The sequence below is a fragment of the Paenibacillus sp. Y660 genome (assembly GCF_057221575.1).
Genome location: NZ_JBXBBJ010000028.1, coordinates 1 through 57,671 on the forward strand (window position 1 = coordinate 1; position 57,671 = coordinate 57,671).

Below are 57,671 nucleotides of genomic sequence, written 5' to 3' on the forward strand. Positions count from 1 at the left end.
CTCTTCGTTTTTAGCCACTAGCGGCAAGATACAGCGGAACAGCAATGCCCTTAAACGAGAACGTCCTCGTTTGCTTATACCTGTCTTTCCTTTGCGATCACCTGAACTGTTCTCTACGAGATTGAGTCCAGTCCTCGAAAACTTTCCTCAAAAAGTTTTTTCTCCAAGCTACCCGATTTTGCCCGAAAAATGAAACGGCTTATAGAGGGACAAAAATTCCTCGCAGCTGTTCTTTGAAAATCGAATACAAGTTTGTCCGGTACATTCCCCATGCAGCCTCGAAGGAAAGCCAGTATGCAAGCGCGCCATGACCATATTGTTACTGCCGTCCGTTCAAGACGCAGGGCAAGATGAGAGCGATTTCGTGATGCATAACGAAATGGTGGTTCCATTTACGGCGATGACCTGCGTGGAGAGATTATGATACTTCCGTCCAGCCACAGCTTATCGCAATGGGGGCGGCCTGCAGCGATCCTGGAGGAAGCGCAAGCCTGCGCTTATGGAGACAGTTCACCGCTGTCCGCCGGACGCTGAGTTTCAAGTGATGTATGGAAGGCCATATTTTCAAATGTAATTGTCAACAAGCCGTTATAGCTTTCTATAGCGGCTTTTGCTGATCTGAGAAAACTAGATTTTGTAAAAAACTATCGATTCCGAGTATTGATTACTAATCCAAGCGGGCTTGTATGGTATATCGATGGAAGAGCAGGGGAATTAAATCGGACAACCGAGTAAAGCGATCATCCTAAAGAGTGACTGAAGCAACAAAGTCTGTATTATAAAGTTTGTTCTTTTTTGTCCGCATGCGATGGACAGGTTGACAAATTCATGGGATTAAGTCATTCCATAATGCAAGTGTTGCTTCAGTGACTTCTTATTTGCTTCGTTTTTACGATCCGAGCAGTTACCATCTTTCTTGGCTTTTTGAGGCAATAGGACTATAATTATTATGTAGTTTTCTGTCCAAACATAACAGGGTCTACGATAAAATGATATATTACATGGCGGCTAAATCTATTTAATAGATATTTGATCAAAATGTCGTAATCCATACGAGGTGTTAAATGAAGTACATTGACTTATTCGCGGGAGCGGGAGGCCTATCAGAGGGCTTTATACGCTCAGGGTTTGAAGCTGTGGCCCACATAGAGATGGACCAGGAAGCAGTCAACACCTTGAAGACGCGCCTTGCATATTGGTATCTCAACGAGGAAGGTAGGCTTAGCGACTATTATAAATACTTGCGCGGTAAGATATCTCGCGATGACTTTTACGCGCTCATTCCAGATGAAATACTCTCGACAGTTTTAAACTACACAATGAGTGAGGAGAACCTTAAAGAAATCTTTGCGTCTATTGATCAAAAGCTTGGTGATGACAGGCATATTGATTTGATTGTTGGTGGCCCACCTTGCCAAGCGTATTCCCTTGCTGGTAGAGCGAAACAGCGTCGAGAGGAAACTGCACGGCAGAGCGGAGAAGCGAATGAAGATGACCCACGCAAATATCTGTATCTGCTTTATTGTCAATTCCTGAAACACTATAAACCCAATATGTTCGTATTTGAAAATGTCCCTGGATTGTTAAGCGCGGACAATGGACGGCACTGGCGAAACATTCGAACTGCACTATGCGAAGCTGGGTATGAAATTGAGTATCAGGAGCTTAACGCGAAAGATTTCGGCGTTCCTCAAGAGCGGAAACGCATCATTATAATCGGTTGGAGGAAGCGCTCTCGACACTTCTTTCCAGAGTTTGAACCGGTGGAAGCAACATGGCTTGTAGGCGATATCTTAGCAGACCTACCTGTAATCCAAGCGGGTGAACAAAGCGTCAAGTATGGACGTAAGCGTCCGCGTTCATATGTCACCGAGCATTTGAGAACAAAAGATGATGTTTTGACGTGGCACGTTGCGCGTCCGCACATTGAACGTGATAAAGATATCTACCGTTTGGCTATACACGAATGGTTGGGCGACAATAAACGTAGACGGATTCACTACATCGACCTACCCGAGCATCTGAGAACCCAAAAGAACTTAACGACTTTCGCTGATAGGTTCAAGATTGTAGCGCCAGATATTCCTTATTGCCATACAATGCTTGCACATATCTCGAAGGATGGACATTATTTTATTCACCCAGATGTTAACCAAGCTAGGTCATTGACGGTAAGAGAAGCTGCACGAATACAGTCTTTCCCGGATAGTTACTTCTTCGAGGGAAGCAGGACAGCGGCTTTCAGACAGATCGGTAACGCAGTACCGCCGTTAATGGCGGCTCGGATAGCTGAGGCATTACGAGAACAGCTATAGGGGGATAAAGCTACAGTGAAAAACGCATTGTTAGAGCAGTTCGGGATACATCGATTGACTGAGTTGCGTCGATCACCGTACTCTTGCCTCATAGATTCTCAAATTGAACAAACTCCTCATCAAGTAGAAGCGTTTATTGCTGCTCTACAAGCATTGAGCAGCGGTGGTATTATTCTCGCAGATGAAGTTGGTCTAGGCAAGACTATTGAAGCTGGCCTTGTGTTGAAGTACCTGATAAAGGATGGAGCAAAGCGTATTCTAATTGCTACACCTTCCCCACTTCGTAAGCAATGGCAGGACGAACTAGATGAGAAGTTCGGTATCAATGCAGAAATTCCCGAGAGCAAGTATGCCGTACAGTATAGGGATGCCGACGAGTGGAGAACTACTGTCAACCGTTCGAGTGCGCTTATAGTCATAACGTCGTATGGTTTTGCACCGTGGTTTATTAAGCGATTTCCGAACGTCAAGTGGGACTGTTTTATATTTGACGAAGCCCATCGTCTCCGCAATCTTAATAACGGTGCGAAAATGCCGAAAGCTTTGTTTGACGTAACGCGCTATGTACCAAAACTTATGCTGACGGCTACGCCTCTCCAAAACAATTTAAGAGAGCTATACGCCTTATCACAATACATAGACGAGCGGATTTTCGTCAATGAACGTGTATTTAACGAACAGTACGTTAAGCCAGAAGATTACAAGGGGTTGCGCGAAGCCGTAACGCCTATTATTCATAGAACTTTACGCAAGGACGTTTCCGAACACTTGAAGTTTAGCAAGCGGGATTGTATGGCGATGGATTTCAAGTTGAATCGTGAAGAAGCCATACTGTATCAACTCACTAACGACTATCTACAACGTCCTGTTTTATATGCAGTATCCACGCAGAATAACGCGCTAATCAAGATGGTCGTGCGTAAACTGCTTGCATCATCGAGCTATGCGGTCGCCGAAACATTTGAGGTATTGCGTGAACGTTTGAAAGTTCTGAAGGAGAATACTCGTGCAGAAAAAGCAGACATAAGCTTGAAAGCCTTCTTCAGTCTTATTGATGATGAAGATGAAAATTCCACGGGCGAAGATGTTGAGGACGACGACATTGAAGCAATCGAGCGCGAGAGATATCGTACGGAGATTAATGATGAGCTAGTCGCCGTGGAGAACATCATCACAATGGCTTTGCAGATAAAGTCGAACTCAAAGATAAATGCTGTTATCGAAGCATTGACGTGTGCATTCGATGTTCAACGTGAAGGCAGTTATCCTGAAAAAGCTCTCATCTTCACGGAATCGAAGAGAACCCAAAAGTATCTCGTTGAGTCGTTGGCCTCATCAGGTTTTGATGGCATAATCGTGTTTAATGGTGAGATGAGTGACCCGAAGACTAAACAGATTTATAACGCTTGGCGAGCGCGTAATCCTAAGCGTGCTACTAATACGTCGAGCATTGATCTGAAACAAGCTATTGTAGAGCAGTTTCAACATGAAGCGAAAATATTAATCGCGACAGACGCGGCGAGCGAAGGCTTGAACCTCCAATTTTGCGATACGGTCATTAACTATGACCTACCGTGGAATCCAATGAAGATTGAGCAGAGAATCGGACGATGCCACCGCTACGGACAGGTCCGTGACGTATGGGTTTACAATCTGCTGAATATCGAGAACGAAGCCGATAAGCGCGTTTACGAAATTCTCTCAAAGAAGTTCAATCTTTTCAAAGGCGTATTCGGTGCTAGTGATGAAGCTCTTGGATTACTAGAATCTGGTAGCAACTTTGAAAAGAAGGTCATGGATATATACGAACATTGTAAGACGGCGAATGAGTTTAAACGCGAATTTGATCGTTTGGAGCGAGAGATTACTGCAAAGCGGAATAAGAAGCAAAATGAATTAAAGCAAATACTCTTAGCGGTCAGTAGCGATGAGAAGAAGAAACGTCTCGCCGGAATCGCTGAAATAATAAAGGGCTACATCTTCAATACCGAGCAATGGGAGGCAATTGCGCAGGAGGCGAAGCCCACTCACAACGTGATAATGCGCGTTCAAGGCACAGAGGTAGTGATAGGCGGCAAAGCGACACACGGTTACGCCTTTATCGGTGCACTTACCAAGCGAACGACTGAGTTTGTTAGTCCCATTCTACTCGTGTTTGACGAGAGTGGGGTCATGCTTAACTATGATCCACTGACGATAGTCCATGCGTTCAAGGCTATACACGAATCAGACTTAGTTCCATACGAGCCGGACAAACCCGGAATGGATTTGATTACAGCTTGCTACGACCAAATTGCACCAATCATGGCCCACGAGTACTTGGAGAATAGCAAACCGTCAATCGAGCAGAACGACAAACGGTTGAAAATTTGGGTTGACAATCAGCGGGGGCAATATAAGGCGGAGTCGGACTTAGTACGTCAAAGCATTGCCGAACTCGTTGAAGAAAAAAACGCCTCAAAGTATTTTCAAGAAAAAATTGAGATTCAAAAGAAGATAGATAAGCTCGAAAAAGAACTGCTGCGGCGAGACGGGCGCTTCCACACCAGTATGTTAGAAATTGAACGAAAAGCGGCGCAAGACCGTGAGGAGTTTAACGCACAATTTGTGATTGATCCACTCGTCTTGATAAATCTCGTCGTCAAGTTTTAGGAGGGAAACCCGATATGCAAAAAAACGGAAAACTCGAACTTACTTGGGTTGGTAAATACGATAAGCAGGAATCGATAGAGCCGAGGATTTTATTAGAGAAGCCAGAGCTATCCTATGGCGACCCTGACAGCGGAAATATGCTTATTCGTGGTGATAACCTAATCGCGCTTCGGGCGTTGGAACAGGATTTTTCTGGAAAAGTGAAGTGTATCTACATTGACCCGCCCTATAACACAGGCAGTGCCTTTGAACATTACGATGATGGTTTGGAACATAGCGAATGGTTGTGTATGATGAAGCCGCGATTGGAAATTCTGCGAAATCTGCTAAGTGTTGATGGGAGTATTTGGATTACACTTGATGATACCGAAGTGCATTATTGCAAGGTAATGTGCGATGAAATATTTGGGCGTAAAAATTTTATTGGAAATATTATATGGGAAAAATCCGATAGTCCTCGCATGGACGCAAGAAATTTTTCAAGCAGACACGATAATATCCTTGTATATGCCAATAACATAGACAATGTAATGATCAAGCGCTTAGTTAGTCAAGCAGTACCAGAACATTATAATAAAACAACGTCAGATGGGCGCCGTTACTACTTGAAGCCTTTAAGGGCAATGGGTCCTAATGATGACCGCGCTTCTCGTCCGACACTTTTCTTTTCAATTATAGCTCCTGACAATTCAGAAGTGTTTCCCATCAGAGCAGATGGTTCTGACGGTCGGTGGCGTTGGGGAAAAGAAAAAATTACAAACAATTCAGAGTTGATAGAGTGGGTAAACGGTAAAAATGGGTGGGTACCTTATTATAAAATTTTTGCAGATTTATCTTCTGGAACTCCACCTGAAACTCTCTGGCGACATGACGATGTCGGAAGCAACCGTACATCAAAAAATGAAGCAAAGCAAATATTTGGCGGTGATAAGTCTTTTGATACGCCAAAACCGGAACACCTTGTTCAGCGTGTATTGCAGATTGCTTCCAACTCTGACGACCTCGTTCTCGACAGTTTCCTCGGTTCCGGAACAACAGCCGCAGTCGCCCACAAAATGGGGCGGCGCTGGATTGGCATTGAGTTTGGGAAACACGTTTATACGCATTGTAAAGTACGGCTAGATAAGGTGATTGACGGAGAACAAGGCGGCATTTCAAAGGCTGTTGAGTGGCAAGGTGGTGGTGGATATACGTTTTACGAGCTTGCGCCTTCTCTGCTTGAGAAGCATCCAATTCTGCCGGTGTACCGTGTTAATAAAGAGTATACGTTTGGAATGCTGTGTGAGGCCATCTGCAAGTTAGAGGGTTTCACCTATAAGCCTGAAGGAGAAATGCACGGACATAGCAGCGAGAGGCGCTTCATCCACATTTCGTGTGAGTTCGTAAGCGGCGATTACATCACGAAACTGATGAAAGAAGTCGGTGATAAGCAGTCTGTGCTGATCTATGGCGCTAAGATACAGTCGGGTTTACGGCTGCCGGACAATGTGGAAATCAAGAAAATCCCGAAAGACCTGCTCAAAAAATGCAAGTTTGATAGCGAGGTGCGGTAATGGATGGAACAGTTAAGAAAATATCATACGCAATGAGCTTGCGCGAGCCGCAGAGCGAAGCGTTATCGTATCTACATGAGATTGTTGCACCTATCGAATTCAAGACTGCCACGAAGTCGGACGTGGAACGGGTTGTAGTTAAGGCGCAAGCGGAAGCGTCGGCAACGGAGCATTGCGAGTTAGAGCGCACAATCAAAGTTGCGGACGAGTTCTCGTTCCCGTCTTTCTGCTTTGAAATGGCTACTGGTATCGGAAAGACGCGGCTGATGGGCGCGTCGATATACTCTCTCTATAAGACGAAGGGCTACAAGCACTTCTTTATTCTCGCACCAGGCGACACGATTTATGAGAAACTTAAAAAGGAAACCGTCGTCGGACACCCGAAATATTTGTTCAAGGGCTTGGAAGCCGAGATGGGGAAGCCCCGCGTGTTTTGTGGCGAAGACTATTTGCAATACAACCAGTTACAGTTTGAAGACGGAAAAAGTTCGGAGATACAGCTATTTATCTTCAATATCGGGAAAATCTTCACCCGCGGCGACGTGACGTTCAAGTTTCACCGCTATCAAGAAACGCTCGGCAAATCGTTCGCTGATATTTTGAACAGTTTTTCCGACTTGGTTATCTGTATGGACGAGGCGCATAGATACTACGCGCCCGCGTCGATGAAAGCTATCGACTACCTAAAACCCGTTCTTGGCTTGGAGTTCACGGCCACGCCGAAGTCGAGCAATAATGTTATCTACTCATATGATGTTGCGAAAGGCGCGGGCAAGTTTCTGAAAATCCCAGTAATGAACGGTAGAACGAATATGTCCGGCTATTCCGATAGCGATGTGCAGGAAATGAAGCTTTCGGACGGTGTTAAGCTCCACGAGAATCGAAAGAAAGCTATAGCTCGCTATTGCACGGAGAACAATCTGCCGTTTGTTAAGCCAATTGTTCTTGTTGCCTGTAAAGACACTGACCACGCAAAAGAAGTTCGCGCTCTGATAGATTCGGACGACTTTTTTCAAGGAAGGTATAAGGGGAAGGTCATTGAAATTCACTCCGGTAGCGGAACCGCTGAAGCCGAGGTAAATATCGCAAAACTGCTAACGATTGAGAGCAGTTCTAATCCTGTTGAGATTGTCCTTCACGTTTACAAGCTCAAAGAGGGTTGGGATGTGAACAATCTCTTTACAATAATTCCCCTAAATGCGGCAAAAAGCGAAATCTTAGCTATGCAAACAATCGGGCGCGGGCTTCGTCTACCTTTTGGATTTATCACAGGGGAGGAGGATATTGACACGCTCGATATTGTTGCGCACGACCATTATCGCGAGATAGTTGAGGAATTGAAAGCAAACACTTATTTTAAGTCCCGTGACCTCAATAAAAACGACATAGAACCTACAACCCAAGTAACGATTGAACCGGGCTTCAACGAAGCGGAACTTACACTGTTTGATATGTTCTTTGTGGAAAATAAGGTAAGTATTAACAAGGTTCAAGATATCTCCAATCCCGTCGTTCAAGAGCATCTGTACGACGCGTATCTTAAATCCGTAGCAGCACAGAAGAAAAGGCAGGCCACTGACGCCGAACTATCCGTGACACAGTTGTCGCTCTTTGATATTGAGGATGAAGGAGCACAGCAAACACAGCTTTCACCGAATGTTGAATTCCCTACCGAACATCCAAGGAATGCCAAGGTTATGGATAAAAAGACGTTCACCGAGCGACTTAATAGAATAGCCGTAACCTGTATTAGCACCCCGATGATACTGGTTCAACCGTCAACGAGCATTGAGTTAAAACCTGTTTCAATCATTTGTTCATATAAGAATGGTTTTATCATAGAGCCGTCACAAGTTGAACGGTATGATGTGGTGAACAATCAGCTTCTTGAATCACTGGATGCAACGATATTAGAAGACCCGAATCCAGTCAACACGCTCGCTTGTCTGTTGCTTGACAATATCAGTGAGTTTGATAGCGACAACGCGGAATATATTTTAAATATAGTTAACCAGTATTTGGAACAGATAGAAGGGAACGACGAGCATAAACGTCAAGTAGTACGTCGTTATGCTTCGATGATGTTGGATGATATTAAGCAACAGGTTCTTGCGGCGATTAAAATAGAAACGCTAATAACTTATAAGGTTCAAAAGGCGTTCATTACATTTGGACAGCAGATTAAAGTTATTAAGTCGGACGGCGAAGTAAATCTCCATACTCAGATAAGCGACAAGAAGAATATTCGTAAATATGTTTTTACGGGTTATAAAAAGTCGTACTACGAGAAATATGGCTTTGAAAGCGATGATGAACGGAAGTTCGCCGTTATTTTGGAACAAGATACAAGCGTCATTCGATGGATTAAACCCCCGCTTAATCAAATGGGTATTTACTACGCAGCAGGACAGCAATACACGCCGGATTTTTTGGTTGAAACTGCGACTGACAAATACATGGTCGAAGTGAAGGCAAAGAAGGATATTCGCAACGAGGACGTTCTTTTGAAAAAACGCGAAGGCGAGCTTTGGTGCAAGTACGCTTCAATTGTTGACGCTGACAACAAGAAATGGCACTATCGACTAATTGCGGACGAGCGTATCAATATTGGCGACAGTCTAACTTCAATTCTAGGTTTTGCCGAGAACATAATTGAACTGGGAGGCGAATAGATGGACGCACGGTTTATTCAAAGCGAGATCCGTCAAAAGTTCATTGAAGCTTTACGTACTGACCTAATCGGTCCCCGTAAAGGCGAAAATGAAGTTTTGGAAGAAAATCCCGAACTCAGTTACCTTACAGGTGCGTTGCACACAACCGACGAAAAGGACGTTGTGGAGTTTGACGAACAAGAGGATATCGAACTTGATTCGGGCGAGAGCGATTCACTTGGAGACGAGGATATTGAAGATAAATATTCCGCGAAATTCAAGCAACAGTCGTCTTGCGGATTGAGTTTTTATTTACACGAAAGCATCAACGCTTTTGACGTTCATCTCGAATGGGGCGATTATGTCATTGGCAGGCAAGAGTATGAGGATAAAAACGGCAAGATCAGAAGCCGCAAAGTATACACACGCTTACCACGCCGTGAAAAAGTTACCGTCGCTCTTAATGATGGAGAACGCTCAATAGAATACCAAGTCGGCGAATCCGACGAGGAAATTATGGTCAAGGTATCCTGCTTTAAGTTGAAAACTGGATATAAGCTGTTCTCAGTGTACGCCGCTAACTACCGCAAAGCTACGGACGATACCGTGAACGGAATAATGTTTCAAACGCGATTAAGTATAACGCCGGAAGTTGGAAGTTTCTTTGTGTCAGAGTATCTTTGCCGCCGTGAGTTAGATGACGAGTATCTCTACGAGAGCCGTCCTATATACGGGCGTGGACACGGTTGCGCCGCTGACTGGCAGACGGACGAAAGTGGTAGAGCGATAAAGGTTAACTCGGAGTTTATCCCCGAACATGAGATGCCGAACGTTAGCTCTAACCTTGATGGTTTTGAGAAGGGTTTTTTTTCAATGAAAGAGTTCACTTTCCGGAAAAAAAAAGACGATACCATATCCCGCCTACATGCGCTACATAGAGCATATGTTAGTTGGATAAAGGACTTGAGCAGCAACCCTAAAATAGTTAATGATGATTTTGCTATGCATCAGGGCGCGGAAACAATTGCAAAATGTAGTGAACAAGCCGACAGAATACTCGCTGGCATAAGAGTTTTGGAAACGAATCCACAAGCTTACAAAGCGTTCTGCTTTATGAATTATTGTATGTTCAAGCAACGTAGTATTAATGAATTCTCGAAAAAGTATGGGTCAGGTATTCAATGCAATATAGGTGAATACCTTAATAAAGACCACAGTGAGTGGAGAGCATTTCAGATTGCATTTATACTGTTGAACCTACCCGGTATTGTTGATGATAAAGATAAGTACCGTCAATACGTCGATCTACTTTACTTCCCAACCGGCGGTGGTAAAACTGAAGCCTATTTAGGGTTGATGGCGTTCCTGCTTGGATATAGGCGGCTTACTGCCGACAAAGAGACGGATTACAATAAGGATGGCGGTGTTACGGTTATTCTCCGTTACACTCTTAGGTTACTAACAACTCAGCAACGTGACAGATTGACGAAATTGATTGTCGCAGCGGAGATAATCCGACGCGAATATCTATCAAAAGGTGCGCCATTTGGCAAGACACCATTTTCAGTTGGCTTCTATGTTGGTGGTGGTGTTACACCTAACCGTTTTAGCGAGTTTAACACAATAGACGACAACCCTTTTAATCTTAAAAATAGAATTGGTCAGCTTAACAAGCAATTAATCACTTGCCCATACTGTGGTAAACCGTTGAGAGAAGATGACTTTTACGTCGATTTAGAGCGTGAGAATATTGATATTTTCTGCTCTGATGAGAATTGCTATTTTTTCAAGTTCAAGAATGATCGCGTAGAGATTCCCGTGTATCTTGTTGATGAACATATATATAGAAAATGTCCTACAGTTGTTATCGCAACAGTAGATAAGTTTGCACGTCTCCCGTGGGACGTGGCTTGTAACTCTCTTTTTGGTAGAATTGATAGGCTATGTCCGCGACATGGTTATTTAGCGATTGGGCAAGAACACCCTGGCAGGCACAATAGCACGAAAGATGGCTTGCCTGCAGCCTCAACGATACCAGTAAAACCGTTTTACCCACCTGAGCTTATTGTTCAAGACGAGTTGCATCTCATCACGGGACCGCTCGGTACGATTTACGGAGCTTATGAAGCCGCGATAGAGGAATTGTGTTCAATAACGAAAGATGGTGTTAAGATACTGCCTAAGTATGTCGTATCGACGGCAACAATCCGAAACGCCGAGGAACAAATACGCTCTCTGTACGGTCGAACGCAGATGGAGATGTTTCCACCGAACGGATTGGATATTCGCGATAGCTTCTTTACCCGCGAAGTGCCGATTGAAGTATCGCCATTTAGAAAGTATTGTGGCATATCCGCAAATGGTAAGTCTGTGACCACTACCATACTTCGTGTTTACGCTATTCTGATTCAGACTGCACTACACTTGGCGGAGCAATCTGCGTATAGAGACTATATTGACCCTTACTACACGTTAATAGGGTATTTCAACAGTATCCGAGAGCTTGGCGGTATTGTGCGTCTGCTGCAAGACGATATTCCAAAACGGCAAAAATGGATAAAAAAGCACTATGGACACGACAAACAACGTTTCTTCGAGTATAAAGAAGTCACCTCGCGTATGACGTCAACCAAAATTGCTGGATTGCTCAAAGAGCTTGAAAGTACTATCGATAATAAGGAGTCATTGGAGAAAAAGAGCCGAAATTTCCTCGACGTAGCGATTGCCACGAATATGATTTCGGTCGGCTTGGATATTGACAGGCTTGGTTTGATGTGTGTTCGTGGTCAGCCTAAACAAAGCTCTGAATATATTCAAACAACGAGCCGCATTGGACGTTCTTTTCCTGGACTCGTTGTGACCGTGTACAACCCTTATCGTCCTCGTGACTTGTCACACTACGAAAATTTTAAGGGGTATCACTCACACATCTATCGATATGTGGAGGGCACATCGGCCACACCGTTTTCGGCTCGCGCCCGAGACAGGGTTCTTCACGCCCTGTTTATCGCTCTTGCTAGATTGCAAATAGAGGCGTTATCTGATAACAAATCTGCGTCAGCTATAGACACAATCCCAAAAGCGCAGATAGACGACATCGTGAACAAAATTGTGGAGCGTGTAGCGAAGGTAGCTCCAAAACTACGGGCAGACGTCATTAATGAGATAACGGAGTTCATTGATACATGGAAGACGTGTAAACAAGTTAATACATTGCCATTGTATTACTACATCGCAAACACTAAACAAGGTTCTAGGCTTATGAACTACTATGGTGAGTTATGCAGTAGGCAAGAAAAGCCTACGCTCAGCTCTATGCGTGAAGTTGAAAGTACTTCGACGCTTTACTATTACAAGGGGGCTTATTGATGCCAACGAAACGATTTAACCCTGATAAAATTGGCGAGATACGCCCGAATCAATTAATAACGACATTCGGTCCCGGAGCGATTATGGACGCGGTTAGGGACTCAGTTACTGTGCTGGATACAGCATATTGGAGCGATACAGGTATGAAGATTTTTGATGCTCGTCTTGCATCATACTTTGGAGTAAACCATTTCCGCTCTCCAAGGACAAGCTATGATAATGATCTACCTGTAATCTCGTTCCCGAATTTTCACGTTTGCTCTAACTCGAAATGTACCCGCCTGTTTGACATTAACGAGAAGTTTGATTTCAACACATATATGCGGCAGGGACCGACATGTCCTGATTGTGGGTATAGAGCATATCCCGCGAGGTTCGTTATCGCTTGTAAGGACGGCCATCTTGACGATTTCCCGTGGCGTTGGTGGGTTCACAGGGGGCATACAAACTGTGATAAGAAGATGAAACTATACTCGACAGGTGAAACATCTACCCTTGCGGAGATGTGGGTTCAGTGTGATTGCGGCGCGAAGCGTTCAATGTCAGGTGCTACGGAGAAGACAAATTTTACAGATGAGGGCTATACTTGTTCAGGGCGACATCCGCACAGACCCAATAGCAACCATGAAAAATGTGAGTGTGCCGATATATTTCCCTCGCAGCGCGGTGCAACGAATATCTATTTTCCTGTAATCCGAAGCGCCATTTCCATCCCCCCGTGGACGAACCCGCTCTATCTGCTTCTCGATGAGCATTATCACACCATCTTGGAGATGCTTGAGTTAGGAGTTGAAGATGCGGCAGATAGAGTGTACGGCAAATACTTCACGGCTTACAGTCACGAGGAATACGAGAAGGCAATTGAGAACCGTAAGCAAAAAATTAAAGAGTTTATTGAAATTAAGGAAATGGAGTATGCAGCATTTACGCATCATTCAGACCCGACTTATAAAAAGGACGTTAGGTATTTCAAAGCTAAAGAAGAAGCCGTTCCATCTTACTTGCAAAGGTATTTTTCACGGATAATCATGGTTGAACGACTTCGAGAGGCCATAGTATTACAAGGATTCATGCGTATAGATCCCCCGGAACCGGAAGCTGATAGCCTAAAAAACATGGTAAGATTAAGTACCAAAAAGTCGGATTCGTGGTTACCTGGAGTGGAGATTCATGGTGAAGGGATTTTTATCGAGTTTAACAAAGCTGCGGTTGCTAAATGGAAGTCTAGCCATGTAGTTAAAAAGATATCATCGTTGTACAAAGAAGAATTTGACCGCTATACTGCAGAACGAGGTTGGGAAAACGTAAAGGAGCGAAATGGTGAATATGTCTTGCTTCACACATTCGCTCACTTAATCATCAAGGAAATGTCATTGCAGTCAGGATATTCGTCAACGGCTATACGGGAGCGTATATATAGTAGTCCATCAATGTGTGGTGTTCTATTCTATACAGGAAGTTCCGACAAAGAGGGTTCGCTCGGGGGTCTTGTTGAGCTTGGCGAAGAATCAAAATTCAGGAGGGTGCTCAAAGCTGCGCTTGAAAACGCCTTGTTATGTACGACCGATCCAGATTGTACGAATGCTCAAATTAACCACGACAATCTTAACGGTTCGGCTTGTCATTCCTGTTGCATGATTTCCGAAACAGCTTGTGAAAACGGAAATCGACTCCTTGATAGAAGTTTAATTGTTCCGTTGGAGGGTAAAACCGAATATAGTTATTTCAATGATTTGGTGAGTGAGCTATGTGGAATCGATCTATAAACGCTGATATTCTTGCTGACGAACTGCTCGCGAAGTTATCAATATCGGGTTACTCTGAAGCAGTTCGTCTAGTTAAAAAGGAAATGCCAAGTCTGTCGGACGATGATGCAATTAAGGTCTGCCAACTCGCAAACTCACTAACAAACAGGCAAGCCACAGATAAAGTTGAGATCGTCACAACAACACCGGTTTCATTCCTTGCGACAACACGAAAGACACGCCCTGTCATTGAGGAATTAATTAATAGTGCAGAACGTACTATAACACTTACAGGATATTCAGTTTCAAACCATTTCGAAGAATCATTGAAGCTCGTAAATCGAAAGAGCAAGCAAGGTGTTGTTGTAGAGCTATATGTTAATGATTATAAAAAGACGCAGTCTGTCCTGTCCGATATTGAACATACAAGCCGTCGTTTTCTGAAAGTATATGAGTATGCGGGAAAACCAGATGACAAGATGGCGGCACTACATGCCAAGACCATTATTGTTGATAGCGAAAAAATGTTGATTTCTTCGGCTAACCTCTCGTATCATGGTTTAGAGGGAAACATTGAAATAGGTGCCCTCATTTCATCGAAGAAAAAAGCTGCACAAGTCCTAAAAGTGTTTTCTGACTTAAAACGTCAACAGATATTCAGACTTGTTTAGTTAGTGTTTCCATTATAATAACTGGAAAATGGATGATGTATGTTGTGGCATCCGATAGAGAGCGTGGAAGGCAAGCGGGAATAATGCATTGAGATCTACGACAAGTATGTAGATTACATTTGTAAACGACTGAAGTTTTTGCTTTATTTGCTTCATTTATACTTAGAGCACTCTGGATGGTCGGGAAGCAAACGGCTCTATATGGTTACATATTGAACAGTCGCTATCTAGGAACGAGTTTTTGTTAGCCGCATTGTCCCCATTATGCTTGGTTGCTTGGTAAGAACGAACGTGTAGGCTGATCATCTGGAGAGATTGAGGCGATCTGAACAGACTTGCCAGCCAAGATGCTTGGAAGTCAGGCGCTAGCACTGACTCGGCTGGACGATCCACCAGGGGGAGAAACACAATAAGTAACAATCAGAAACCTGTTTGTGTACAGCAACAAGAAATTCAAATTGGTAAAAATGCAATATATTGTGCGTAGCAATTATACTGGTCATGAAACTATAGTGGATAAATTACAGAGGCTTATACTACGTGAATTGGAAAACGAGAAGGATAATTTCAAATGATATTCGTTTTCAGGGAATCCGTGGGATTCCCCTTTTTATTTACATCGCATCATTAACTAAGAGGAAACTTGGAGTTTTGATGAACCCTTATGTCCCAATTTATAAATAGAAAGTTCTTCGGTTACCCGAATTGAGCCTCAAAATGAACAGGTTAGTAGAAGGCCTTTTTTCAGGCCATTAATGCTATCCGATGATGTTTGAGGGAGATGATATAGCTTGAAGGCAGATTTGCTGAGATACAGTATGCAGATTGCGATGCTCAGACAGCTACTGAACTTATCATTGATAAGCAAACAAGAATTCAATACTGTAAAGAATCTTATAATGCGAGAATATGGCATTTGTTCAGACCTTACTTCTGGATAGGCTTTTCGTCAAGTCGTAATGTGCTGTCAGAAAAAAATTAGGAGTCCAGATTCGCACCTTTGTCGAATTCGCCTGAATTTAATACGCTAGTAGCGTAGAGTTTAACTCAGGGGAGGAAACAGCAATGTCATTTTCAGTTGAGGTTATAAAAGCCAATCGAAAGCTATCAGATCGTACCGGCGGGCAACAAGAGTTTCTGAGAGTAGCCCCGTATGCGCGGGTAAGCACAGATACAGAGGAACAGCTAAACAGCTATAAGTCTCAGGTATCTTATTACAAAGAGCTAGTTGGCCAGCGAAACGATTGGATATTGGCTGATATTTACGCGGATGAAGCCATCACGGGTACTCAGGTGAAAAAGCGTGATGACTTTCAGAGACTGATTAAAGATTGCCTTAATGGGAAAATTGACATGGTTATCACCAAGTCCATTTCAAGATTTGCCCGAAACACGGTAGATACCCTTAAATATGTCCGCATGCTCAAGGAGAAAAATGTGGCTGTGTTTTTTGAGAAAGAGAACATTAACACTTTGACGATGGACGGTGAGCTATTATTAACCATCCTAAGTTCAGTAGCTCAGCAAGAGGTTGAGAATATCTCATCGATTGTAAAAATGGGCTTGAAGCTGAAAATGCAACGCGGCGAGCTTGTTGGTTTTCAAAGCTGTCTCGGTTATGACTATGATCCCGTAACCAAGCAGATTTCAGTGAATGAAGAAGAAGCTGAGGTTGTCCGATACATATTTGATCGTTACATTGCTGGTGTCGGAGCTTCAGTGATCGCCAAAGAGTTAACGAAGCTTCCTTATAAAACGAAGCGCGGGAACATGGAATGGGGCGATACAGCGGTGCTCGGTATCATTAAGAATGATCCAATATCCAAGCGCAGATTAGATAATCATGGAGAAGAGGATCAATATTACATCAAGAATCATCACGAGCCAATCGTAAGTGAAGAGATTTTTGAGACAGCCCAAGATATTTTGTACAGACGAGGAAAGCCGCGTGGAAAACTTGAAAAAGGCGGTAAGCGCGAAAAGTTCAGTCGGAAGTTTACGTTCAGTTGCAAGCTTGAATGCGGATTTTGTGGGAAAAACTACTCTCGGAGGAGCTGGAATAGCAGAACAACCTACGCAAAAGTCATTTGGCAATGTGTCTCTTTCTCGAAAAAAGGAAAGAAATATTGTCCGCATAGCAAAGGAATTGAGGAAACAATAATTGAGGGAGCTTTTGTTGAAACATACAATCGGGTCTGCGGCAATCATAAGGATGTGCTGGATGAGCTTCTGTTAAGGATGGAGTCTGTTCTTGGTGAGCAACAGCATCACAAGCATTTGAGCAAAGTGAAGCACGAAATCCAGGCTCTTGAACAAAAGCGTTCTAATCTGATAGATCTCCATCTGGACGAGAAAATTGATCGATCCACTTATGAACGTAAATATGATGAGCTGGAGTCTACGTTAACAGAATTAATTGAAGTGAGAGAACAACTGGAGGCATCGGCTCAAGAAGAAGTTGACGTTGAAAAAAGATTACAGCAATTTCGTAACGTGCTTCAAAGCAATACCGTCCTTTCTGAATTTGATCGCAATGTATTCGAAAGTGTCATTGAAAAAGTTATAATGGGAGAAGAACAGGGAGATGGGTAGTGTAGAGCCGTATCAATTAACCGTTGTATTCAAAACCGGCTTAAAGAGCAGTATTCAAGGCAAGAACGGACTGAAAAACCCAAAAAAGCTGGCAGCAGCAGAGAGGAGTGACGCATGTTCCCATATCCCAGACAACACATGTGGAGTGCGTTGTAAGGATATATCGGTGGGAATAAATTCACATAAAGCGGAAGGGGGGATTAGATTTTGGAGCAATTATTACAAGCCATTCGATATAATAGTGAAACATTTCCACGCAACGAATTGCAGCAAATCATAGAACGGAAGGAAGAGGCTATCCCGTACTTGCTTCAAATTATGATCGAGTTAAAAGAGGACCATGAGAAGGTGAGAGACTACTCAACTCGAATTGATTATATTTATGCGTATTACTTATTGGCACAGTTTCAGGTAAAAGAACTATTCCCTATAATGATCGACATTTTATCCATGCCTGCAGAAATATCTGACATGATATTTGACGATGCCATAACGGAAGATATAGGTAGAATACTGGCGTCTGTATATAATGGAGATGTCGATTTATTACTGAAGCTAATCGAGAATACAGAGGCAAACGAATATGCGCGTGGACAAGCTTTGATCTCTTTAGTTGCGCTTGTATTTAACGGTCAGCTTACAAGAGAATTCGTCATGGACTATTTTAAGCAACTTATGAACGATAAGCTTACAGAAACAAACTATTATGTAAATACGGAGATCGTATGCTGCTGTAATGATCTTTATCCTGACGAGGTTTATGAAGATATTAAGCGTTTGTATGAGGAACAGGTTATTGAATCCTTTATCATAAGCATAGAAAGCATCGATAAAACACTTAAGAGAACAAAAGAAGATGTCTTACAAAGCAATCAACAAGATTACAAATTTCAGTTTATAACGGACACAATTAAGGAACTGCAAGTATGGGCTTGTTTTCGCCAAGAACAGTTTGAAACGCCAGTAAACGCCAAGCCAAAGATAGAACGTGGTGCAGCCAACAGTGAGCCAAAAAGAAATTCAGCTGTCAAAGCTGAAAAAATCGGTCGTAATGATCCTTGCACATGCGGCAGCGGTCAAAAGTATAAGAAGTGTTGCGGGAGTTAGTGTGGCTTACAGCAAGGAGTGGGTGGCTTGATATGGGTGATATTTGTGGTCAGTTTAGAGCACTACAGGCAAATAGACAGGCAAGCCTATTAAGCCGGAAGGCTCTTATTCTGATCTTAAATGGGTAGTGCACGATGAGGAAGAAGACAATATTGACAATGCTTGATGCGCGTCAAAAATACATTAGCAATGTCTAATGTGGAAGATGCTTGAGTACAACAACCGTCAAAGATTTCATGTTACAATTGGATAAGTACGTCATTATTCTTCAAGGAGATTGCTCCAATGCGGGCATCAGGTATCCAGAGTTGTTGAAAAATGAGTATGTTACACATAATGGATACGACACCTCCTCATCACGCGACGGAGGTTTTTTTATGAGGAAATACGCTTGCTGGCATATTGGTGTCGACAATGTGGTGTATGATGATGGGAATTACCTGTCGAATAAAGAAATTTCCTGTTGGATTGTAGAATATGTTTATAGTACTGTTTTTTCTTGTTGTTTTTCTTTGATAACTGAGAGCTGCTGATGGATGCGATCAGATAGGCGAGTCCCCTAATTATGGAGATTTTTTTATAAACATAAGTTGGATACATCCAAGTAATTTTTTATATCTAAAGTGATGAAATATTTATATATATACATAAAAGGACATTAGCACTAGAAATATTTCTAAATATTTCGTGAGAATAGTCCTATTTATGTTGTAAAAAAAATATGTCGAATTTACTAAAAATAAAGAATATTTTGTCGAAATATAGTTGGAATCTGTAGATAAGTATAGTACATTAGTAACAATAATTAAGAGCCGAACACACAAGCGTTGCATAAACACTGATGTACTTTCTGTCTGAAAATGAAGACAACTTTTTTTTGATCCGAAATCCAAAAGGTCGATCGCCTATTAGAGGTAGCTCTATCCATTTGGATTAATTATGTAAATATGTTCATATGAGTAAATAACAGCTGCGCTTGTCGATCAGTCGACGCTCAGTCTTCGTTGTCTCCCTAAAGATATTCGACTCGGTTTCTGCTTCGTTTCAATCGCCCAGCGACTTCGATACATGTCGCAACTTTCGTCACAAGAGAGATCGAATCAGTTCGTGACCAGAAACAGCAGATTGCCTTGCGAGTCTTCGGTTTGAACCATCCGAAGCTTGTGTTTCATTTTCTTCTGCTGCGATCCTACACGTACGATGACGTCTTCGCTGACCCTGCTTTCTGCCTTGATTTCAAGAAATTCAAGTGGCTCCAAGCAAGCGTTGTTCTTGAGCCGAGTGACGAAAGAAATGCCGCTTTCGCAGTAGCGATCGAATGCTGCATAGTCGATGTAGCCACTTGCCGGGTTTTGCACACCCGATCTGTGAACGTTCTCGTACAAGATAAGACGGAAAGCTATGAAAATTCAGAGAACATTTATGCAACGCTAGTGAGCCGAACAACATGGAGGAATGGTTGAAAGATGCAACTATTAAAAAACATGCGAATTGGAATGAAAATTTTTCTTTTAATTATAATTGCTTTTCTTTCTTTAATTGTAATTGGGCTGTCGAATTTGAGTACAATGAATAGAATGAGTCAAAATTCTACGGCTTTGTATCAGGACGCATTGTTACCTGTGAAGTGGTTAAATCAACTTCGTTCCAATTGGAATGCACAAGACGCTAACTCATTAGAAACAATGATGACGACAGATAATTCAGAGATTCAAACTTTGGCACAGAGAAGTAGTAACATTACCAGTCAGAATGACAAGCTACTTTCTGATTATGGAAAATCAGATTTAAGCCCCTTCGAAGCAGATGGACTTAAAAAGTTGAATGACATTACGGGGAAAATTAGGGAAGAGCGTAAAAAAGTAAAGAATTTGGCTGCACAAAACAAAAAAGAGCAAGCAGTGGCGCTATACTCTAAATCCTTGTATCCACTCAACCAGGAAAGACATAAAATTGTACAAGATTTAGCGGACTATAAAGAAAAAGAAGCCACAGACTTAAATAACAAAAGTATTCAAGATTTCTCACGAACAAAAGAACTTTCCCTATTCATATTGATCATAAGCCTTCTTGTTTGTATTGCGACAGGCTATTTAATTACACGTTTAGTAACTAGACCGATTCGGCTTATGCAAACATTAATGGAGAAAGCCGAGTCGGGCGATTTAACGGTTCGAGGGAGCTACATATCGAAAGATGAGGTCGGTTCATTAACTCAATCTTTCAATGCTATGCTTGATGGTTTGCGAAACCTAATCCAAAAGATCAATGAGAATTCGTTAAATCTTTCAGCCATGGCGGAGGAATTGAGCGCATCAGCCGAACAATCGGGACAAGCCGCTACCCAAATTACCGCATCTATACAAGAAGTTTCAGCAGGTGCGGAAACACAACTGGAAAACGTCATGAAAACCGAACGGACGATTGAACAAATGTCTCTTGGAGTTCAGCAAATTTCAAACTATTCACAAGAGGTTTCTGATAAAGCCATTCTTGCATCAGAATCAGCAATAGAAGGAAAAAAGGCTATTGAACAATCAGTCCAGCAAATGAATAGTATTCAATCATCTGTGGGTAACGCATCTCGTTCCATCACTGAGCTTGGAGAACAAGCACAACATATCGGAAAAATTGTTGAAACCATACAGGGTATTGCCAATCAAACCAATCTACTGGCACTTAATGCTTCAATTGAGGCAGCAAGAGTCGGAGAACAAGGTAAAGGATTTACAGTAGTAGCAACTGAAGTACGCAAACTTGCTGAACAATCGTCAGAATCCGCGAAACAAATTGCTGCCTATATTGAATCCGTACAGTCTAAGATCAAAACTGCTGTTGATAATATGGAAGTTGGGACAAAAGAAGTTGCTGACGGAACTATTGTGATGAATGCCGTTAGTCAATCGTTTGATCAAATTTTCAGTACTGTCAATGAAGTAACAAGCCAGATTCAGGAAATATCCGCTTCTGCACAACAAATAGCTGTGGGAACAGAAGAAGTTGTGAAGTCGTTCAGTGTTGTGTCTGAAGTTGCATCCGTTTCCTCGCAAGAGACACAGACTGTATCGGGCGCAACCGAAGAGCAACTCGCAACTATGGAGGAGATTTCAGCTTCTGCTAGCTCTCTATCCCACATGGCAGAGGAATTACAATCTTATGTCAGCAATTTTAATATTTAATTTCCAAACGATCCATTGTTTTTAATATAACGATTTCGGTTGCGAATAGGAAGTTATCGGGTTTTATTTGAGGTCAATCACCAAGAGCAAATCGTTTATATTTTGGCTATCGACAATCGCGCTGATAAATATTGATTCAAGTTGGCCTCTCTTAAATGGGAGGTTTTTTCTTGCTAACATATACTCGCTGACAGATTAGTGCCGATCATATGTTATATAATAATGGAATATCCTGTCGAAAAAAGGGATTTCCAAATGATTAAATCATACTCTAACCTGATTCAATAATATAAAATATTTTTAGTTTTTCGGATTGCATTCTGGCTTCCCATAATGTGATGGACTGGATTGGGAATAATAGTTGCTTTATTTCTGAGGACCAAAATGATGTACTCGTAATTAAAATATCATTTTTCAAAGAAAAAGTGTGATTGAGAAAAAAGGAATATGATCGAGAAAAAAAGAGAAATGATCGATTAAAATATGAGAATTAGAAGTCAGGTTTTACAGTTCAGTGTTAATCTCTCTGGTGCGATGTATGCGCTCGCTTTGACTTCTCTTTTAATGCTAACGGTTAGTCTCCAAGATTTTTTTCCTCTTTTCTCTAAACTAGCTACTTCACGCAACCTCCGTCAAATTATTTCTAATATCAATTATTTCTTTGATTGAATGTAAAAAGAATACCCCTAGCCTATTACAGAACAAGTGTTCACTGACAACTAGCTGACTTTTGGATATGAGAAAATGGATTTACAGAAGGCCATGGGGGTTAATTTCATGAATATGAATAGTGCTATGATCTTAATTTTTAGTCTGTACCTAGTGGTGGGATTAATTTTGGCATACCGTTTTATTACGAAAGAAATACATGAGATATTTGATGAAGATCTTAGTGAAGAGGAAGATGTAAACTACATTCGATCCCGAAATGATTTCTATGATGCGCTGCATAATCTTGAGAAAATCGTGGGGAGTAAAGGGTTGATTACGATCTTTTATTTAGGTGGAATGTTATTCTGGCTACCCATGTGGTTGTACATTCACATGAAATAGTTACTTAATGAATTTTATAAGGGGTGAATGGCATGCATCCATATATCAAACAGATGATCAAAACCGCGGAACATAATAAAGGAAAGCATCAATTCAATAAGAAGGAACTTATTGAACAATTAAAAATTAAAGCTCAAAACGCAACTTCAAAATCACCAACAGATCAGATTACTCAAGACCATGACTTGCTAAATAGACAGCAAGAAGATATCCGAGGCTTAAAAAAGCATATCAAGAAATTGGAAAATAGAGTGAACGAGCAGGAACAGAAGCTTCAAGCCTCCAAAGCTAAATCCAATAAAGTGGAATTGGAAAATAAATCATTACGTTCTCTTTTATACGAAGCAAGGTTGGAACTAAATAACGAAAAGAATGCCAGCCTTGAAAAGCAGTCACAATTTGATCGGCTTACTCAAAAATGCAAAGCTCTGGAAGAGACGAACGCTGCTCAAGCTGTTCAAATAGAAAAACTAAAACATGATCTATCGAAGGCGAAATATTTAGCGAATACAAATAGTTCTTTGAAACTGAGGAATTCATTAGACCGGCTTAACAAGGTAAACCAAGAGTTATCAAGGGAATTACAAATCGAAAGGGAATTTCGAATGGATCGGGATCAGTTGTCTCTGCTCAAAAATACGATTCGAACACAGGCAGCCTACATACAACAATTGAAACGTTCAAATTCTGGAATGATCTCAGAAGCCAGTATTCAGGAACTATTTGATGCACTGCGGGCAAGGCTTGTCTTGGCAAAGCCGTCGCACAGGGAGATGCTTCTAGATTTATTTAATCGATTAAAGAGAATCAAAAGCAGGTTTCAGGAAGCGCCAAGTTCCATTCAGCCTAGAAACTCGAGTGAAATGTATGGTTACCTTATTAAATCAGGGGAAGATCTCCATTTTTATAACTTAGAAAACGGTGTGTATAAGGTTTGTGCGGGGGAGGGGACATATGAGCCAGACCTTCCTGTTAAGGTTAATATGATTCATGAACATGAGGTTAACATTATTAAGCAGTATAGTTACCATTATGTTCCGAGGACTTCGAGTGCTGCTGGGGTAAGACGGAAAATTCAGCGTACAGATAGCGCAGTTATACCCATTCATTCAACTGAAATGAAAGTTCTTGTCATTGGGTCTAGAAACCGTACTAAATATACAAAGATGCTAACGGATTGTGGATTTCATGTTGAATGGTATGACGGATATGAGGAAAGTCCGGAGGCGTTAAAAAGCAAAAGAAACGGTGCGCAGGTTGTCATTATCTGTACAGGTCACTCACCGCATTTTGTACTCGATTTATTTGAACCTGATGATCCTAGAGTAGAAAAAATTTATCGCGAAAATGGCAACTCCATCTACCATAGGATTCGTTACAACGGGATCAAACAAGGACTTATGTAGAGTTATTCGAATTAGGGGTGAGCAATATGGAAGTCTCATCCACAATTATTGCAGGATTTTAGAACATTAAGTCGAATGTACTAGAATTAGGAAAATAGAACTAATTCAAGGGAGCATTCTCGATGATAGATCAAGTCATTCGATTATTTAAATTGATTAATGCCATACAAGCAAACCCCGGGATAACAGCGAAAGAGCTTGCGGTAAAATGCCAAATAACCGAAAGAACCGTATACAGAGATCTTCGCAACCTGGATCACTTTGCTCCGGTCACGAATGAGGGTTATGGGAAAGGGTATACATTTATCGGTAATTTTTCAATGTATCCTCTCAATTTTACGGATCAGGAAGCTATGGTTTTCTCCATGCTGCCTTCTGTCCTTGACCGAAATAAGCTGCCTGACGGATTCGATACGGCTCATGATAAGGTCATGGCTACACATTTAAAAGAAAAATCCCGCAGTAAAGATATTGTTCAGAATATTACGGATGCAATCCAAATGGGTATGCCTGCCTATAAGGAAGAAAATCAGCAGAACTTTCTATTCGATATTTTGCAGGCGATTCTTAGCAACAAAACGATAGAGGCTGTGTACCATACACAAAGCAGAAATACCGAGACCAAGCGCCTGATAGACCCTTACTATTTGGTGCCAAGGGATCAGCGTTTTTATTTAATTGGATTCTGCCATCAAGCCCAGGATATACGGACGTTCAAGCTGAGTCGGTTTCGAGCCGTCGAAGTTTCCAATCAATCGTATGAAAAAGGCGATTTCAGTATTAAGCAGTACTTGAAAAATACGTGGTCCATTGAGCGTGGCGACGATCACATTCACTTTAAAGTGAAGTTCTCCTCGGCAGTCGCTCGTTATATAAAAGAAGAAGAGCTGTTTGTGAGACCGCGTATGAAGGATCTTCAGGATGGCGGCTTGATCTTTGAAGTAACACTGAATCATGACCGAGAATTTCTTAACTGGGTGTATCAATATGGACCCAACGCAGAGATTTTGGAACCCAAATCCTATAGAGAACACATGAAGCAGCAGTTGCAGGAATGGATGAAATTATATAGTTGATGAATTATTGCGAAGTGTAGGTCTCTATTCCCGATCAAGAGGTGAAAGCATGATATCTACAATGATTCAAAATCTTCATGAGAACTTTAGAAATTCCTCGCTAACTAAAAAGGTACTTCTCGCTCCTAGGTTTGCCGACGGACAGCAGTGGCTTCACCAGGTGTGTAAGGCTTATGGGCAGGTATTAAATGTTGAAGTGCAGACGATAAAAAGTTTGGCTTTAAATCAGACTAGGAAGCGTTTGTAGCAAAATGTAACCGAAGGAAGTGAATGTGTGAAAAATTGGAAAATCATAAACTTTTTGTGTATATTATTGGGCATAGCTGAATTATCCCTTGTCTTTTTATCTACTCCGATATGGGAGAAAGTAGGGTATGCTGTCGGGGCTAACCGCAATTCGAAGGCTTCATATGAATGGTATTTCAAAGGCGACACGGAGAAAATAAAAGTGTATAACGTGAAGCATAACGACGCGGAACTTAGTACGATTACAGCTATCTCATAATTCCATCATGCAAAAGCCAATGATTTGACGCATAATAAGTAAGGGTAAAAGGAATAAGAACTGGAAAGAGCCTTAAGGATCTTGCAATTTTGGAGATCTTTTAAGGCTCTTTTTGTTTCTGAAATGCAATTTATATTGGAAATATACTCGTGAGTATAAGGCAGGCGGCTTCAATTGTGAATGGATGTTTCTCAATGATACAATTGTGAGAATTACTTATGTTGAAACATTCATTTGAAATACACACAAAGTACACAGCCATTCTTTAATTTGAATTATGGGAAGCGATAAAACATAGAGATGCTGGCGGAAGCGGAGTGCAGCCCAATGAAACGAACGATATTGCTGGTTGAAGACGATATGCTTATGCGTGAGGTGATCACGGACTATTTTAAGAAGGAGCAATGGGAAGTGCTTGAAGCGGAGAACGGAAGAATTGCGCTTGACGTATTCGAACAGAACTCCGTTGATTTGGTTGTCCTCGACATTATGATGCCGGAAATCGATGGATGGTCGGTATGCAGGCGCATCAGGGAAAAGTCGGACATCCCGATTATGATCATGACCGCCCGAGCAGAGGATGACGACCACCTGTTGGGGTTTGAGCTTGGCGCCGATGAGTACGTAACGAAGCCTCTGAGTCCAAGAGTACTGGTAGCCCGCGCTAAATCCCGGTGAAGCTGTCTCATCTCCAACAGCCTCTGACGATCCGGACACCGACAAAAAAATCTTAATTGTCATTGACCAGACGGAGAAGCCGATTGAGGGCAACAGCTTCGATTTTACGGTGAAGCAGCTTCCGGAAGGGTTTATGCTGGCCGAAATGCAGTGGGTGTCCAAGGAGAACTTGATCGTCAATTCGGTTCAAGAAGCGATTGAACATGGAGCTAGCGGTGGAGACGGCTTCTATATTAGCGGCGACGGACAATTCTCGGGCTTCTTCTACACGGACGCGATGAAGGGTGAGAAAGGGCAGGTTGTGTTCTTGTTCAAGGATGAGCAAGGCAAGGAGTTAACGTGGAAAAAAGAAATGACGTTGAAGTAACGTCGAAATACATGTAAAGGACCGGCCGTTTAGGCTGGTCCTTTTCCTCATGTCACGTTATCTTACTTACAGATAATAAAAGTTGTTGACACGGCTATAGGTGTCAAATATATTACATGTAGAAATAGTTGGAATTCATAATCGATTATCGCTATTTGCAATTTTTAAACCAGCAACCAGGAGGAGCCTACAATGAAAAAAGCACTAATCGGTATGATGATTTTGGTCTTGGCAGTGCTAAATGCTTGCAGCTCTTCATCCAAGAACGCAGAATCGGTCGGCGGGATTCCGCCAGCGGATATTGTGATTGGCGGTAAACCGTTCACCGAGCAATTGATTCTGGTAGAAATTATGGCGCAGCTACTGGATGCAAAGACGGATCATCATATTTCCACGAAAGCAGGACTGGGTTTTTCAAATGAACTCATGCAAGCTTTGAAAGACGACGACATTCAGGTTTATGCCGAATATACCGGGACAGGGTACATTAACATCCTGCAAAATGAGCTCCAGTCTGATGACACCTCGGTTACGGTCTATGAGAAAACAAAAAAAGGGTACGAGGAGAAGTATGGACTTACATGGCTGAATCCTATTCAATTCTCCAATACGTTCACCCTGATCATCAAGAAAGAAACAGCGGAAAAATGGAAGGTGAAAACGTTCAGTGATCTGGCTCAGCAGGCGCCGAATATGGTGCTAGGCACCGATGCTCAATTCTTTGAGCGCATAGATGGATTTAAGGGATTGGCGGAAACGTATGGTTTTGAATTCAAGGGCCGCAAGGAAATGGATATCGGAATCGCTTATGAGGCGCTTCAAGACGGCCAAATCGACGTGCTTGTCGGCTACTCAACGGATGGCCGGATTCCCGTGATGGATCTCGTTACTCTAGAAGACGACAAAGGATATTTCCCTCCTTATTTTCCGGCTCCGATTGTTAAACAGGACTTCCTCGCAAAGTATCCGGAGGTAGGCGAGACACTGAACCTCCTTGCAGACAAGCTGGATGAGGTTACGATGGCCGGACTGAACGCCAAAGTAGAGAATGACAAAATGAAGCCAAAGGAAGTCGCCAAGCAGTTCCTTGAAATCATTGGTCTTCTTAAATAAATCATACCGCTGGCCTCATTGTGGCGAAGGATCCGGAAACCGGCAAGCGCAACATGTCGATGAACCGTTTGCTGGTGCTCGGTCCGGACAAGCTGATGATTGGCATGTCGCCGAGCCACCATGTATACCAGTTGTAGGTGAAAGCTATCACGTATCGCAAGGATGCGATCAATCAAGTCATACTTCCTGGCAAATACCATGAGCACTTCGCGGTGGAAGATGATGATATTCCGATCGACAATCCGATTGAAGTGGAATGGGCAATCGCGGCGAGATGCAGGGCGGAGCAGGATATTATAATCATCCCGGGCGTCCGCATGGACCGGGCCGATGCGCTTGTCCATAACGGTACGCGAAGACAGGCATTTTCGCTTTGCGGCAGCCGACCGCGCTGCCATTGGCGGAAATACCGAGCCAGATGATGGAGCAGGTCAAGAGCCAATGGGAAAAATACAAGGTTCGGGGATAGCCTCTTTTTTACGACGTGAGTATAGAAAACATATCGCCTACGGAAAAGCCGACTCAGCGAGTCGGCTTTTTTGGTTGTTCATACAGACGCGCTACAATGATAAAATTCAAAAATTTCATTAAGGCGGTAAGTTTCTATGTTATGATTAGGATATTAAATCGATCGGGTTTGGTTGGTTAAATAGAGAGAGTCAAAAATTTTATTGCAAACAATCCATTCCTGAAAAAGCTGGGTTTGGAGATATCCAATAAAAAAGAAAATAGGGACGGAACTATTTTTACCCATATAAGTTAGTGTAGACATAATTAAAATAGATATGTTACATTTACTAAAAAAAGGATACAAGATTCGCTTATCTATCATTTGAAGGTTGGTGGCTAAAAGTAACTTGGATGATACAGCTGCGATTTAATCATACCTTGTATCCTCCACTACACTTTTTTCCATAGATTGGTTGCTTTCTGTCGTAAAGTTAAAGCGGTTACATTTTTTATGTTTCTACTACGTAGGAAAGGAGAAATGGATAAAACAGTAGATTGAGGCAGTATAAAAATGAAGGAGGAGATCGAATGTACACATTAAAATCAAACAAAAGTATGATGAAATTAATGGGCCCGATTCTTTTAAGCCTATCCATGCTAGTGACTTTATTGGGTGCTCCTGCTAATTTTCAATCAACAGCTCATGCTGCAGGAGAACAAAAACCGTTCCCTCAGCAAGTTAACTATTCAGGTATCATCAAGCCGAATCATGTTAGCCAATCTTCTATGAATTCTTCCGTTTCTTCGTACTATGATTACTGGAAAACTAAATATGTAAAGAACAACCTGTCATCCCTTCCGGGCGGATACTATGTAAAAGGGGACATTACTGGAAGCGCGGAGGGCTATGAACCGCTCGGTACATCTGAGGGCCAGGGCTTCGGCATGGTGATCACCGTTCTGATGGCCGGACATGACTCTAGCGCAAAGACGATTTACGACGGCATGTTCAAAACGGCTAGAGCATTCAAGAGCTCAGGCAATTCCAACTTGATGGGCTGGGTAGTGGCTGACAGCTCGGGTGCACAAGGGCATTTCGGCTCCGCAACTGACGGAGATTTGGACATTGCCTATTCCTTGGTTCTTGCTCACAATCAATGGGGCTCAAGCGGAACAATCAACTATTTGTCTGAAGCGATCAAAATGATTAATGCGATTAAATCCAGCAACGTTACGACGAACAATCGCCTAAATCTTGGAGATTGGGATGAAAAGAGCGCATTGAATTCAAGACCGTCCGATTGGATGTTAAGTCATCTGCGCGCGTTCCATGAAGTAACTGGAGATCAAACCTGGATCAATGTGATTAATGGCTTATATACGGCCTATTCGCAGGTCAGCAACAATTACGCTTCGTCAACTGGACTGATTTCCGACTTTATCGTCGACAATCCGGCTAAGCCTGCACCGCAAAATTATTTGGATGAATTCCCAGAGACAAATGAGTTCTATTATAATGCTTCGCGTGTCCCGCTCCGGATTGTTATGGACTACGCTCTTTATGGAGACACAAGAGCAAAAACAATCGCTGACAAAATAGCGGTATGGATTAAAGGCAAAACTGGTGGCTCGCCTTCTCAGGTTAAAGCAGGCTACACATTAAGCGGAACTGCTCTCAATTCTTACGGTGAAGCGGTATTTACGTCACCGATGATCTCCGCAGCAACGACAAGCACTAGCCATCAGGCTTGGGTGAATGCAGGCTGGGATTATATGAAGAGCGCTAAGTCTTCTTACTTTAGCGATTCCTTCAATATGCTTAACCTGCTCTACGTTTCAGGCAACTGGTGGAAGCCGGGAAGCAGCGGCGGACCATCGGATACGCAAGCTCCGACCGCTCCAGGCAGCTTGAATGCAACAACAGCATCCAGCAGCCAAATCAATTTGAGCTGGTCTGCTTCGAGCGACAACGTTGGCGTAACGGGGTACCGTGTTTTCCGCGGCGGCGTTCAAGTTGGCACACCAACTGGCACAACCTTTAACGATACGGGTCTAGCGGCATCCACGGCTTATAGCTACACGGTAAAAGCAGTTGATGCCGCAGGCAATCTATCGGCAAACAGCAGCACAGCAACCGCTACAACAAGTGCAGCTTCAACAGGCTCAAACCTTGCTCTTGGCAAAACGACTGTAGCTAGCTCGGTAGAAGGAGCAGGCTTCGAGGCTTCCAAAGCGACGGACGGCAATTCAACAACAAGATGGGCAAGTATTGAAGGAAGCGACAACCAATGGATTTATGTAGACCTTGGCACAGCTCAAAGCGTTGACCGAGTTAAATTAAACTGGGAGTCTGCTTACGGAAAAGGCTACAAAATTCAAGTATCCAATGATGCAACCACATGGACCGATGTATTTACAACAACAACCGGCAATGGAGCGATTGACGATATTACGTTTACTGCTGCAAACGGTAGATATGTGCGTGTACTAGGTACAGCAAGAGGCACTGCATATGGATATTCACTCTTTGATTTCGAAGTATATGGCAGTGGTGGCGGATCGGCAGATACACAAGCTCCAACCGCACCTGGCAGCCTAACTGCAACAGCAGCATCCAGCAGCCAAATCAACTTAAGCTGGGCAGCTTCGAGCGATAACGTTGGCGTAACGGGATACCGTGTTTTCCGCGGCGGCGTTCAAGTTGGCACACCAACTGGCACAACTTTTAACGATACGGGTCTAACGGCATCCACGGCTTATAGCTACACGGTAAAAGCAATTGATGCTGCGGGCAACCTATCGGCAAACAGCAGCACAGCAACCGCTACAACAAGTGCAGCTTCATCAGGCTCCAATCTTGCTCTAGGCAAGACGACAGCAGCCAGCTCGGTAGAAGGAGCAGGCTTCGAAGCTTCCAAAGCGACGGACGGCAATTCTGCAACAAGATGGGCAAGCATTGAAGGAAGCGACAACCAATGGATTTATGTAGACCTTGGCACATCTCAAAGCGTAAACCGAGTGAAATTAAACTGGGAGGCTGCTTACGGAAAGGGCTACAAAATCCAAGTATCCAATGATGCATCCACATGGACTGATGCATTTACAACAACAACCGGCAATGGAGCGATTGACGATATTACGTTTACTGCTGCAAACGGTAGATATGTGCGTGTACTAGGTACAGCAAGAGGCACTGCATATGGATATTCGCTCTTTGATTTCGAGGTATATGGCTCTTAAAAGCTAACAAGGGGCTGCCCCAGAAGTAGTATGCCCACTGGGAAGATAGCTCGCTTTGAATTGAAATGTTGAAAGTGCGTGAAAAAATAGCGGTACAGGGAGCTATTCCTGTTCCGCTATTTTTCTATTCAGGTCAATGGTTGCTTGCTTCATGAGATTATAGGCTAGCGAAATTCCGTGCGAACACTTTTTGGACAGCCCATTTTATTTGTTGCTTCCATTATAAACAAAATGTAGTCATGCTAAAATAGAGGAAGAGAAGGGAACCAAGGGGAAGTCCTTGATCCTGCACTCTTTCATCTGTTTTAGTGTGATTTGGAAATAGCCCAATGGAAACGATGGTGTTTATGAAAATTGAGTTTGAAAATCAAACAATCGAATTTAATGTTGAATACGGAAATAGAGGGAAACTGTCCATTCAAATAGACTCTTTAGGCTTTATAACCGTTAAAGCTCCCAATGCAACAAGTGAAGAGAGTATTATTAGAGCTGTGGAGCATCATGGAAAGAAGATTTTAGAGAAATTAAATGTCCTTGCGGAGGCTCGAAATAAGCCGAAGACTAGAGAATATCAGGATCAAGGAAAGTTTCTCCATCTTGGAAAAGAGTATTATCTACATGAGTTAATCGACACCGGAGAGTTGGACGAAGACGAACTAAAGAAGAATCTTAAGAAATTTTATTTCACAAGCTGTAAGAAGATTATTGGTGAACGAATTAAGATCTATCAAAATCAGTTGAAAGTAAAGCCAAAATCCATTGAGGTAGAAGAGTCGTGGACGAAGTGGGGAAGCTGCAGCTCGAGCAAAAAGCTAACCTTTAATTATCGACTGGCAATGGCTCCAATTGAAGTGATCGATTATGTCATCATTCATGAGCTATGCCATCTGCTTCATATGAATCATGATCGATCATTTTGGAGACGCGTCGGCAGCATTATGCCGGATTATAAAGAAAAGGAAGAGTATTTAGCCAGGCATGGGCAAGCTATGACTCTTTAATCTGGAACTTATTTAATAGGGAATAAAACCATAAAGGACGAATCAGGATAAACCCTGCTTCGTCTTTTTAACATTCAATCATAGAAATGCCACTTTTCAGGAGTCAAACAATGCGAGATGAATGTTTGTTTTTGCCCGTTTCAGGACTGTTCTTTTTGTTTAACTACGATTTTTACACAATTTTATTGCCGATGTTAATATTCCCCTTACAAAAGTGACGCAATATAATACTGTCACTGCCCATGTGGAAGCCAGCTAATAATTCAACATTAGAATGTGAGGACTGAGATTGAAACGATTATCGACAATGATCATGATGGCTAGTTTATCGATATTTTTACTATTCATGTGTTATCCGTCGCATACGCTCGCTCACCCATTGAGCGTAAGCTACAGCACAATAACTCATAACGGTAGCGGTATCGAATTGGCGTATTCTATCGACTCGTTGTCTGTCACTGAATCAACTGATGTGGGTTTATTAGATAGACAAAAGCTACGCGAATCGCAAGATGAAATTAATGAGTGGATTCGTCAAAAAATTGTGCTTAAAGTCGATGGCGTCGAGCAACAAGGACAGATGACGAGCATGGAGCTTGAAGATAGGCGATCTGAAGGGCTAACGATGGTTAGAGCCATTTATCAATTTTCAGACGTGAAAAGTGGACAAGAAATTAGCTTAGACGATTCCATGTACACAGAAAACAGTCCGAATTATACGAATCTGCTCGTTTTTAAAGAAGGCAACCAAGTTAGTGAAACGGTATTGAAGGGAAGTTCACGACACTGGGAGGTGATGTTGGGAGATCCAGCGGCAGGATCAGGTGGGTCTGGCTCGCACAGCGGTTGGTTTGATTTTCTCTTACTTGGAGCAGAGCATATTCTTACGGGCTACGACCATCTATTGTTTTTGCTGGCGCTGCTTCTGAGAAAACAAAGCTTTAAACAATATGCTGCCATTATAACTGCCTTTACTGTTGCGCACAGTATTACCTTATCCTTGGCGGTAATGGGTATCGTATCGGTTCCGTCTCGCTGGGTTGAAGCTATTATTGCACTTAGTATCTGTTTTGTTGCTGTTGAAAATCTATTTCGCGAAAAAATTTCGCATAGAGCTCTAATTACATTCCTATTCGGCTTATTTCATGGCTTAGGTTTCGCTGGAATATTAGGCGAAATGGAGATTCCAAAATCCCATTTGGCGGTTTCGCTAATAAGCTTCAATGTGGGCATTGAGCTTGTGCAGATTACTTTAGTGTTGTTGCTGCTGCCCCTGTTAAATCTGTGGCAACGCAGCTCCTACCAGAAGTCAGGATTAATAGCAGTGTCGACTGTCATTGCATTAATTGGCGCTTTTTGGTCGATAGAGCGTTTGTTTTTCTAAAAAGATTGATGTATACGCTGGAAACAAACATCAGAAGAAAGATAGAGGTGGAGATAAGGCTTATGTTGTTATTAGAAAAGAGATTATCGAAGGTGTTGCTATCCCTCGTCATTTTGCTGCAAATCGCATTGCTTCCTATTTCGGGCATGAAGGAGAACCAAGTAGCTTCAGCTGCCGATCGCTCTTTTAAAATTGCGGTTCTTCCCGACACGCAAATGTATTCCAGATACAAACCGGAAATTTATAATTCCCAAACGGAATGGATAAAAAAGTATCAATATAGCGAGAATATCGCATTCACTACGCACTTAGGCGACATCGTTGATCGAAGCACGGTAGAGAGTGAATGGAAAAGTGCCGATGAAGCGATGAAGATTTTGGACGATGCGGGAGCTCCTTATGGTTATACAGCGGGAAATCACGATATTGACGAACGGTTTGACGACGATAGTCGAGATGATAATGACCAATATAATAAGTTCTTTAATCAATACTTCAAGCCAGCAACACGTATGAGCAATAAGCCTGGCTATCAAGGATCGTCGCCGAAGGGCTATAGCTCCTACTATACGTTTAAAGGCGCTGGAAAAACATTTTTGGTTCTGTTTATTGACTGGAGAGCGGGAACTGAAACGATAAAATGGGCTAACCAGGTCATGAAAGACAACACCGACAAACCAACAATTTTGGCAACTCACCAGCTTTTGAATATCGATAGCACTGGGAAAACGGCGGTTATGACAGAGAATGGCCAATATTTGTGGGATCAATTGATTAAAAGCAACGACCAAATTTTTCTCACCCTCAACGGTCACCATCACGGTACAGCTCAAATGGTCAAAAAGAACGACAAAGGCCATGACGTATTAATGTCCGTTATTGATTATCAAGGCTATTACATGGGCGGCAACGGCATTATGCGAACGATGGAGTTCAATCTGGATGCAGGAACGATTTCTGCTAAAACATTCTCGCCTTGGGTCATGAATATGCCTGTGGATACGCGCGATGAAACCTATGATCTTGAAGAAATGACCGATTCGAATAACCAATTTACTATGAACATGAACTTTAAAGAGCGCTTCAAAGGGATCTGGGATTCGCAAAACAGAGCACCGCAAGCGTCTGATGTAAATTACAACACTGCTGAAGGAAAAACGCTGAGCGCCAAGCTAAAAGCATCAGATCCAGACGTGGACAAGCTAACCTACTCCATTGTCACTGCGCCAACGAAAGGCACGGTCAAGCTTGTGGACACTGCGACTGGAGCGTTCCTGTACACGGCTCCTGCAGGCGCAGCAGGCAAGGATACATTCACATTTAAGGCAAACGACGGATTCATAGATTCTGAGATCAAAACGGTTACGATTGACGTTCGCGGTGCCTCGGATGGAAACGGAGAGGTCGCGCATTGGAAATTCGAAAAGCCGGCTGACGGTTCCTTCAACGTAAAGGATTTATCCGGCAACGGCAATGATCTGCAGCGAGTTGACCTTATCCAAGCGGATGTACCAGACATTGATATGAAATGGACGGATGATAAATCTCCGTATTCCAAAAGCAAGGGCAGCTTAGAAATTTCAACCTATGGTAAATTTCCGCAAGAGCTGTCTTATTTAAGGACGTCTGACGATGCGCCTTTAAATGCCATGACTTTCCAAAATGGCTATACAATAGAAGCGTATTTCCGTATTAACAGCAACTTTGACGGGAGTAAAAATGGTTGGATGGGCATACTTGGACGCGGAGGCACGGGTAAGGATGGAGGGAAAAAAGACCCAGAAGGAGACAATGAAGAACCTCTCGCTACCTTATCTATTTCTAACCTAAAGCAGCTGCAGTGGGCAGCTTACCCGCACACTAAAGATGAACTGAGGACCAACTGGTCGGGCGAGATGTTCTTCGACTGGATTCACGTTGCTGTCGTAAATGATACGAAGAAGACATTAATGTATGTGAATGGCTCCCCGGTACTGACGAATGACGAAGGTCCAGACTCGGTTGGACTAGCGACAGCTCAGAAAAACGGCAAATTCGTACCGTGGATCGTCGGAGCGTACCATTACAACAATAATTTTGAAAAAGCATTTAACGGGGCAATCAATGAGATTCGGATTACGAATCGTCCCCTCGACCTTACTGAGTTTTTGATTAATGACAATGAAATACCTGTCAGCAATGATCTATCGGTGAAGACAGATCAGAACAAGGCATATAGCGGCAAGCTATCGGCTGCCGATCAAGATCAAAACCCGTTAACGTATCAGATCGTTGCTCAGCCAACAAACGGTTCTCTATCCGTTGATACGCAATCTGGAGATTTTGTCTATACCCCAAGCCGCGATTACAACGGTGCTGATCAATTTACTTACCGGGCTTATGACGGCAAAGCGTATTCAAACGAAGCTCATGTCAGCGTAACGGTCAACAAAAATAATAAACCGACTGCGTTTGAAGGCAACTTTATCGTTGCTCAAGGAAAAGAATTGATTGGAACGCTGAAAGCGGAAGATGAAGACGGCGACAAGCTTACGTTTAAGCTGATTAAGCAGCCGGGTAAAGGATCGATCGTGATGACCGATGCATCTACAGGCGCCTTTACATATACACCTGCTAATGGAGCATCTGAGATTGATTACTTCATGTACAATGTCTCGGACGGTATGAACGAGTCGACCGATGCGGTAGTTACGATAGAGATTACGAATACGTCTGGTACGGGTGATTGGACTGCGTCTAATCTGAAATATACAATCCGTGAGGGTGGAACTTTTAATGGAACCTTCTCTGATGCTGTCAGTCAACTTAATCGGGATAAAGTACATGAAGTCAGTTTGGTAAATTTTCCGGAAAAAGGACAAGTAACGGTATCCGAAGCGACTTATGGGTCTTTTGTATACAAGGCAGATTCCGGGAAGTCGGGTACAGATGTATTCACTTTCAAAATCAGCGATGGCAATAGACTTACGAATACAGCCTATGTAATCATTCATATTGAGGAGAACAACAAGCCAGATGCGACGAATGTTCAGCTTAAAATGGAGAAGGACAAGAAATTGACAGGCCAGATGAAAGCGAGCGATAAGGATAATGATGCGCTCAACTTCACGATCGTCACCCAGCCGACATCCGGAAAATTGACAGTAACAGATGCCGTTTATGGATACTTCAACTACGAGCCAAACGCAGGCTTTACCGGGGAGGACAAATTTACCTATAAGGTAAATGATGGCATTTCCGACTCGAATACGGCTGAGGTAAAAATTAATGTTAAATCTCCATCCAGTGGCACTGGAGACGATGGAGGTACGGTGTTGAACCCACCGACGACACCAAAACCTGATATCAAGCCAGAAAAACCAATTGTGCCGCCGGTAACACCAGAGAAGCCAGCAACTGAGCCTCCAGCAGCACCTGTAAAGTTTGAGGATCTATCCGAGCACTGGTCCAAAGGAGCAGTTGAGAAGCTGAGCGCGCTAAACGTAATTAGCGGTTATCCTGATCAGACGTTTAAGCCGGAAAAAGAGATGACACGTGCAGAGTTTGTTGTCCTACTCGTGAAAGCTCTTCAATTGAAGGGTACGGGTGGTCCTTCCTTTAGCGATCTGAACGGCCACTGGGCCGAGGAAGCAGTCCAAACCGCTGCTACGCTAGGAATCATTCAAGGGGTAAGCGACTCGAACTTTGCTCCAAAGCAAAAGATTACTAGGGAACAGATGGCGGTTATTCTCGTTCGGGCTTTAAAGCTGAAGACCGAAAAAGAAGAGAAAACGAAGTTCGTCGATCAATCGAATGTTTCTAATTGGGCCGTCAGCTCCTTGAATACGCTTGTTAGCCAAGGCATTATCAAAGGCTATGAGGATGGATCCTTCCGTCCGGAGAAAGCGATGAACCGAGGCGAAGCGGCATCCGTAATCGTCAAATTAATGGAAATGCAAGCGAAGCAATAACGTAATTTATAAGCAAAATAAATAAACAAGTCAGGGAGGAACAGCATTCCTCCCTGACTTGTTTTTGTTTAAATAACGAGATCACGGCAAATCATATAGAGGCAAAGAGCTTGCCTGCTATTTAGGCTTTCAGGTATTCCATAAATATTTTTTTTAGTATAGCAAGCTGATGATCGTTTTCCAAATCAGATTCGAGCAGGAGAATGTTTTTTTGCAGCGATAATTTTTTTGAAAAAAGTCCAAATGTGTTGATGAGAGTCGTTAATGTCTCCTTAACCGGAAGGTCGGAACGAATCGATCCATCCTCCATGCCATTTTGAATGATTTTCGAATACTCGCTCGATATCATGCGATTCATTGCGTTGATATTGTGTATATCCTCTAAAGGCTCGGACGAGTGGGAGGCATAGCTTTCAAAATCGACCATAAATTTAATGCTCGAATGATTTTGATCCTCGATAAAGAAATCAAACAAAATTTCGAGCTGTTCGAGGCATGACAAGGGCAGCTCAGCGACATATTGAAAACGATGGAGCATCGGCTCAAGCAGCTTGGTAGCGACCGCAACGATCAGCTTTTCTTTTTTTGGAAAATACCGAAACAGCGTTGCGATGCCAATATTCGCATCCGTCGCAATATCCTGCATCGTCGTTTTTTCGATTCCCTTTTGATTAAATACGCGCTCTGCGGCTTCGAGAACGGTGAATTGGCGCTGCTGCTTGCCTTCAAAACGTTCTTTCTCGTATCTTTCTTTTGGATCCATAAGAGGTTAAATCCTTTCAGCTTAGCTATTTCGATTACATGTAGTATATCGACTGGTTATCCTTTAAGCAAGGAAGGATTGAGCTTTCTTGAAGAGTGTGATATGATTTATATCATAGTGATAGTGATACTATCACTTGATAATTAATTCGTCGTCATCATTTAAAATATTGAACACCAAAGGGGACTTACACATGACTCGTCTTACTGGGAAAGTCGCAATTATTACTGGAGCAGGTAGTGGCATGGGGCGCGAAGAAGCTCTTTTGTTTGCAAAAGAGGGAGCAACGGTTGTCGCAACAGATATTAACGAAGCCGCTGTGCAAGCCGTTGTGAAGGAAATTGAAGCTGGCGGCGGACAAGCTGCAGCCTATGCGCACAATGTCAGTTCGGAAGAAGCATGGATCAGTGTCGTCGAGAATACGATTAAAACTTACGGCAAAGTGGACATCTTAGTAAACAATGCGGGAATCTCTCTTGCTGTTGGACTTCTTGATACGACAGTTGATCAATGGAATAAAGTCATGAGCATTAACTTAACCAGCACTTTCCTTGGCATGAAATATGTCATTCCACATATGCAAGCTAACAATGGCGGCTCAATCGTCAATATTTCGTCGATTGCAGGTCTAACAGGCAGCAGCGGTGCGGGGGCGTATACGGCTTCCAAAGGCGCTGTACGTATGTTGACGAAAGCGGCGGCTGTCGATTTTGGCAAGGATCATATTCGCGTCAATTCGGTTCACCCAGGCTTTATTGAAACGCCAATGAGTGCGGATTTCGTGAATAACAAACAGATGCTGCAATGGTTCTTGTCTCAGACGGCACTGCCTAGAGTGGGTCGTGCATCCGAGGTGGCTGAAGCCGTCCTGTTCTTGGCTTCTGATGAGTCTGCTTATATTACAGGCGTTGAGCTGCCAGTAGATGGCGGAGTAACTGCCAAATAACAAGGGTTTATGAAGAAGGGCTATCCCACATGCGGATAGCCCTTTTGCTATTGTAAGCATTGCTATCTCCTGATCGATGCATATAAATTGTTATTGACAATGTAAGCACTTACAATTTATATTGATCTTAGTTAGTTTTGGCGCCGAACAAACATGCTTTCCGTTATTTTTCAACAACGATGTCAATTGTGCTGCCTTTATTGAAAGCGCTTTAATTTTAGGGGCTAGCACAGGCAATGTGTATTTCAAATATTGTAAGCCTTCTCATTCCTGAAAAGTCATCATTGGCGGGGAAATTTCCGAGTCATTAGGTCCGTTTTTAAATGGTATTAAGAAAAGAGTAAGTCATTCTACGCCGATTGAGACAACAATAGAGCTGGCTTTGCTTGGCAAGAAAGACTGTGCAATTGGTGCGATTGCTTATGCTTTTCTACAAATACAAGGAAAAGTATAGAGGAGGAAGTCAAATGAACAAGAAGCTTGCAATTGTAATGTCAACTGTTCTATTGAGTACGGGTGCTTTGAGCGCATGTTCGAGCAAAGAGGGAAATTCAGGGGATCAGGTAACTTTGAAGGCGATTTTTATGAAGCAAGCCGGATACAGCGAAGAGGCGACTCAGACGGCTACTGAGGAATTCATGAAATTGAATCCGAACATTAAAGTGGAGCCGACTTTTGTTTCGTATGAGTCTTTGGAACAAAAAATTATTACCGGCGGCAGCAGCTATGATGTTGTTTTGATCGATGCTCCATGGACAGCGAAGTTCGCAAAAGCGGGAATTATCAAAAACGTCTCGGATAAGCTGCCCGCAGATGACCGTACCGATATTTTTCAAGGGGCGCTAGACTCGGTTACCTATGACAACGAGTTGTATGGCATGCCTTGGCTGAACGATACGCGCTACTTATTTTACAACAAAGAAATGCTTCAACAAGCAGGCTTCGATGCTCCGCCAGCGACCTGGGACGAACTATTAGCTCAAGCAAAAGTGCTGAAAGAAAAAAATATTGTGGAATTCCCGCTCGTTGCAACATGGAAGCAAGCTGAAGCTCTAGTATGCGATGTGACTTCCATTACGGAAGCATTTGGAGGACATTTGATAACGGACGGCAAGGCTACCGTAAATGATCCGGCTAACGTAGAAGCGATTAATTTCATGGCGCAATCGATTAAAGACGGATTGACTAATCCGAGCTCGATTGAGTATTTGGAAGACGACGTTACAGGCGTATTCACAAGCGGCAAAGCGGCTTTTGCCTTGAACTGGACTTACATGTTTAACCTGGCGAACGGTGATGCGAGCAAATCGCAGGTTGTTGGCAAGGTTGGCATTGCTCTTAGCCCAGGAACATCCAAAAAAGCAAGCGCAACCGTAAATGGCGGTATGGGACTTGCGATTACGAAAGGCAGCAAGCATGCCGATGCAGCATGGACATACATTCAATTTCTAGCGGATAAAAATTTCCAGAAGCAGCATGCGAAGGATGCTCTCCCGATTTGGAAATCGCTTTATGAGGATCAAGATGTCATTGCTGTAAATCCAGACCTTGTTAACTTGTCAAAAACGCAATATGACTATTTGGTCAACCGTCCAATCGTACCATGGTACGGTGAGTTTTCCACTGAAACTCAGGTTGCCGTAAGCAAAGTGTTAAACGGATCGGTTTTGGCGCAGGCTGCCTTGGATGAATTGCAGCAAAAAGCGACCCAAATTTCTGAAAGTAAATAATAAGAGGTAAGGAAAGGGCAATGTCATGAGAAGAATGAGTGATAAAACCTATGCTTGGCTGAATATCACTCCGGCTGTTTTAGCGGTATTCGGTATAATACTTTTTCCACTGATCTACACATTCATACTAAGTCTTCACAGCATGTCCTTAACCGTCGAATCGATGGGTGAATTTGTAGGCTTGGAAAACTATTTTAATGTTCTTACCGATGCCGGCTTCTGGGAATCGCTCGGTAGAACAGCCTACTTCTCTTTTGTTTCCATTAGCCTTGAGCTGCTGTTTGGAATATTGATCGCGCTGCTGCTTAACGAAAACATTAGAGGCATCGCTGTTTTGCGTACCATTATCATTTTGCCTTGGGCCGTTCCGACCATCGTAAACGGTGCCATGTGGAAATGGATTTATCAACCGGAATACGGGGCTTTGAATGCGTTTCTGACTCAACTTCATATCATCCCGCAATATCAATCCTGGTTAAGCAAGCCTTGGCTTGCGATGAACATGGTCATTTTGGCTGATGTTTGGAAGATGACTCCGCTGATTGTTATCTTCCTGCTGGCATCGCTGCAAATGAGCAACAAATCAATCTATGAAGCGGCTAATGTGGACGGTGCGGGTCGTTTGCAGCGATTTTTCATTCTTACTCTGCCGCATCTGAAGTCGACGATTCTTGTGCTGATCGTCATGAGAACGATGGAAGCGTTTAAAGTATTCGACCTGATTTATGCCTTGACCATGGGAGGACCTTCGGACGGGACGAAAGTACTCACGTATCAAGCCTATATCCAAGCATTTAATAATATGCACTTTTCAATAGGGGCTACGATCTCGTTCCTCATCGCCATGATTATTGGCATAATCAGCTTTGTTTATGTCAAAGTGTTAAAGGCAGAGGAGGAAGCCGGATGAAAAGCAGCAAAGGATTTAGGCTTGTACAGTATTTATTCGGTGTCCTGGTAGCTTTCTGCACGCTTGCTCCGTTTATCTGGCTCTTTATTTCAAGCATATCTTATCAGGTAGATCTGACATCTGTGCCGTTGAAATGGATTCCGCGCCATATTACGTTCCAGAGATACATCGATATTTTCGCAAATCCGGACAATGATATGGCTTACACCTTCCGAGTGTCCATGTTCAACAGTCTAATTGTCGCCGTATGCACAACGCTCTTGGCATTGATCATTGGAGGACTAGCTGCACATACCTTCGCAAGGTATCAGTTCAGATTCAAGCAAAAAATGCTCTATTTATTTATGTTCTCGTACATGATTCCTTCAGTCGTAATCGTTATTCCTTTGTTCTCTGTGTTGAATAAGCTTGGATTGATGGATACAAAATGGTCGTTGATTCTACTCGATTTAACTTTCGTCATTCCTTATGTCATTTGGGTGATGCAAAGCTATCTGAAGTTTCTGTCCAAGGACTTTTACGAGGCCGCTTACATGGATGGATGTACAAGGTTTCAAACGATCAGATTGATTATTTTTCCGATAGTTCGACCTGGAGTGCTGGCTACCGCCATATTCGCGTTTCTGCTTGCATGGGATGAGTTTTTCTTTTCACTGCTGTTTACTTCCAGTCTCGATGCGAAAACAGTGCCAGTAGCCATTGCTGAATTCAGCGGGAAAAATGGGGTCGATTACGGTATGATCGCAACTGGCGGGGTGCTTGCCTGCCTGCCGCCGATCTTAATCTCGTTCATCTTCCAGAAGCATCTCGTAACGGGAATGACGTCGGGCGGAGTCAAGGAATAATGATTCAAAAACGAAATAGGATGGAGCAGAAGTAACAATCTGCTCCGTCCTATTTTCGTCTACCGTCTACCTATTGTCATGCATGAGGCAAGCTTTATTAGGTTAATTTCAATGCATCAAGCGTTCTCATGACCGTAACTGCTGCTTGGGCTTTCGTCACCTTGGACAAAGGAGCAAACTTATCCGTAGATACACCTAGCATTATTTGCTGCTCTACGATAAGCGCGACCGATGCTTTGGCATAGGAGGAAATAGCAGCTTGATCCTTGAAGCGCTCAAGCACCTTGGCGTTTGCTTCTTTCGACTTGCCCGCATATTGCAGCGCACTCGCGAGTATGACGGTTAAATCCTGACGGGTGATAGAGCCGTTAGGGTTGAAGGAATCCTCGGTTACGCCTTTGATCAGTCCGAGCTTCTTAGCCGCTGCAATATCTCCGGCATACTTGGAATTGCTGTCCACATCCTTGAACGGATTGTTTGCCGAGTCTGGCAAGATGCCTAAACCTTTGACGATCATGGAGATGAACTCGGCACGGGTAATGCTGGTGTTCACACCGAAGCGATCCGCGGTCTCTCCAGAGACGATCAGCTTGGCGGTTGCTCGATCTACATCTTTACGTGCCCACTCCGCAGTTACATCGTTAAATTTGAAATTCGTTTCAACGATGGTATAAACGCTGTTTCCGTTCCTTATTAATTCCGCGGTTACCGTTCCATCCGAATTCGCAGTGAACTTGGTAGGGACGGAGCGGAACTGACTTGACCCTGGGAGATAGACTACGCCGGTTGCCCGGTTTGCGTCGATATCCTTTGCGCTTAAGGTGAGAAGGCGGCTGAACGTATGCTGTCCAAAATCAGTCACTTCCACATACGTATTATCCGAGTTAAGCTGTTCGATTTTAAAATCAAGCGGCATCGCAAGCAGCTTAAGACCGCTGGCTTGCGATAATTGCTCGATCTTGCCAGCGGTACCCGCATCCGTCGATGAGATCGAGATTTTCATATCGGCGAAGAGATGGATGGCATGAATCGGTATGACATACGTAACGCTATTCCAGACGATGGACAATGCCGGCATCTCCCCTTTTTTGGCGATCGCTTCGACAACGGCTTTAGAAATGAGGACATCGACCTGCTTCGCCTCTTTGCTTGCCGTTACTTTAAACGCCGAGGAATCGGAGGCATTGATTGACTTAATAGCAGCGTCCGCCTGTACAGCAATCGTCCATTTGCTTCCGTCTTTAGTGATGCTTGCATCGAGTTCATCCTTCGGCTTAGCAGGCGGCGGCGTTGAGCCTCCTGGCGAAGTGGAATTCGAAGTCGATCCCGACGTTTTCGCGACAAGGACATGGCTCGCAGCGGAAACCTTCAGCACGCGATCATCCTTCTTCTCGATGGCAAGCACATGAATCTTGTATTCGGTATTGGATGTAAGCAAGCCTTCTGCATAATTGGTTTCGTTTGTTGCGCCTGTGTATTGATTATTGACATACACCTCGTAGCCGGTCGCTCCTGTTACTGCATCCCATTTCACCTGCAGCTCGTTTTCGCTTTTAGAAATAATCCCGAGGTTGGATGGGGCAGGCAGGGCAGAAGCATTCACGGAGCCGTCAATTGGCAAATCATGCACCAACTGTGTGGACAACGTTTTGTTGCGGTCACCGCTAATATCCCAGCTCATTACACCAGCCAAATCCAAGGATTTGACGAGAGAGGCGTTGTAGATCATCGATGTTTGGTCATTGTACGTTATAAAATTGCCATTTACACTGTTGTACAAATAGGCAGCTTTAGAAGCTTCGTTCCATTTGCGGACATAACCGTTTTTGTTCACGTAGTTTTTTTCCAGATCTGAGAAATCAAAGATACCTGCTTCCCACGAACCGGGCGGAATGGCGATACAGGTCTGATATTCGCCGCTTGCGGGGCAGCCGCTCCAGCCTTTGCCGTAGAACGGAATGCCGAGCACAAGCTTATAGGCAGGTACTCCTCCATTTAAATGGCCAGTTGCTCCGCCCCTCACATTGTTGCGCGGAGCGCTATCTCTCGGATGATTCTTATCTGCGTAAAGCGGTGCATTATGATGAGCCAGCAGCTCCCAGCTTCCGCTGTAATCGTAGGTCATAATGTTGATAAAATCCAAGTAGCTGACGGAATTTGCAAAATCCGCATTCACGACAAAATTGTCGCCCTGGCCGGATGCAATCGTCAGCAAGTAATACTTGCCGTCTTCAGAGCCTGCTCCATCCAAAGCTTCACGGACGGTTTGCATCATGAGCGTGAAGTTTTGCTTATCCTCTGGTCGACGGCTATTATGCGTCTCCCCGCCCTCAACCGGGTATTCCCAGTCGATGTCGAGGCCATCTAGATCATAAGCCCGAAGGAATTTCACAGCGGAGTTAGCGAATACGCGGCGTGTTTCCTCAGTTGCCGCCATGTTCGAGAAGTTTTTGGACCATGACCAGCCGCCTACCGATACCATCATCTTTAAATGCGGATTATTATCTTTGATTGATGCGAACGTTTCAAAGTTTTTTATATCGTTGTCGTGATCGCCAATGACGATTTCGCCGTCATGCACATACCTGCTCTGTAACGGAATGTCTTTGTTCTCACAAACCGTTGAGCCTGTTCCGTACTTTTTCCAGCATAGATCTGCGAAGGCATAATTGATATGAGTCACCTGCGATACATCTACCTGAGTCGGCTTGTAATTCCGTGCTGTCTCATAAACAGACCAAGAGGTGTAGTACGTTACGATGTTATAATTGCTTCCCGGTACAGCCTTAATTGAAGCGCTCTTAGGTGATTCCCATAGATTGTTCTTGGCCGCCACTGAGAAAGCGTAGGACTGGCCTTCCTTTAGGCTATTGACGACAAAGCGGTTCGTATCGCTTGAACCGATTAGTACGCCGTCTTGATAAATATCATAGCTTGCAGCACCAGGCGTAGGAGCCCAGCCGAGCGAAACCGTCGTGCGGTTCGCTGTTACGACCTGAACATCGCTTGGAGCAGCCAGTTGTCCCCAAGTGAGCTCGACCTTATTGCTTTTCTCCGATGCAGTTGTTAGCTTATTTACGGTCTTTTGCGCTCCAACCTGGAAGTAAACCGAACCCGTTACGGTGCCTGGGATGGTATATGTAATGCTAGTGGAACCATCCCAAACGCCGGATGTCCATTTTCCATTCACGTAGAAATCATAACCATCCGCGCCAGGACTTCCCGTCCATTTCAAGGTCAAGCTAGTATCTGTTACAGCTGACAACTTCAAATTTAGCGGAGGCGCTAATGGGGGCTCTTTGTATTCGCTCTGATCTTCCGTTGTAGTAAAGGTGACCAAGTTGCTCTTTTGCTCAGGCGTGAGATTTGGAGCTTGGATGCCGTCGGGGCCGATATAAAAGGAATAGGTGGTATTTGGCGTTAGGCCGCCAACGGTTTGGGTGCTGCCGCTCGCCCAATAGATGTATTTGTTATTCTGATCCCAAATCCAATAATCTTTTATGCCGGGGGCTTGGTCCCAAGACAAGGAAACGGTATTATGCGTAACTTCGACGACTTTTAAATTCGTAGCGCCTGCGGCAGGTTGAGTCGGGGGATCATTTTCAGCGGCATAGGATATAGAAGCATTAACAAATGTGGTAAACAGTAGAACAAAACTTAGCAACAGCATATAAATTTTCAAATCTTTCTTCTTAGCAAAAAAATTCACCTTATCACCTCTATTTCGTAATAGTCGAACAGTGCAGCATTCCAATTGATGTGCATGTCTGGGTGTTGATGTCTTATCGTGCTGGTTGGATAGATTCGGAAGGTTCAATGAAGGGGATTCTTCGATGACCGGGAGGAGAGCGGAAAATCTAAATAAAAGCGGTGAGTGTGTCTTGAATGGCTGCGTTCGGTGTAAAGGTATGGAATGGCCTCCTGATGCCGTCCCATTTTAAATAAAATTTAAGGCGCACCTCCCCTTCTGTATATGTAAAGATTTTGTGTACCTACTATTATCATGGGACGAATGGAGAGAGATGGGAAGGGGGATATTCTATTTACGATGGGGTAAAATTGTATAATTATAGAATTTGGCCGAGTTATTGCGATATTTGGGCGATGCGTGTATAAAGTATGCAGCGTTTATAAAATGTTGCTTCGATTGACGGAAGGAAACGAATAGGTTATTGTTAAAGGCGCTTAAGGACAAAAAGCCATATACCATAAAGGATGAGAGGTAGGGAATGCTACATGCCCTGCTTTTTCATTGGAGACCATACATGCTATAAATAGCAAAAGGAGCTGTAAAATGCCTGCAATTGTTGCAAAACCATTTGATCAAGAGATACAAATACTATTGAGTGAATTACAATCGGGTTATCATGCAGGGGAATTGAGCAAGAAGGACAGCTCGGAGCTGCCGGAGCAGATTTATATGATTGAAGCTGATCAAGAAATGGTCGGATACGGTGTTATTTGGGAATATGAGAATGGGAAACAGTTAATTCAGAAGGCGGAGACGGACTATTTTAGCGATGATGAGAAGTACTTAGAGAAGGATTTCTATATTGAGATCAAAAACAAGAGGGACTTCATATTCATTGAAGCGTTGGACGTGTTGAAAGATTTTGAAGGCAAGGGCTATGCGGCTTTCTTTATTAATTGGGTTAAAGAGAAATACCCTAATAAAAAAATGTATGTTTATACATTAGATAAATCAAGGAACTTTTGGTTTAAGCAGGGGTTTGAGGCTTTGGGAAATACGGTATGGATGACCTATAATTAATGATATATAATGAAGGAAAACTACCGGTCGTTGATTAAGGGGCGAAGATGATGGAAAAGGCATATAAAAATTGCCAAAGCTGCGGCATGCCGCTAGCTCGTGACGAGAAACAAGGCGGCACTGAAAAAAACGGAGCTAAAAGCATAAAATTTTGCAGTCATTGTTACGAGAATGGCGCTTATACAATGCCAAACCTAACGGTAGAACAAATGAAGGATAGAGTCAAACAAAAGCTGGTAGAGTTCGGGTTTCCGAAATTTTTGACTGGTCTATTTACTAGAAATATTCATAAGCTTGAACGTTGGTCAAAGTAAAGTTTAAAAATTGCAATAATAAAGGCAGTTAATCTAAGAAGCGCAGGAATAGCCTCTGCAGTAGATGTTGCTGAAGTTGATATTGCAAAGCATGCAGCATTGCTGCATCAGCATATGAAGCGCTATAAGCTTAATCCTCATGCAAGGGGAGTGGACTCGGATCGGGAGGTCGTTGTTTCCTTGAAGACGGCGGAGCAGCCGCAAAAATAATGAGTAATGAAAAGGATATGCAACGCATGAAGAGGCTAGGTGTGGATGGGGTCATTACGGATTTTCCAGGGTGAGGAATGCGGAGCTAAATAGGTCGTTAACTAGGTCGGATCAGCCTTGCCAAAGGCAGATCTGGCCTTTTTTTGTTTCGAGCAGTGCTCCGTATGTTTAATGTAATAAGACTACGAACGCTTGGCTGTTTTTGCGTGAGACATCATTAATGAGCAGTTGTTTTATATCTGGAGGTGGAACGATGGGAAGACGGAAACCAGCTTTTATTTGGCGCAGGATTGGATTGCTCTTGCTTTCGCTGTGCTGCGCGATGTTGTTCGCATCTGCATCCAATCCCAATACACCGGAGGGATTTTTAATTTTCGCGCATCGTGGAGCTTCCGGTTATGCGCCTGAGAATACGATGGCGGCCTTCGAAGAGGCCGAGAAGCTTGGCTCAGACTTTATTGGATTTGATGTTCAGCTGAGCAAGGACGAAGAGCTCGTCGTCATTCATGACGATAAGGTGGATCGAACGACGGAGCATTCAGGTTCTGTGGAGGAGTATACGTTGAACGAGCTTCAACGAATGAATGCGGGTTCGGAGGGTGCGGATGCTGTTGATGCTGCTGACGAAAAAATATTATCATTCCATGATGTGATGGAACGATTCGCGGGAAAGATGGGCATGCTCGTTGAGATTAAGGATTCCAAGCTGTTTCCAGAAATTGAAGAGAAGGTGGCCGACGTTGTGCGCCAATACGAGCTTCAGCTTAATCATACCCAGTTTGAAGACAATGGTCGATTAAAGGGTATGGGCAAAATGAAGAACAGCGCAGGCATCGTCATTCAATCCTATGATTTTGACTCAACGCGCCGTATTCACGAGCTGCTTCCCGACATTCCTGTAGCTGCTCTTATTCACGAGGATCAACACCCTTTATCGAATGAGATGCTGGATGAGCTGACCTCCTATGCGGCATATATTAACTACCCCCATGATCTGCTGGACGAGAAGCTCGTTCGGGCAATCCATGACCGGAACCGAAAAGTGGTCGCGTGGACGATCCAAAACGATGGAGATATGGAGCGGATGAAGCGTCTTGGGGTGGATGGGGTTATTACGGATTATCCGGGTTAAGTTTTTTTAGAGAATTGTGTTAAGAGAATGATTAAATTCATATTTTCGCAGTTGCAGCGATGGCGATCACAAAGAAAAAAACAGACTGCTTCAAAAATCAGAACTGATTTAATAGGTTGTAGAGATCAAATTTTAAAGAGGAAAATTATACATACATTTGGGTTCAACCACGCTGCATGCGTGTTTGAGCCCTTTTTCCTTATTAACCGATTTGGATTCCTACTTTAATATTACGGAATCAATTCCATTTTAAGTATGTTTTCGATCTTCGATAAACCATATCCAGGCACTTGATTTTCATAGATGGATTCCCAATTTTCGAATGGCGGATTATATAACTTATGATCCTCCTTAAGGCAACTTCTTATTGAAAATATTGATATATGAAGATTTTTTTAATTTTTAAAGATGTGACTGAGTATAAATCCGATGTAAGCGGTTAAATTCTTTAAACATTTATTCCAATATAAGTTTATTCATTGCTTTTTTTTTTAGTAGCATTATTAAAAAATATGTGTTAAATTACTGGCATGGAGAAGGATAAATCCATTTCTCATTGAGTAGAGGGTTACAAAGTAGCTTGGTTGATACAGATGCGTGTAAAGTGCAGCCAGTTTCTTCTCAAATCCTTTTTCAAAATCTAATTACTTTTCACCCCCCTAAGTTTAAGCGCTTAAATTTAGTTAAGTGCTTAACCATTTTTATCAAAGGGAAAGGAGCTTTATGGATAGAGTCGTAGATTACAGCAGCATAATAAAAGGAGGAGTTTTATTTGAACACTTTAAAATCAAACAAAAGTACGACGAAACTGATGGGCCTCATTTTTCTCTGTCTAGCAATGCTTGTTACACTGCTGGGTGCGCCTGCTAAATATCAACCGACAGCTCATGCTGCAGGTGAATTGAAACCGTTTCCACAACAAGTAAGCTTTCCAGGTATTATTAAGCCTAACCATGTGAGCCAGGCTTCTATGAATAGCTCGGTTGCCTCTTATTATGACTATTGGAAATCCGCACATCTAAGAAATAACCTAGCATCATTGCCTGGCGGTTACTATGTAAAAGGCGATATAACTGGCAGCGCTGACGGATACAATCCGCTTGGTACCTCTGAAGGACAAGGATATGGAATGATTATCACTGTTCTGATGGCAGGCTACGATTCTAATGCTAGAACGATCTACGATGGTCTATTCAAAACAGCAAGAGCGTTCAAAAGCCCGAACAACGCTAATCTAATGGGTTGGGTTGTAGCGGATAGCGCTGGTGCACAAGGTCATTTCGACTCCGCAACTGACGGAGACCTTGACATCGCTTATTCTCTGATTCTTGCTGATCGCCAATGGGGATCTGCAGGTACAATCAACTATTTGGCAGAAGCGAAGAAAATGATCACGAACGGAATTAAAGTTAGCAATGTAACGACTAACAACAGACTTAACCTTGGTGACTGGGATACGAAGGATGCTTTGAACACTCGTCCTTCTGACTGGATGCTTTCCCACTTGAGAGCTTTCTACGATGTTACAGGAGATCAAACTTGGTTGAATGTCATTAACAACCTGTATACCCTGTACAGCCAATTCACAGCATCTTATTCGTCAAGCACGGGTCTGATCTCTGACTTTGTTGTTGGCAATCCGCCACAACCGGCTCCACAAAACTATTTGGACGAGTTCCCTGAAACAAATGAGTACAACTACAATGCAAGCCGTGTTCCGTTAAGAATCGTTATGGACTACGCTTTGTACGGAGATGCTAGAGGCAAGACTATCGCTGACAAAATGGCGGTATGGATTAAAGGCAAAACAGGCGGTAACCCGAATAACGTAAAAGACGGATACCAATTGAATGGTAGCGATAGAGGAACATATGCAACTGCGGTATTCGTATCGCCATTTATTTCGGCAGCTACAACGAGCAGCGCTCACCAAGCTTGGGTGAATGCTGGTTGGGACTGGGCGAAGAACAAGCAAGAATCTTACTTTAGCGATTCCTTCAATATGCTTAACCTGCTGTTCATTTCCGGAAACTGGTGGAAACCAGACTACAGCGGCGGTTCCGATACACAAGCACCAACAGCTCCAACTGGTCTGACTGCAACAGCAGCATCAAGCAGCCAAATTAACTTGAGCTGGACAGCTTCGACGGATAACGTTGGTGTAACAGGTTACCGCGTATTCCGCGGCGGCGTTCAAGTTGGCACTCCAACAGGTACTACTTTCAGCGACACAGGTCTAACGGCATCCACATCATACAGCTACACGGTAAAAGCAATTGATGCTGCTGGGAACCTTTCAGCTAACAGCAATACAGCAAGCGCAACGACAAGTGCAGCTTCATCCGGCACTAACTTTGCTCTTGGCAAGACGGCTGTAGCAAGCTCAGTAGAGGGAGCAGGATTTGAAGCTTCCAAAGCAACTGACGGCAATTCAACTACAAGATGGGCAAGTATTGAAGGAAGCAACAACCAATGGATCTATGTTGACCTTGGTACAACAAAAAGCGTTAACCGAGTGAAATTGAACTGGGAAGCTGCTTACGGCAAAGGCTACAAAATCCAAGTCTCCGCAGATGCAAGCACTTGGACAGATGCTTTTACAACAACTACCGGCAATGGCGGAATTGATGATGTTACGTTTACAGCTAAAAGCGGAAGATATGTAAGAGTACTTGGAACAGCAAGAGGCACCGCATATGGATATTCACTCTTTGATTTCGAAGTATATGGTTCTTAATTAGTAAAATAGTGCAAGGCCTGACGGGATAACCCGTCAGGCTTTTTAAAACAGAAGAATGTGGAGCCCCCCTTGCAGGCTTGGAAATCTATTTATATCAAGTTTATTTGATTTATATAGCTGAAATACTACTTCCACTAAAACTTTAATACCAAAATAAGTAAATATTTTTCGTGAAATTTTTCTGTAGACAGAAACAAAATCAATGTGTTACATTTACTCACATAAGAAGTGATGTAAATATCTCAATGAAATTTGAGGGTGATAAAGTAAGTTGGTTGATGCAGATGCGTACCATATGCACTCCGTATCATCTAAAATACTTTTTTCCATAAGCAACTTACTTTTTCCACCCTAAAAATTAAAACGATTAAACTTTGGTTAACTGAACGTTTAATTGTTTTAATGATTATTAATTGGGAAAGGAGCAATTAGTAGCGTCGAAAACAGTTGAATTATTATTAAAGGAGGAGTTTTATTTGAACACTTTAAAATCAAACAAAAGTACGACGAAACTGATGGGCCTCATTCTTCTCTGTCTAGCAATGCTTGTTACACTGCTGGGTGCGCCTGCTAAATATCAACCGACAGCTCATGCTGCAGGTGAATTGAAACCATTCCCTCAGCAAGTTAGCTATCCAGGTATTATTAAGCCTAACCATGTGAGCCAGGCTTCTATGAATAGCTCGGTTGCCTCTTATTATGACTACTGGAAATCCGCACATCTAAGAAATAACCTAGCATCATTGCCTGGCGGTTACTATGTAAAAGGCGATATAACTGGTGATGCTGACGGATACAATCCACTTGGTACCTCTGAAGGACAAGGATATGGAATGATTATCACTGTTCTGATGGCGGGCTACGATTCTAATGCTAGAACGATCTACGATGGTCTATTCAAAACAGCAAGAGCTTTCAAAAGCCCGAACAACGCTAATCTAATGGGTTGGGTTGTAGCGGATAGCGCTGGTGCACAAGGTCATTTCGACTCCGCAACTGACGGAGACCTTGACATCGCTTATTCTCTGATTCTTGCTGATCGCCAATGGGGATCTGCAGGTACAATCAACTATTTGGCAGAAGCGAAGAAAATGATCACGAACGGAATTAAAGTTAGCAATGTAACGACTAACAACAGACTTAACCTTGGTGACTGGGATACGAAGGATGCTTTGAACACTCGTCCTTCTGACTGGATGCTTTCCCACTTAAGAGCTTTCTACGATGTTACAGGAGATCAAACTTGGTTGAATGTTATTAACAACCTGTATAACCTGTACAGCCAATTCACAGCATCTTATTCGTCAAGCACGGGTCTGATCTCTGACTTTGTTGTTGGCAATCCGCCACAACCGGCTCCACAAAACTATTTGGACGAGTTCCCTGAAACAAATGAGTACAACTACAATGCAAGCCGTGTTCCATTAAGAATCGTTATGGACTACGCTTTGTACGGAGATGCTAGAGGCAAGACTATCGCTGACAAAATGGCGGTATGGATTAAAGGCAAAACAGGCGGTAACCCGAATAACGTAAAAGACGGATACCAACTGAATGGTAGCGATAGAGGAACATATGCAACTGCGGTATTCGTATCGCCATTTATTTCGGCAGCTACTACGAGCAGCGCTCACCAAGCTTGGGTGAATGCTGGTTGGGACTGGGCGAAGAACAAGCAAGAATCTTACTTTAGCGATTCCTTCAATATGCTTAACCTGCTATTCATTTCCGGAAACTGGTGGAAACCAAACTACAGCGCCTCCGATACACAAGCACCAACAGCTCCAACTGGTCTGACTGCAACAGCAGCATCAAGCAGCCAAATTAACTTGAGCTGGACAGCTTCGACGGATAACGTTGGTGTAACAGGTTACCGCGTATTCCGCGGCGGCGTTCAAGTTGGCACTCCAACAGGTACTACTTTCAGCGACACAGGTCTAACGGCATCCACATCATACAGCTACACGGTAAAAGCTGTTGATGCTGCTGGGAACCTTTCAGCTAACAGCAATACAGCAAGCGCAACGACAAGTGCAGCTTCATCCGGCACTAACTTTGCTCTTGGCAAGACGGCTGTAGCAAGCTCAGTAGAGGGAGCAGGATTTGAAGCTTCCAAAGCAACTGACGGCAATTCAACTACAAGATGGGCAAGTATTGAAGGAAGCAACAACCAATGGATCTATGTTGACCTTGGTACAACAAAAAGCGTTAACCGAGTGAAATTGAACTGGGAAGCTGCTTACGGCAAAGGCTACAAAATCCAAGTCTCCGCAGATGCAAGCACTTGGACAGATGCTTTTACAACAACTACCGGCAATGGCGGAATTGATGATGTTACGTTTACAGCTAAAAGCGGAAGATATGTAAGAGTACTTGGAACAGCAAGAGGCACAGTATATGGATATTCACTCTTTGATTTCGAAGTATATGGTTCATAATTAGTAAGATCCGATTAAGCCTGACGGGTAACTCCGTCAGGCCCTTAAAAACAGAAGAATGTGGAGCTCGTTTTGATTTATAAAATAATGATATAGAACAGAAAGTTTGCTGAAAGATATTATAAATCTCTCAATGAAATTTGAGGGTCATAAAGTAACTTGGTTGATACAGATGCGCGTTATGCAGCCTTGTATCATACCAAATGCTTTTTTCCATAAGCATGTTATCTTTTGACCAAAAGTTAAAGCGCTTAAACTTATAGTGTTTAAAAGTTAAAGCGCTTTAATAATCAAAAAAGGGAAGGAGCAATTTTTAGAGTCAAAAAATTTTGAAGTATAATAAAAGGAGGAGTTTTCATTGAATATTTTAAAATCAAACAAAGGTATTATGAAATTAATGGGCAGTATTCTTCTCTGTACAACTATGCTGACGACAGTACTGGGTGCGCCTGCTCAAATTCAACCTACGGTGCATGCAGCTGGAGAGAAGAAACCTTTCCCTCAGCAAGTTAAATATTCAGGTATCATTAAGCCTAACCATGTAAGCCAAACATCTCTTAATAACTCAGTTAAAGCTTATTATGACTACTGGAAATCAGCACATTTGAGAAATAACCTGACATCATTGCCTGGCGCTTATTATGTAAAAGGCGATATTACTGGTGATGCTGACGGATTTAAGCCGCTTGGTACATCTGAAGGACAAGGATATGGAATGATTATCACTGTTCTGATGGCTGGCTACGATACGAATGCTAGAAAGATTTACGATGGTCTATTCAAAACAGCAAGAGCTTTCAAAAGCCCGAACAATGCTAACCTGATGGGTTGGGTTATAGCGGATAACAAAAACGCTCAAGGTCATTTCGACTCCGCAACTGACGGAGACCTCGACATCGCTTATTCCCTAATTCTTGCAGATCGCCAATGGGGATCGACGGGAACAGTCAATTATTTGGCTGAAGCGAAGAAAATGATTACAAACGGAATTAAAGTTAGCAATGTAACGACTAACAACAGACTTAACCTTGGTGACTGGGATACGAAGGATGCTTTGAACACTCGTCCTTCTGACTGGATGCTTTCCCACCTGAGAGCTTTCCATGCAGTTACAGGAGACCAAACATGGTTGAATGTTATCAATAACCTTTACAGCCTTTACAGCAAATTCTCAACTAAATACTCGCCTAGCACGGGTCTGATCTCTGATTTCGTTGTTGGCAACCCGCCACAACCGGCTCCACAAAACTTTTTGGACGAATTCCCTGAAACAAATGAGTACAACTACAATGCAAGCCGTGTTCCGTTAAGAATCGTAATGGATTACGCTTTGTACGGTGATACTAGAGGCAAGGCTATCGCTGACAAAATGGCAGTATGGATTAAAGGCAAAGCAGGCAACAATCCGAACAACATCAAAGACGGATACCAATTGAATGGCAATGTTAGAGGATCTTATGCTACAGCTGTATTCGTATCGCCATTCATCTCCGCTGCTACAACTAACACTGCTCACCAAGCTTGGGTAAATGCTGGTTGGGACTGGATGAAAAATAAGAAAGAATCATACTTCAGTGATTCCTTCAATATGCTTAACCTGCTCTTCATTTCAGGAAACTGGTGGAGACCATAGGTTAGCGGTAAGACAGAGACATCAACTGTTTCTGTTAACCTGATTGCAGCAGCCTGACGGCGTAGTTCCGTCAGGCTTTTTGCTTCTTTTTAAAAGAGCTTTCCTGTTGTTGTGTCATACACCTTTTGTGAAAAAAGCTCATATACTGGGTCGAATACCTAGGGGGAAAGTATGACCGGATCATGTTGAGATCTTCTTAAAGCGCGTATTAATCGCACCGGGATCGTTTTTGTCGAGAAAGTAGGTTTTGTTATGGCGGGAATAAAAATAGAAGTGGATAAACGCATTTTAATTTGTGGCGCAACGATTGTCACGATGAACCCTAATCGAGAAGTCCTATTGGATCAGGATGTTCTCATTGTGGGAAATCGTATTGAAGCGATTGGCGATTTGGATGAAATTGTTGACAAAGCTGACGAAGTTGTTCATGCCGAAGGCCAAATACTTATTCCGGGGCTTATCCAAACCCATATCCATCTTACACGGACGCTTTTTCGAAATCTGGTGGCTGACAAAAATCTCAATCAATGGCTTGACGAAATTCTAAGCCTAGAAGCTGCACATGATAGAGATTCAAATTATTGGTCCGGTATGCTGGGAATTGCGGAGCTATTTCTTGGCGGCACTACAGCGATCTACGATATGGAGTCCGTTAACTATACAGATAGCGCCTTCGAGGCAATCGCGCAGACAGGAATCAGAGCCTTCTCGGGGAAAAAAATGGCAGATAGGAAGAGCCCAGGAGGAATTGATCAGAGCGACATGGTTGAGCCCACCTATATAGCATTCGAAGAGAGTCTGAAGCTGTTTGAAAAATGGGAAGGACGCGATGGGGGGCGAATTCGGTATTGCTTCTGCCCAGCCTCCTCCTTGACTTGCACGATGAAGCTTCTGAAGCTAACGGCTGACTTTTCCTATAAATACAACGCTCGTGTTCATATACATGCATCGGAAACGAAAGAGGAAGAAGCGATCGTTATAAAGCAGACAGGCATGCGGGTAATCGATTATTTGGATTCTATTGGACTGGTAACTCCAAGGACTGTTTTGGCTCATTGCGTTCACGTGAACGATCAGGAAATCAAAATCATAGCGAAGCGTGGTGCCCATGCGGCTCACTGTCCTACAGCCAATCTGTATCTAGCTTCCGGGATAGCCCCCATTCCAAGCATGATTGAACAC

Annotated in this window: 37 protein-coding genes and 5 pseudogenes (1 of these 42 running past the window's edge); 38 read left to right on the forward strand and 4 right to left on the reverse strand. The window is 43.1% G+C overall.

All coding sequences use genetic code 11. From position 1 onward, the window contains the following. Nucleotides 1-129: pseudogene (locus AC2TDN_RS22370) on the reverse strand (transposase); the annotation flags it as partial. A 935-nt stretch (nt 130-1,064) separates the two neighbouring features. On the opposite strand from AC2TDN_RS22370, the gene AC2TDN_RS22375 reads away from it, so the two are divergent. The 9 genes from AC2TDN_RS22375 (at nt 1,065) to AC2TDN_RS22415 (ending at nt 18,655) form a co-directional block, all read left to right on the forward strand. Further along, nucleotides 1,065-2,315 (forward strand): DNA cytosine methyltransferase, encoded by a 1,251-nt coding sequence (locus AC2TDN_RS22375; protein ID WP_484690222.1) that lies wholly within the window; start codon nt 1,065-1,067, stop codon nt 2,313-2,315. Nucleotides 2,316-2,330: 15 nt separating this feature from the next. Next, entirely contained in the window at nt 2,331-4,967 is a 2,637-nt protein-coding gene (gene drmD, locus AC2TDN_RS22380; protein ID WP_484690223.1) for a DISARM system SNF2-like helicase DrmD, read from the forward strand. Nucleotides 4,968-4,981: 14 nt separating this feature from the next. Beyond that, entirely contained in the window at nt 4,982-6,520 is a 1,539-nt protein-coding gene (locus tag AC2TDN_RS22385) for a site-specific DNA-methyltransferase (RefSeq protein WP_484690224.1), read from the forward strand. After that, nucleotides 6,520-9,192 (forward strand): DEAD/DEAH box helicase, encoded by a 2,673-nt coding sequence (locus AC2TDN_RS22390; RefSeq protein WP_484690225.1) that lies wholly within the window; start codon nt 6,520-6,522, stop codon nt 9,190-9,192. Before AC2TDN_RS22385 ends, AC2TDN_RS22390 begins: the two co-directional genes overlap by 1 nt. Then, entirely contained in the window at nt 9,193-12,540 is a 3,348-nt protein-coding gene (gene drmA, locus AC2TDN_RS22395; protein ID WP_484690226.1) for a DISARM system helicase DrmA, read from the forward strand. Beyond that, nucleotides 12,540-14,306 carry a DrmB family protein gene (gene drmB, locus AC2TDN_RS22400; RefSeq protein ID WP_484690227.1) on the forward strand — a complete coding sequence of 589 codons (1,767 nt, stop codon included), beginning with the start codon at nt 12,540-12,542 and terminating at the stop codon, nt 14,304-14,306. Before drmA ends, drmB begins: the two co-directional genes overlap by 1 nt. Beyond that, nucleotides 14,288-14,956 (forward strand): phospholipase D-like domain-containing protein, encoded by a 669-nt coding sequence (locus AC2TDN_RS22405; protein ID WP_484690228.1) that lies wholly within the window; start codon nt 14,288-14,290, stop codon nt 14,954-14,956. Before drmB ends, AC2TDN_RS22405 begins: the two co-directional genes overlap by 19 nt. Before the next feature lie 1,065 nt (nt 14,957-16,021). Further along, a complete protein-coding gene (locus AC2TDN_RS22410) occupies nt 16,022-17,548 on the forward strand; it encodes a recombinase family protein (protein ID WP_484690229.1) in 1,527 nt (508 codons plus the stop codon). Between the two features lie 207 nt (nt 17,549-17,755). Continuing rightward, nucleotides 17,756-18,655, forward strand: a complete 900-nt coding sequence (locus AC2TDN_RS22415) for a DUF1186 domain-containing protein (RefSeq protein WP_484690230.1) — start codon at nt 17,756-17,758, stop codon at nt 18,653-18,655. A gap of 1,100 nt (nt 18,656-19,755) precedes the next feature. Here AC2TDN_RS22415 and AC2TDN_RS22420 read toward each other — a convergent pair. Further along, on the reverse strand, nt 19,756-20,040 hold the full coding sequence (locus AC2TDN_RS22420; protein WP_484690231.1) for a hypothetical protein: 285 nt from the start codon (nt 20,038-20,040) through the stop codon (nt 19,756-19,758). A gap of 81 nt (nt 20,041-20,121) precedes the next feature. Between AC2TDN_RS22420 and AC2TDN_RS22425 the strand changes: the two genes are divergently transcribed. The 16 genes and pseudogenes from AC2TDN_RS22425 (at nt 20,122) to AC2TDN_RS22500 (ending at nt 38,057) form a co-directional block, all read left to right on the forward strand. Then, complete coding sequence (locus tag AC2TDN_RS22425) at nt 20,122-21,834, forward strand: methyl-accepting chemotaxis protein (protein ID WP_484690232.1); 1,713 nt, start codon at nt 20,122-20,124, stop codon at nt 21,832-21,834. 39 nt (nt 21,835-21,873) lie between these two features. Further along, the gene (locus tag AC2TDN_RS22430; RefSeq protein WP_484690233.1) at nt 21,874-21,969 is read left to right on the forward strand and encodes a type II toxin-antitoxin system RelE family toxin; all 96 of its coding nucleotides are present in this window, start codon (nt 21,874-21,876) and stop codon (nt 21,967-21,969) included. Between the two features lie 642 nt (nt 21,970-22,611). After that, nucleotides 22,612-22,887, forward strand: a complete 276-nt coding sequence (locus AC2TDN_RS22435; RefSeq protein ID WP_484690234.1) for a hypothetical protein — start codon at nt 22,612-22,614, stop codon at nt 22,885-22,887. A gap of 32 nt (nt 22,888-22,919) precedes the next feature. Then, nucleotides 22,920-24,293, forward strand: a complete 1,374-nt coding sequence (locus tag AC2TDN_RS22440; RefSeq protein ID WP_484690235.1) for a hypothetical protein — start codon at nt 22,920-22,922, stop codon at nt 24,291-24,293. Nucleotides 24,294-24,415: 122 nt separating this feature from the next. Next, nucleotides 24,416-25,369, forward strand: a complete 954-nt coding sequence (locus tag AC2TDN_RS22445) for a helix-turn-helix transcriptional regulator (RefSeq protein ID WP_484690236.1) — start codon at nt 24,416-24,418, stop codon at nt 25,367-25,369. 274 nt (nt 25,370-25,643) lie between these two features. Beyond that, entirely contained in the window at nt 25,644-25,874 is a 231-nt protein-coding gene (locus tag AC2TDN_RS22450; RefSeq protein ID WP_484690237.1) for a hypothetical protein, read from the forward strand. A gap of 327 nt (nt 25,875-26,201) precedes the next feature. Continuing rightward, nucleotides 26,202-26,546, forward strand: a pseudogene (locus AC2TDN_RS22455) (response regulator transcription factor); the annotation flags it as partial. 139 nt (nt 26,547-26,685) lie between these two features. After that, complete coding sequence (locus AC2TDN_RS22460; RefSeq protein WP_482069047.1) at nt 26,686-26,919, forward strand: hypothetical protein; 234 nt, start codon at nt 26,686-26,688, stop codon at nt 26,917-26,919. A gap of 192 nt (nt 26,920-27,111) precedes the next feature. Continuing rightward, nucleotides 27,112-28,032: an ABC transporter substrate-binding protein gene (locus AC2TDN_RS22465; protein WP_482069046.1), complete on the forward strand. Its 921-nt coding sequence runs from the start codon at nt 27,112-27,114 to the stop codon at nt 28,030-28,032. 17 nt (nt 28,033-28,049) lie between these two features. After that, nucleotides 28,050-28,169: a UbiD family decarboxylase domain-containing protein gene (locus AC2TDN_RS22470; protein ID WP_484690248.1), complete on the forward strand. Its 120-nt coding sequence runs from the start codon at nt 28,050-28,052 to the stop codon at nt 28,167-28,169. Next, nucleotides 28,170-28,454, forward strand: coding sequence for a hypothetical protein (locus AC2TDN_RS22475; protein WP_484690238.1), 285 nt, complete (start codon nt 28,170-28,172; stop codon nt 28,452-28,454). A gap of 733 nt (nt 28,455-29,187) precedes the next feature. Continuing rightward, nucleotides 29,188-30,339: pseudogene (locus AC2TDN_RS22480) on the forward strand (family 8 glycosyl hydrolase); the annotation flags it as partial. An 87-nt stretch (nt 30,340-30,426) separates the two neighbouring features. Beyond that, a complete protein-coding gene (locus tag AC2TDN_RS22485) occupies nt 30,427-31,722 on the forward strand; it encodes a galactose-binding domain-containing protein (RefSeq protein WP_484690249.1) in 1,296 nt (431 codons plus the stop codon). 347 nt (nt 31,723-32,069) lie between these two features. Continuing rightward, complete coding sequence (locus tag AC2TDN_RS22490; RefSeq protein ID WP_484690250.1) at nt 32,070-32,723, forward strand: M48 family metallopeptidase; 654 nt, start codon at nt 32,070-32,072, stop codon at nt 32,721-32,723. Nucleotides 32,724-33,012: 289 nt separating this feature from the next. Further along, the gene (locus AC2TDN_RS22495; RefSeq protein WP_484690239.1) at nt 33,013-34,107 is read left to right on the forward strand and encodes a HupE/UreJ family protein; all 1,095 of its coding nucleotides are present in this window, start codon (nt 33,013-33,015) and stop codon (nt 34,105-34,107) included. A 62-nt stretch (nt 34,108-34,169) separates the two neighbouring features. Continuing rightward, nucleotides 34,170-38,057 (forward strand): Ig-like domain-containing protein, encoded by a 3,888-nt coding sequence (locus tag AC2TDN_RS22500; protein WP_484690240.1) that lies wholly within the window; start codon nt 34,170-34,172, stop codon nt 38,055-38,057. 121 nt (nt 38,058-38,178) lie between these two features. On the opposite strand, the gene AC2TDN_RS22505 is transcribed toward AC2TDN_RS22500, so the two are convergent. After that, nucleotides 38,179-38,820 carry a TetR/AcrR family transcriptional regulator gene (locus AC2TDN_RS22505; protein WP_482069042.1) on the reverse strand — a complete coding sequence of 214 codons (642 nt, stop codon included), beginning with the start codon at nt 38,818-38,820 and terminating at the stop codon, nt 38,179-38,181. A 193-nt stretch (nt 38,821-39,013) separates the two neighbouring features. Between AC2TDN_RS22505 and AC2TDN_RS22510 the strand changes: the two genes are divergently transcribed. From AC2TDN_RS22510 to AC2TDN_RS22525, 4 genes are all read left to right on the forward strand, one after another. After that, nucleotides 39,014-39,766: an SDR family NAD(P)-dependent oxidoreductase gene (locus AC2TDN_RS22510; RefSeq protein ID WP_482069041.1), complete on the forward strand. Its 753-nt coding sequence runs from the start codon at nt 39,014-39,016 to the stop codon at nt 39,764-39,766. A gap of 467 nt (nt 39,767-40,233) precedes the next feature. Further along, nucleotides 40,234-41,496 carry an extracellular solute-binding protein gene (locus AC2TDN_RS22515; RefSeq protein WP_484690241.1) on the forward strand — a complete coding sequence of 421 codons (1,263 nt, stop codon included), beginning with the start codon at nt 40,234-40,236 and terminating at the stop codon, nt 41,494-41,496. 25 nt (nt 41,497-41,521) lie between these two features. Next, a complete protein-coding gene (locus AC2TDN_RS22520; RefSeq protein WP_484690242.1) occupies nt 41,522-42,406 on the forward strand; it encodes a carbohydrate ABC transporter permease in 885 nt (294 codons plus the stop codon). Beyond that, nucleotides 42,403-43,251 carry a carbohydrate ABC transporter permease gene (locus AC2TDN_RS22525; RefSeq protein ID WP_484690243.1) on the forward strand — a complete coding sequence of 283 codons (849 nt, stop codon included), beginning with the start codon at nt 42,403-42,405 and terminating at the stop codon, nt 43,249-43,251. The genes AC2TDN_RS22520 and AC2TDN_RS22525 overlap by 4 nt, the downstream gene beginning before the upstream one ends. Nucleotides 43,252-43,348: 97 nt before the next feature. Here AC2TDN_RS22525 and AC2TDN_RS22530 read toward each other — a convergent pair whose 3' ends face one another. Continuing rightward, complete coding sequence (locus AC2TDN_RS22530; RefSeq protein ID WP_484690244.1) at nt 43,349-46,960, reverse strand: glycosyl hydrolase family 18 protein; 3,612 nt, start codon at nt 46,958-46,960, stop codon at nt 43,349-43,351. A gap of 633 nt (nt 46,961-47,593) precedes the next feature. Here AC2TDN_RS22530 and AC2TDN_RS22535 point away from each other — a divergent pair. The 9 genes and pseudogenes from AC2TDN_RS22535 to AC2TDN_RS22575 form a co-directional block, all read left to right on the forward strand. Beyond that, nucleotides 47,594-48,022 carry a GNAT family N-acetyltransferase gene (locus tag AC2TDN_RS22535; RefSeq protein ID WP_482069035.1) on the forward strand — a complete coding sequence of 143 codons (429 nt, stop codon included), beginning with the start codon at nt 47,594-47,596 and terminating at the stop codon, nt 48,020-48,022. 47 nt (nt 48,023-48,069) lie between these two features. Then, nucleotides 48,070-48,336 (forward strand): zinc ribbon domain-containing protein, encoded by a 267-nt coding sequence (locus tag AC2TDN_RS22540; RefSeq protein ID WP_484690245.1) that lies wholly within the window; start codon nt 48,070-48,072, stop codon nt 48,334-48,336. Nucleotides 48,337-48,799: 463 nt separating this feature from the next. Continuing rightward, on the forward strand, nt 48,800-49,678 hold the full coding sequence (locus AC2TDN_RS22545) for a glycerophosphodiester phosphodiesterase (protein WP_484690246.1): 879 nt from the start codon (nt 48,800-48,802) through the stop codon (nt 49,676-49,678). Nucleotides 49,679-50,489: 811 nt separating this feature from the next. Next, nucleotides 50,490-51,722 (forward strand): annotated as a pseudogene (locus tag AC2TDN_RS22550) (family 8 glycosyl hydrolase); the annotation flags it as partial. A 48-nt stretch (nt 51,723-51,770) separates the two neighbouring features. Further along, a complete protein-coding gene (locus tag AC2TDN_RS22555) occupies nt 51,771-52,415 on the forward strand; it encodes a galactose-binding domain-containing protein (RefSeq protein ID WP_484690251.1) in 645 nt (214 codons plus the stop codon). Nucleotides 52,416-53,011: 596 nt separating this feature from the next. Beyond that, a pseudogene (locus AC2TDN_RS22560) lies at nt 53,012-54,190 on the forward strand (family 8 glycosyl hydrolase); the annotation flags it as partial. 21 nt (nt 54,191-54,211) lie between these two features. Further along, nucleotides 54,212-54,856, forward strand: a complete 645-nt coding sequence (locus AC2TDN_RS22565) for a galactose-binding domain-containing protein (RefSeq protein ID WP_484690252.1) — start codon at nt 54,212-54,214, stop codon at nt 54,854-54,856. 358 nt (nt 54,857-55,214) lie between these two features. Continuing rightward, nucleotides 55,215-56,489, forward strand: coding sequence for a family 8 glycosyl hydrolase (locus AC2TDN_RS22570; protein WP_484690247.1), 1,275 nt, complete (start codon nt 55,215-55,217; stop codon nt 56,487-56,489). A 252-nt stretch (nt 56,490-56,741) separates the two neighbouring features. Continuing rightward, nucleotides 56,742-57,671, forward strand: the 5' portion of a protein-coding gene (locus AC2TDN_RS22575; protein WP_482069478.1) for an amidohydrolase family protein. It continues 465 nt past the right edge of the window; 930 of the gene's 1,395 nt are visible here — the first part of the coding sequence; it begins with the start codon at nt 56,742-56,744; its stop codon lies off the right edge, out of view.

Excerpts from the sequence above, each read along its gene's own strand:
- AC2TDN_RS22375 (WP_484690222.1), top strand. The coding sequence starts at position 1,065 with ATGAAGTACATTGACTTATTCGCGGGAGCGGGAGGCCTATCAGAGGGC.
- AC2TDN_RS22385 (WP_484690224.1), top strand. The coding sequence starts at position 4,982 with ATGCAAAAAAACGGAAAACTCGAACTTACTTGGGTTGGTAAATACGAT.
- AC2TDN_RS22390 (WP_484690225.1), top strand. The coding sequence starts at position 6,520 with ATGGATGGAACAGTTAAGAAAATATCATACGCAATGAGCTTGCGCGAG.
- drmA (WP_484690226.1), top strand. The coding sequence starts at position 9,193 with ATGGACGCACGGTTTATTCAAAGCGAGATCCGTCAAAAGTTCATTGAA.
- drmB (WP_484690227.1), top strand. The coding sequence starts at position 12,540 with ATGCCAACGAAACGATTTAACCCTGATAAAATTGGCGAGATACGCCCG.
- AC2TDN_RS22405 (WP_484690228.1), top strand. The coding sequence starts at position 14,288 with ATGTGGAATCGATCTATAAACGCTGATATTCTTGCTGACGAACTGCTC.
- AC2TDN_RS22410 (WP_484690229.1), top strand. The coding sequence starts at position 16,022 with ATGTCATTTTCAGTTGAGGTTATAAAAGCCAATCGAAAGCTATCAGAT.
- AC2TDN_RS22425 (WP_484690232.1), top strand. The coding sequence starts at position 20,122 with ATGCAACTATTAAAAAACATGCGAATTGGAATGAAAATTTTTCTTTTA.
- AC2TDN_RS22435 (WP_484690234.1), top strand. The coding sequence starts at position 22,612 with ATGAATATGAATAGTGCTATGATCTTAATTTTTAGTCTGTACCTAGTG.
- AC2TDN_RS22440 (WP_484690235.1), top strand. The coding sequence starts at position 22,920 with ATGCATCCATATATCAAACAGATGATCAAAACCGCGGAACATAATAAA.
- AC2TDN_RS22445 (WP_484690236.1), top strand. The coding sequence starts at position 24,416 with ATGATAGATCAAGTCATTCGATTATTTAAATTGATTAATGCCATACAA.
- AC2TDN_RS22460 (WP_482069047.1), top strand. The coding sequence starts at position 26,686 with ATGCTGGCCGAAATGCAGTGGGTGTCCAAGGAGAACTTGATCGTCAAT.
- AC2TDN_RS22465 (WP_482069046.1), top strand. The coding sequence starts at position 27,112 with ATGAAAAAAGCACTAATCGGTATGATGATTTTGGTCTTGGCAGTGCTA.
- AC2TDN_RS22490 (WP_484690250.1), top strand. The coding sequence starts at position 32,070 with ATGAAAATTGAGTTTGAAAATCAAACAATCGAATTTAATGTTGAATAC.
- AC2TDN_RS22500 (WP_484690240.1), top strand. The coding sequence starts at position 34,170 with ATGTTGTTATTAGAAAAGAGATTATCGAAGGTGTTGCTATCCCTCGTC.
- AC2TDN_RS22505 (WP_482069042.1), bottom strand. The coding sequence starts at position 38,820 with ATGGATCCAAAAGAAAGATACGAGAAAGAACGTTTTGAAGGCAAGCAG.
- AC2TDN_RS22510 (WP_482069041.1), top strand. The coding sequence starts at position 39,014 with ATGACTCGTCTTACTGGGAAAGTCGCAATTATTACTGGAGCAGGTAGT.
- AC2TDN_RS22515 (WP_484690241.1), top strand. The coding sequence starts at position 40,234 with ATGAACAAGAAGCTTGCAATTGTAATGTCAACTGTTCTATTGAGTACG.
- AC2TDN_RS22520 (WP_484690242.1), top strand. The coding sequence starts at position 41,522 with ATGAGAAGAATGAGTGATAAAACCTATGCTTGGCTGAATATCACTCCG.
- AC2TDN_RS22525 (WP_484690243.1), top strand. The coding sequence starts at position 42,403 with ATGAAAAGCAGCAAAGGATTTAGGCTTGTACAGTATTTATTCGGTGTC.
- AC2TDN_RS22540 (WP_484690245.1), top strand. The coding sequence starts at position 48,070 with ATGATGGAAAAGGCATATAAAAATTGCCAAAGCTGCGGCATGCCGCTA.
- AC2TDN_RS22545 (WP_484690246.1), top strand. The coding sequence starts at position 48,800 with ATGGGAAGACGGAAACCAGCTTTTATTTGGCGCAGGATTGGATTGCTC.